The organism is Pseudomonas silensiensis (assembly GCF_050434865.1).
Taxonomy (GTDB): Bacteria; Pseudomonadota; Gammaproteobacteria; order Pseudomonadales; family Pseudomonadaceae; genus Aquipseudomonas; species Aquipseudomonas fluorescens_W.
In genome coordinates this window covers 115,344-172,009 of sequence record NZ_JBNDJH010000009.1, presented here as the reverse complement: position 1 = coordinate 172,009, position 56,666 = coordinate 115,344, and the positions used below count along the sequence as shown (strand labels likewise).

The 56,666-nt window shown below is 59.4% G+C and carries 55 protein-coding genes and 1 pseudogene (2 of these 56 cut by a window edge); 38 read left to right on the top strand and 18 right to left on the bottom strand.

Features of this window, described 5'->3' with window-relative positions:
* The 3 genes in view from QF010_RS15355 to QF010_RS15345 are tightly spaced (at most 40 nt apart) and all read left to right on the top strand, a layout consistent with a single transcriptional unit that may run on beyond the window.
* Positions 1-1,145, top strand: the 3' portion of a protein-coding gene (locus QF010_RS15355; protein ID WP_033058374.1) for a sensor histidine kinase. It extends 664 nt beyond the left edge of the window; only the last 1,145 of its 1,809 coding nucleotides appear in the window; its start codon lies off the left edge, out of view; it ends in the stop codon at positions 1,143-1,145.
* The gene (locus tag QF010_RS15350) at positions 1,142-2,533 is read left to right on the top strand and encodes a sigma-54-dependent transcriptional regulator (protein WP_033058377.1); all 1,392 of its coding nucleotides are present in this window, start codon (positions 1,142-1,144) and stop codon (positions 2,531-2,533) included. The genes QF010_RS15355 and QF010_RS15350 overlap by 4 nt, the downstream gene beginning before the upstream one ends.
* Positions 2,534-2,573: 40 nt before the next feature.
* Complete coding sequence (locus QF010_RS15345; RefSeq protein ID WP_033058379.1) at positions 2,574-3,029, top strand: YiiD C-terminal domain-containing protein; 456 nt, start codon at positions 2,574-2,576, stop codon at positions 3,027-3,029.
* A 99-nt stretch (positions 3,030-3,128) separates the two neighbouring features.
* Here the strand turns inward: QF010_RS15345 and cysQ are convergent, their stop codons facing one another.
* Together cysQ and nudE are read right to left on the bottom strand one after the other, a co-directional pair.
* Positions 3,129-3,956: a 3'(2'),5'-bisphosphate nucleotidase CysQ gene (gene cysQ, locus QF010_RS15340; protein ID WP_429533442.1), complete on the bottom strand. Its 828-nt coding sequence runs from the start codon at positions 3,954-3,956 to the stop codon at positions 3,129-3,131.
* Positions 3,953-4,519, bottom strand: a complete 567-nt coding sequence (gene nudE, locus QF010_RS15335; RefSeq protein WP_033058385.1) for an ADP compounds hydrolase NudE — start codon at positions 4,517-4,519, stop codon at positions 3,953-3,955. The genes cysQ and nudE overlap by 4 nt, the downstream gene beginning before the upstream one ends.
* Positions 4,520-4,609: 90 nt before the next feature.
* Here nudE and yrfG point away from each other — a divergent pair, with 90 nt between their 5' ends.
* Positions 4,610-5,272, top strand: a complete 663-nt coding sequence (gene yrfG, locus QF010_RS15330; protein ID WP_429511372.1) for a GMP/IMP nucleotidase — start codon at positions 4,610-4,612, stop codon at positions 5,270-5,272.
* 128 nt (positions 5,273-5,400) lie between these two features.
* On the opposite strand, the gene lysM is transcribed toward yrfG, so the two are convergent.
* Complete coding sequence (lysM, locus tag QF010_RS15325) at positions 5,401-5,850, bottom strand: peptidoglycan-binding protein LysM (RefSeq protein WP_033058391.1); 450 nt, start codon at positions 5,848-5,850, stop codon at positions 5,401-5,403.
* Between the two features lie 136 nt (positions 5,851-5,986).
* On the opposite strand from lysM, the gene QF010_RS15320 reads away from it, so the two are divergent.
* The 4 genes from QF010_RS15320 (at position 5,987) to QF010_RS15305 (ending at position 10,887) form a co-directional block, all read left to right on the top strand.
* Entirely contained in the window at positions 5,987-6,874 is an 888-nt protein-coding gene (locus QF010_RS15320) for a LysR family transcriptional regulator (RefSeq protein WP_033058394.1), read from the top strand.
* 94 nt (positions 6,875-6,968) lie between these two features.
* Positions 6,969-7,808 (top strand): formate dehydrogenase accessory sulfurtransferase FdhD, encoded by an 840-nt coding sequence (gene fdhD, locus QF010_RS15315; protein WP_033058397.1) that lies wholly within the window; start codon positions 6,969-6,971, stop codon positions 7,806-7,808.
* The gene (locus tag QF010_RS15310) at positions 7,805-10,153 is read left to right on the top strand and encodes an FdhF/YdeP family oxidoreductase (RefSeq protein ID WP_429533441.1); all 2,349 of its coding nucleotides are present in this window, start codon (positions 7,805-7,807) and stop codon (positions 10,151-10,153) included. The genes fdhD and QF010_RS15310 overlap by 4 nt, the downstream gene beginning before the upstream one ends.
* Positions 10,154-10,401: 248 nt before the next feature.
* On the top strand, positions 10,402-10,887 hold the full coding sequence (locus QF010_RS15305) for a glycine zipper domain-containing protein (RefSeq protein ID WP_033058403.1): 486 nt from the start codon (positions 10,402-10,404) through the stop codon (positions 10,885-10,887).
* A gap of 69 nt (positions 10,888-10,956) precedes the next feature.
* Here the strand turns inward: QF010_RS15305 and QF010_RS15300 are convergent, their stop codons facing one another.
* The 4 genes from QF010_RS15300 to QF010_RS15285 form a co-directional block, all read right to left on the bottom strand.
* The gene (locus QF010_RS15300; protein WP_033058406.1) at positions 10,957-11,376 is read right to left on the bottom strand and encodes an acyl-CoA thioesterase; all 420 of its coding nucleotides are present in this window, start codon (positions 11,374-11,376) and stop codon (positions 10,957-10,959) included.
* 62 nt (positions 11,377-11,438) lie between these two features.
* The gene (locus QF010_RS15295; RefSeq protein WP_429533440.1) at positions 11,439-12,665 is read right to left on the bottom strand and encodes a 3-hydroxyacyl-CoA dehydrogenase; all 1,227 of its coding nucleotides are present in this window, start codon (positions 12,663-12,665) and stop codon (positions 11,439-11,441) included.
* Between the two features lie 102 nt (positions 12,666-12,767).
* A complete protein-coding gene (locus QF010_RS15290; RefSeq protein WP_429533439.1) occupies positions 12,768-14,702 on the bottom strand; it encodes a RecQ family ATP-dependent DNA helicase in 1,935 nt (644 codons plus the stop codon).
* Between the two features lie 428 nt (positions 14,703-15,130).
* Positions 15,131-15,634: a polysaccharide deacetylase gene (locus QF010_RS15285; protein ID WP_429533438.1), complete on the bottom strand. Its 504-nt coding sequence runs from the start codon at positions 15,632-15,634 to the stop codon at positions 15,131-15,133.
* A 307-nt stretch (positions 15,635-15,941) separates the two neighbouring features.
* Between QF010_RS15285 and QF010_RS15280 the strand changes: the two genes are divergently transcribed.
* The 6 genes from QF010_RS15280 to QF010_RS15255 all read left to right on the top strand — a co-directional run bounded on the left by QF010_RS15280 (position 15,942) and on the right by QF010_RS15255 (position 20,611).
* Entirely contained in the window at positions 15,942-16,205 is a 264-nt protein-coding gene (locus QF010_RS15280; protein ID WP_429533437.1) for a hypothetical protein, read from the top strand.
* A gap of 101 nt (positions 16,206-16,306) precedes the next feature.
* Positions 16,307-17,434, top strand: coding sequence for a hypothetical protein (locus QF010_RS15275; protein WP_429533436.1), 1,128 nt, complete (start codon positions 16,307-16,309; stop codon positions 17,432-17,434).
* 244 nt (positions 17,435-17,678) lie between these two features.
* Positions 17,679-17,975 carry a hypothetical protein gene (locus tag QF010_RS15270; RefSeq protein ID WP_033058419.1) on the top strand — a complete coding sequence of 99 codons (297 nt, stop codon included), beginning with the start codon at positions 17,679-17,681 and terminating at the stop codon, positions 17,973-17,975.
* A 314-nt stretch (positions 17,976-18,289) separates the two neighbouring features.
* Entirely contained in the window at positions 18,290-18,643 is a 354-nt protein-coding gene (locus QF010_RS15265) for a DUF1493 family protein (protein ID WP_429533472.1), read from the top strand.
* 205 nt (positions 18,644-18,848) lie between these two features.
* Complete coding sequence (locus QF010_RS15260; RefSeq protein WP_033058426.1) at positions 18,849-19,337, top strand: helix-turn-helix domain-containing protein; 489 nt, start codon at positions 18,849-18,851, stop codon at positions 19,335-19,337.
* A 2-nt stretch (positions 19,338-19,339) separates the two neighbouring features.
* Entirely contained in the window at positions 19,340-20,611 is a 1,272-nt protein-coding gene (locus tag QF010_RS15255) for a type II toxin-antitoxin system HipA family toxin (protein WP_429533435.1), read from the top strand.
* Positions 20,612-20,689: 78 nt separating this feature from the next.
* Here the strand turns inward: QF010_RS15255 and QF010_RS15250 are convergent, their stop codons facing one another.
* The gene (locus tag QF010_RS15250) at positions 20,690-22,231 is read right to left on the bottom strand and encodes a phosphoenolpyruvate carboxykinase (protein WP_429533434.1); all 1,542 of its coding nucleotides are present in this window, start codon (positions 22,229-22,231) and stop codon (positions 20,690-20,692) included.
* A 182-nt stretch (positions 22,232-22,413) separates the two neighbouring features.
* A complete protein-coding gene (gene hslO / locus QF010_RS15245) occupies positions 22,414-23,316 on the bottom strand; it encodes an Hsp33 family molecular chaperone HslO (RefSeq protein ID WP_033058435.1) in 903 nt (300 codons plus the stop codon).
* 104 nt (positions 23,317-23,420) lie between these two features.
* Here hslO and QF010_RS15240 point away from each other — a divergent pair.
* Positions 23,421-23,564 (top strand): annotated as a pseudogene (locus QF010_RS15240) (phosphatase PAP2 family protein); the annotation flags it as partial.
* Between the two features lie 23 nt (positions 23,565-23,587).
* On the opposite strand, the gene QF010_RS15235 reads toward QF010_RS15240, so the two are convergent.
* A complete protein-coding gene (locus tag QF010_RS15235; RefSeq protein WP_018929316.1) occupies positions 23,588-23,995 on the bottom strand; it encodes an RNA-binding S4 domain-containing protein in 408 nt (135 codons plus the stop codon).
* A 216-nt stretch (positions 23,996-24,211) separates the two neighbouring features.
* Here QF010_RS15235 and rimB point away from each other — a divergent pair, with 216 nt between their 5' ends.
* Both rimB and rimK read left to right on the top strand, forming a co-directional pair.
* Positions 24,212-24,691 carry a retropepsin-like aspartic endopeptidase RimB gene (gene rimB, locus QF010_RS15230; RefSeq protein ID WP_033058440.1) on the top strand — a complete coding sequence of 160 codons (480 nt, stop codon included), beginning with the start codon at positions 24,212-24,214 and terminating at the stop codon, positions 24,689-24,691.
* Complete coding sequence (gene rimK, locus QF010_RS15225) at positions 24,688-25,593, top strand: 30S ribosomal protein S6--L-glutamate ligase (protein ID WP_008149287.1); 906 nt, start codon at positions 24,688-24,690, stop codon at positions 25,591-25,593. Before rimB ends, rimK begins: the two co-directional genes overlap by 4 nt.
* A gap of 195 nt (positions 25,594-25,788) precedes the next feature.
* On the opposite strand, the gene QF010_RS15220 is transcribed toward rimK, so the two are convergent.
* A complete protein-coding gene (locus QF010_RS15220) occupies positions 25,789-27,102 on the bottom strand; it encodes an ATP-binding protein (RefSeq protein WP_046052242.1) in 1,314 nt (437 codons plus the stop codon).
* Positions 27,103-27,217: 115 nt separating this feature from the next.
* Positions 27,218-27,958, bottom strand: a complete 741-nt coding sequence (gene ompR / locus QF010_RS15215) for an osmolarity response regulator transcription factor OmpR (RefSeq protein WP_008149284.1) — start codon at positions 27,956-27,958, stop codon at positions 27,218-27,220.
* A gap of 361 nt (positions 27,959-28,319) precedes the next feature.
* On the opposite strand from ompR, the gene QF010_RS15210 reads away from it, so the two are divergent.
* The 7 genes from QF010_RS15210 (at position 28,320) to tauD (ending at position 36,848) form a co-directional block, all read left to right on the top strand.
* Positions 28,320-30,644 carry a Tex family protein gene (locus tag QF010_RS15210; RefSeq protein ID WP_429533433.1) on the top strand — a complete coding sequence of 775 codons (2,325 nt, stop codon included), beginning with the start codon at positions 28,320-28,322 and terminating at the stop codon, positions 30,642-30,644.
* The gene (locus tag QF010_RS15205; protein WP_008149280.1) at positions 30,644-31,027 is read left to right on the top strand and encodes a PaaI family thioesterase; all 384 of its coding nucleotides are present in this window, start codon (positions 30,644-30,646) and stop codon (positions 31,025-31,027) included. Before QF010_RS15210 ends, QF010_RS15205 begins: the two co-directional genes overlap by 1 nt.
* A gap of 291 nt (positions 31,028-31,318) precedes the next feature.
* Positions 31,319-32,902 (top strand): glutamate--cysteine ligase, encoded by a 1,584-nt coding sequence (gene gshA, locus QF010_RS15200; protein WP_429533432.1) that lies wholly within the window; start codon positions 31,319-31,321, stop codon positions 32,900-32,902.
* A gap of 341 nt (positions 32,903-33,243) precedes the next feature.
* Entirely contained in the window at positions 33,244-34,221 is a 978-nt protein-coding gene (gene tauA, locus QF010_RS15195) for a taurine ABC transporter substrate-binding protein (RefSeq protein WP_033058451.1), read from the top strand.
* Between the two features lie 15 nt (positions 34,222-34,236).
* Entirely contained in the window at positions 34,237-35,031 is a 795-nt protein-coding gene (gene tauB, locus QF010_RS15190) for a taurine ABC transporter ATP-binding subunit (RefSeq protein WP_056745614.1), read from the top strand.
* Entirely contained in the window at positions 35,028-35,861 is an 834-nt protein-coding gene (gene tauC, locus QF010_RS15185; protein WP_033058455.1) for a taurine ABC transporter permease TauC, read from the top strand. The genes tauB and tauC overlap by 4 nt, the downstream gene beginning before the upstream one ends.
* Before the next feature lie 144 nt (positions 35,862-36,005).
* Positions 36,006-36,848 carry a taurine dioxygenase gene (tauD, locus tag QF010_RS15180; protein WP_429533431.1) on the top strand — a complete coding sequence of 281 codons (843 nt, stop codon included), beginning with the start codon at positions 36,006-36,008 and terminating at the stop codon, positions 36,846-36,848.
* 219 nt (positions 36,849-37,067) lie between these two features.
* Here the strand turns inward: tauD and mgrA are convergent, their stop codons facing one another.
* The 4 genes from mgrA to QF010_RS15160 form a co-directional block, all read right to left on the bottom strand.
* On the bottom strand, positions 37,068-38,105 hold the full coding sequence (mgrA, locus tag QF010_RS15175; protein ID WP_033058461.1) for an L-glyceraldehyde 3-phosphate reductase: 1,038 nt from the start codon (positions 38,103-38,105) through the stop codon (positions 37,068-37,070).
* A gap of 168 nt (positions 38,106-38,273) precedes the next feature.
* Positions 38,274-38,738, bottom strand: coding sequence for a type II toxin-antitoxin system HicB family antitoxin (locus QF010_RS15170; protein ID WP_192409809.1), 465 nt, complete (start codon positions 38,736-38,738; stop codon positions 38,274-38,276).
* Entirely contained in the window at positions 38,735-38,917 is a 183-nt protein-coding gene (locus QF010_RS15165) for a type II toxin-antitoxin system HicA family toxin (RefSeq protein ID WP_033058467.1), read from the bottom strand. Before QF010_RS15165 ends, QF010_RS15170 begins: the two co-directional genes overlap by 4 nt.
* Before the next feature lie 131 nt (positions 38,918-39,048).
* Positions 39,049-39,939: a LysR family transcriptional regulator gene (locus QF010_RS15160; RefSeq protein WP_429533430.1), complete on the bottom strand. Its 891-nt coding sequence runs from the start codon at positions 39,937-39,939 to the stop codon at positions 39,049-39,051.
* A 129-nt stretch (positions 39,940-40,068) separates the two neighbouring features.
* On the opposite strand from QF010_RS15160, the gene QF010_RS15155 reads away from it, so the two are divergent.
* A complete protein-coding gene (locus QF010_RS15155; RefSeq protein WP_033058472.1) occupies positions 40,069-40,809 on the top strand; it encodes an SDR family oxidoreductase in 741 nt (246 codons plus the stop codon).
* 82 nt (positions 40,810-40,891) lie between these two features.
* Positions 40,892-41,152, top strand: coding sequence for a hypothetical protein (locus QF010_RS15150; protein ID WP_033058475.1), 261 nt, complete (start codon positions 40,892-40,894; stop codon positions 41,150-41,152).
* Positions 41,153-41,179: 27 nt separating this feature from the next.
* Here QF010_RS15150 and betT read toward each other — a convergent pair whose 3' ends face one another.
* Together betT and epsC are read right to left on the bottom strand one after the other, a co-directional pair.
* The gene (betT, locus tag QF010_RS15145; RefSeq protein WP_429533471.1) at positions 41,180-43,135 is read right to left on the bottom strand and encodes a choline transporter BetT; all 1,956 of its coding nucleotides are present in this window, start codon (positions 43,133-43,135) and stop codon (positions 41,180-41,182) included.
* Between the two features lie 501 nt (positions 43,136-43,636).
* The gene (epsC, locus tag QF010_RS15140) at positions 43,637-44,563 is read right to left on the bottom strand and encodes a serine O-acetyltransferase EpsC (RefSeq protein WP_033058482.1); all 927 of its coding nucleotides are present in this window, start codon (positions 44,561-44,563) and stop codon (positions 43,637-43,639) included.
* Between the two features lie 193 nt (positions 44,564-44,756).
* Between epsC and QF010_RS15135 the strand changes: the two genes are divergently transcribed.
* The 12 genes from QF010_RS15135 to QF010_RS15080 form a co-directional block, all read left to right on the top strand.
* Positions 44,757-45,749 carry a D-cysteine desulfhydrase gene (locus tag QF010_RS15135; RefSeq protein ID WP_033058484.1) on the top strand — a complete coding sequence of 331 codons (993 nt, stop codon included), beginning with the start codon at positions 44,757-44,759 and terminating at the stop codon, positions 45,747-45,749.
* A gap of 214 nt (positions 45,750-45,963) precedes the next feature.
* On the top strand, positions 45,964-46,758 hold the full coding sequence (tcyJ, locus tag QF010_RS15130; protein ID WP_033058486.1) for a cystine ABC transporter substrate-binding protein: 795 nt from the start codon (positions 45,964-45,966) through the stop codon (positions 46,756-46,758).
* Complete coding sequence (tcyL, locus tag QF010_RS15125) at positions 46,758-47,423, top strand: cystine ABC transporter permease (RefSeq protein ID WP_033058489.1); 666 nt, start codon at positions 46,758-46,760, stop codon at positions 47,421-47,423. The genes tcyJ and tcyL overlap by 1 nt, the downstream gene beginning before the upstream one ends.
* 4 nt (positions 47,424-47,427) lie before the next feature.
* On the top strand, positions 47,428-48,183 hold the full coding sequence (tcyN, locus tag QF010_RS15120) for an L-cystine ABC transporter ATP-binding protein TcyN (RefSeq protein WP_033058492.1): 756 nt from the start codon (positions 47,428-47,430) through the stop codon (positions 48,181-48,183).
* A gap of 501 nt (positions 48,184-48,684) precedes the next feature.
* Positions 48,685-49,449 carry a hypothetical protein gene (locus QF010_RS15115; RefSeq protein ID WP_033058495.1) on the top strand — a complete coding sequence of 255 codons (765 nt, stop codon included), beginning with the start codon at positions 48,685-48,687 and terminating at the stop codon, positions 49,447-49,449.
* Positions 49,450-49,808: 359 nt separating this feature from the next.
* Positions 49,809-51,050, top strand: coding sequence for an SfnB family sulfur acquisition oxidoreductase (locus QF010_RS15110; protein ID WP_429533429.1), 1,242 nt, complete (start codon positions 49,809-49,811; stop codon positions 51,048-51,050).
* A 38-nt stretch (positions 51,051-51,088) separates the two neighbouring features.
* Positions 51,089-52,294: an SfnB family sulfur acquisition oxidoreductase gene (locus QF010_RS15105; RefSeq protein WP_429533428.1), complete on the top strand. Its 1,206-nt coding sequence runs from the start codon at positions 51,089-51,091 to the stop codon at positions 52,292-52,294.
* Positions 52,294-53,652: an LLM class flavin-dependent oxidoreductase gene (locus tag QF010_RS15100; protein ID WP_429533427.1), complete on the top strand. Its 1,359-nt coding sequence runs from the start codon at positions 52,294-52,296 to the stop codon at positions 53,650-53,652. Before QF010_RS15105 ends, QF010_RS15100 begins: the two co-directional genes overlap by 1 nt.
* A 75-nt stretch (positions 53,653-53,727) precedes the next feature.
* Positions 53,728-54,537, top strand: coding sequence for a MetQ/NlpA family ABC transporter substrate-binding protein (locus QF010_RS15095; protein ID WP_415766139.1), 810 nt, complete (start codon positions 53,728-53,730; stop codon positions 54,535-54,537).
* A 2-nt stretch (positions 54,538-54,539) separates the two neighbouring features.
* Positions 54,540-55,661: a methionine ABC transporter ATP-binding protein gene (locus QF010_RS15090; protein WP_429533426.1), complete on the top strand. Its 1,122-nt coding sequence runs from the start codon at positions 54,540-54,542 to the stop codon at positions 55,659-55,661.
* The gene (locus QF010_RS15085; protein ID WP_429533425.1) at positions 55,651-56,295 is read left to right on the top strand and encodes a methionine ABC transporter permease; all 645 of its coding nucleotides are present in this window, start codon (positions 55,651-55,653) and stop codon (positions 56,293-56,295) included. Before QF010_RS15090 ends, QF010_RS15085 begins: the two co-directional genes overlap by 11 nt.
* 88 nt (positions 56,296-56,383) lie before the next feature.
* Positions 56,384-56,666 carry the 5' end (the start) of a class I SAM-dependent methyltransferase gene (locus tag QF010_RS15080; protein WP_033058516.1) on the top strand. 344 nt of this gene lie beyond the right edge of the window, so the window shows 283 of its 627 coding nt (coding positions 1-283); the start codon lies at positions 56,384-56,386; its stop codon lies off the right edge, out of view.

Below are 56,666 nucleotides of genomic sequence, written 5' to 3'. Positions count from 1 at the left end.
CGTTGGGCGAAGAAGAACGCAAGGCTATTACTGCGATTCAGCCCTATCCGACCCGTGATCCCAAACCATTGCGGCTCAACCCCAACGCCTGGCTGACACAAACCCAGCCCATCGCAGAAACCGGTTGGAACGTCAGCATTCTCGCCCCACGCACCTTGATCGATCGCCCGGTACGCACGGTCGTCGCCATCGGCGGCGCGACATTGTTGGTGTTGATGTTGCTGCTGGGGCTGATGATGCAGCGCCGCCGCCATTACCTTGATCGAATCGCCTTCGAAGCCAAGGCCCGTCGTGAACTGGAAGACCGGGTAGCCGAGCGGACCAGCGACCTCGAAGGCCTCAACCGTCGACTGAAACAGGAAGTGCTGGAGCGCGAACAGGCCCAGCAAGAGCTGGTTCGCGCTCAGGATGATCTGGTGCAGGCCGGCAAACTGTCGGCCCTTGGCACCATGTCGGCGAGCATCAGCCACGAATTGAATCAACCGCTGGCGGCGATCCGCAGCTACGCCGAAAACGCCGAAGTGCTGCTCGATCATCAGCGCACCGACGATGCGCGCGGCAACCTCAAGCTGATCAGCGAACTGACCGGGCGCATGGCCTCGATCATTGCTCATTTGCGCGCCTTCGCCCGGCGTGATCGCCACGCCCCGGAAAGCGTCGCCCTGCAACCGGCGCTGGACGATGCGCTGGCGCTGCTGGCCAAGCGTCGACGCAGCATGGAAGTCGAGCTGATCCGCGACTTGCCGGCCGCCACCCTGTGGGTCGAGGCCGGGGAAACCCGTCTGCGTCAGGTGCTCGGCAATCTGCTGGCCAACGCCCTGGACGCCCTGACGGAAAAAGGCCCGCCGCGTAAGCTCTGGTTGAGTGCCCAATCCACGGCCGACGGCGTCAATCTGTACATTCGCGACAACGGCCCCGGCTTCTGCATGGAAGCCCTTGGCCGCGCCAGCGAGCCCTTCTACACCACCAAGACCCGCACTCAGGGGCTTGGGTTAGGGCTGGCGATTTGCGAAACCCTGATGCGCGCCTTCGGGGGTGAACTGTCGTTCGCCAACCACAAGGAAGGTGGCGCCCTGATTACCCTGAAGCTGCGTGCAGGCGCACCGGGTGTGAGCCTGCAACCGTCCGAGGACCGAAGTGCATGACCATCGACAACCGCATCCAGGTCGTGCTGATCGACGACGATCCGCACCTGCGACAAGCCCTGAGCCAGACCCTGGACCTCGCCGGCCTGAAAATCCTGCCGCTCGCCGAGGCCAAAGGCCTGGCCGCACAACTGGAGCGTGACTGGCCCGGCGTCGTGGTCAGTGACATCCGCATGCCGGGCATGGACGGTCTCGAGTTACTGACTGAACTGCATGCCCAGGACCCGGAACTGCCCGTGCTGCTGATCACCGGTCACGGCGATGTGCCGCTGGCCGTGCAAGCCATGCGCGCCGGGGCTTATGACTTTCTGGAAAAACCCTTTGCCAGCGACGCCTTGCTCGACAGCGTGCGCCGCGCCCTGGCCCTGCGCCGGCTGGTGCTGGACAACCGCAGCCTGCGTCTGGCCCTGAGCGATCGCAATGAACTGAGCACCCGACTGGTCGGGCAATCGGCGCCGATGCTGCGCCTGCGCGAGCAGATTGGTGCATTGGCGGCGACCAAGGCCGATGTCCTGATCCTTGGCGAAACCGGCGCCGGTAAAGAAGTTGTCGCACGTGCATTGCACGATCTGTCGAGCCGTCGTAACGGTCCGTTCGTGGCGATCAATGCCGGCGCCCTGGCCGAGTCGGTGGTTGAAAGCGAGCTGTTCGGTCATGAGCCAGGCGCCTTTACCGGCGCGCAAAAGCGCCGCATCGGCAAGTTCGAATTCGCCAATGGCGGTACGTTGTTCCTCGATGAAATCGAAAGCATGAGCCTGGATGTGCAGGTGAAATTGCTGCGTTTGCTGCAAGAGCGGGTGGTCGAGCGCTTGGGCGGTAATCAGCTGATCCCGTTGGACATCCGCATCATCGCTGCGACCAAGGAAGACCTGCGTCAATCCGCCGATCAGGGCCGCTTCCGTGCCGACTTGTATTACCGCCTGAACGTCGCACCGCTGCGTATTCCGCCGCTACGCGAGCGTGGCGAAGATGCGCTGATGCTGTTCCAGCATTTCGCCGACGAAGCCAGCGCTCGTCACGGTCTGCCACCCCACGAGTTGCAACCGGGACAACGCGCCCTGCTGCTGCGCCACACCTGGCCGGGCAACGTGCGGGAATTGCAGAACGCCGCCGAACGTTTTGCCCTGGGTCTGGAACTGGCCTTGGACAACAACGCAGCGGACGGCGCTGTCGGCATGACGGTCGACGTGGTCAGCGGAGGTCTCAGCGAACAAGTGGAAAACTTCGAGAAGAGCTTGATCGCCGCCGAACTGGCGCGCCCTCACAGCTCGGTGCGCAGCCTCGCCGAAGCCCTGGGCATCCCGCGCAAGACCTTGCACGACAAACTGCGCAAACACGGGCTGAACTTCGCCGACAGTGGCAGCAGCCACACCGACGAACCCGATTGAGCTACCGTCAAATCATCATCTTCAAAAAAGAGATCCGTGCATGAGCCGCGACAGCCGTCATCTGGAATCAGTCCTCCATCGCGACATTCCCCTTACCCGGGACATGGGCCTCAAAGTGCTCGACTGGCACGACCAGCAACTGCGTCTGCACTTGCCGCTGGAGGTCAACGTCAATCATAAAAGCACCATGTTCGGCGGCAGCCTGTATTGCGGCGCGGTGCTGGCCGGTTGGGGCTGGTTGCATTTGCGTTTGCGTGAAGAAGGGGTTGAAGGCGGGCACATCGTGATTCAGGAAGGACAGATCAGCTATCCACTGCCGGTGACCATGGACGCGACAGCGATTTGCCATGCGCCGAGTGCGGCGGTGTGGAAGAAGTTTTTGGCGATGTATAAGCGGTATGGCCGGGCGCGGTTGACACTGCATTCTCGGATCGTCAATACGGACAGTGATGACGATGCGGTGAAGTTTACCGGGCAGTACGTACTCCACCGCTAAAGCAAAAGATCGCAGCCTCGTTTCACTCGACAGCTGCTACAGAGAAACGCGCCCCCTGTAGGAGCTGTCGAGTGAAACGAGGCTGCGATCCCTTGATCTTCAGGCCCGAGCCAACGCCAATAACTTCTCCCGCCACGCAGCCTTCGCCGGCAGCGCCAAAAAAAACTCATTCAACAACGACTCCCGCGCCGGATAACTGAACGGCGCACCGCTCAAATCCAGCACCTCACCGCCCGCCCCTTCCAGCACGCCTTGCGCCGCCGCCGTGTCCCACTGCGAAGTCGGCGCCAACCGCGGATAACAATCCGCCGCCCCCTCCGCCAACAAACAGAACTTCAACGAACTGCCGATATTGGCCAATTGCAGTTCACCCAGACTGTCGCTCAACCCGGCCAGCAGGCGCTCCTGCTCAGGACTTGAGTGCCGACGACTGGCAACCACGGTAAACGCTTCTCCCTCAGCAGGAACCTCGCGAACCTGAATCGGCAAAGGCTCCGCGTCTTTATCGCCACGCCACGCGCCAAGACCCGCACCACCGACGTAGAAGCGCCCGTTGGTCGGCATCGACACCACGCCAAACACCACTCGGCCCTGCTCGATCAGCGCAATGTTGACGGTAAATTCTTCACTACCGGAAATGAACTCCTTGGTCCCGTCCAGCGGGTCCACCAGCCACCAACGCTGCCACCTGGCGCGCACGCTCTGGGGAATGTTGGCGTCTTCTTCGGACAGCACCGGGATGCTCGGGTCCAGCGCCGTCAGCCCGGCCAGGATCACATGGTGAGCGGCCATGTCGGCGGCCGTCACCGGGGAATCATCGGATTTTGAAGTCACGGCGACGTTGGCACGCCAAAACGGCAGAATCGCTTCACCGGCTTTCAGCGCCAGTTCAACAACAGGCGCCATCAACGGATGGGGAAAAATCATGGCTGAAACACTCCACGCTGAGTCAGTAGATCGCGGGCCAGATACAGGGCTGCCAATGCACGGCCCTCAGTGAATCGCGGGTTCTGGGCCAGGGCCGATAACTCACGCAGGTTGATTTTGTCCACACCCATCGGCTCGGGCTCGTCGCCTTCAAGGCTTTCTTCATACAGATCAGTGGCCAACACCACCTGGATCTTCTGGCTCATGTAACCGGGCGACAACGACAACTCAGTCAGATGCTCCAATTGCCGCGCGCCATACCCGGCCTCTTCCTTGAGCTCCCGCTCGGCCGCCGCCAGCACGTCCTCGCCCGGCTCGATCAAGCCTTTTGGCAAGGACAGCTCGTATTCATCGGTGCCGCCGCAATACTCTTCAACGAGCACCGCGTGGTCCGCATCCAGCATCGCCACGATCATCACCGCGCCATAACCGGCGCCCTTGCCCACCAGACGCTCATACGTGCGCTCCACGCCATTGGAAAAGCGCAACTTCAGCTCTTCAACGCAGAACAAACGGCTGGTAGCGACAATCTCGCGGGCGAGGATGGTGGGTTTCTGGCGCATGAAAAGCTCCTTGGCGTGAACGCGTTACTATACCCGGCCTATCCTGATTGTTTACCTCGGATATCTTTTTTACCGCTGGAGAAGTTTTTTATGTCCCTGCTGCCCTGGCGCGACATCGACACCGTTCTGCTGGATATGGACGGCACGCTGCTGGACCTGCATTACGACAACCATTTCTGGATGGAACACCTGCCCCAGCGTTACGCCGAGTTGCACGGGGTGAGTCGGGCGATGGCCGAGATGGAATTGCAGCCGTTGTTCGAACGCAACGCCGGCCAGTTGCAGTGGTATTGCCTGGATTTCTGGAGCGCCGAACTCAAACTGCCGGTGCGCGAACTGAAACTGGAAACCGCGCACCTGATCGCCTTGCGGCCGGACGCGGACACCTTTCTGGAAGCGATCAATCAGGCCGGCAAACGGGTGGTGATGATCACCAATGCGCACCGTGATTCGCTGTCATTGAAGCTGGAAAGGATCGAACTGGCGCCGTACTTCGAGCGATTGATCAGTTCCCACGATTACGGTTTCCCCAAGGAGAATCCGCAGTTCTGGGAGGCGTTGCAGGCCGACATTGGCTTTGATCCGGCGCGCAGTCTGTTTATCGACGATACATTGCCGATCCTGCGCAGCGCGCGGAATTTTGGTGTGGCGCATCTGTTGGCCGTGAGTGAGCCGGACAGCCGTAAAGGGCCGAAGGACACGGCCGAGTTTGCGGCGGTGGGGGATTATCGGGAGCTCATCGCAGGCCTTTGAGACCGAGTCGCCTGCATCGCGGACAAGCCACGCTCCCACAGGTTTTGCGTCGTATGCACACTACGTGAACGACACAACACGTGTGGGAGCGTGGCTTGCCCGCGATGGCCATCACACGGTCTTGAGAGTTACTCAGGAATGCGCAACGACTGCCCCGGATAGATCTTGTCCGGGTGCTTGAGCATCGGTTTGTTGGCCTCGAAAATTTTGTTGTACTTGTTGGCATCGCCATACACACGCTTGGAAATGGCGCTAAGCGTGTCGCCTTTCTCGACCGTGACGAACTTCGCCGGCGTAGCCACCGGCCCGGTCACCGTGATCTGGTCATCTACACCGCTGATACCGGCCACGTTACCCAGCGCAAGAAGGATTTTTTCTTTCTCTTCCTGACTGGCGGCTTCACCGGTGGCGATGATTTTGTCACCCTCGACTTTCACCTGGACCTTGGAAGTGTCTATCCCCGTCAGGGCGTCCTTAACGTGTTTGGTCAGCGCCTCACTGTTGGCTTCGGCCTTGTCCGGGGTCAGCGCATCGAGGATTTTTTCACCGGCTTCTTTAAGAAAACTGAAAAGGCTCATCGTTTGCTCTCCTTGGGTTTTGGGTTCCAGACGCAAAAGCCTAGACCAAGGTTGCAACACACGGTTCCAACCCGACCAATGACGCCGCTTCCCCCCAAGCGCTAGAATCCGCACCTTCCCGCACCCTGGAGCGAAGATGGACATCAAGCAACTGAAATTCCTCATCGCCCTCGACGAAACCCGGCATTTCGGCCAGGCCGCTGCGCGTTGTCACATCACTCAGCCGACCCTGTCCATGCGCTTGCGCAGCCTCGAAGAAGAACTCGAGTTGCCGCTGGTCAATCGCGGGCAGCGCTTCGAAGGTTTCACCGCACCGGGTGAACGGGTGCTGGCGTGGGCGCGCACCGTACTGGCGGCCTATGACGGTTTGCAGGCCGAAGCGGCTGCCTGTCGCGGCAATCTGGTCGGTACGTTGCGTCTGGGCGTGGTCCCGCTGTCGAGCTTCGATCCGCTGCCGCTGATGCAACGCCTGCACGCCGAACACCCGAACCTGCGCTTCGAACTCTCGGCCCTGAGCTCTGAACAAATCCTCGAACAACTGGCGAACAATCGCCTGGACCTCGGCGTTTCCTACCTGGAGCGCCTGGACGGCGAACGCTTCGATTCCCTGGCGTTCAGCGAAACCCGCATGGGCCTGCTCTACGATCAGCGCTTCTTCAGTTTCGGTGAGGCGCCGCTGAGTTGGGAGTTCCTGATCGAACTGCCGCTGGGCATGCTCACCAGCGGCATGCATTTTCGGCAGTCCATCGACCACAACTTCCACAGTCGCGGCCTCACCCCGCAGCCGTTACTGCAAACCGATGCCGTCCACCAATTGTTACAAGCGGTGCACGGCGGATTCTGCTGCGCCGTGATGCCGCTGGACGGAGGCCTGGAAAAACTCACCGATCATTTGCGCCTGCACCCCATCGAAAATGCTCAAACCCTCGCCCGGCTGGGGCTGATTATGCGTCGCAGCGCCCCGCGTTCGGCGCTCGCGGAAGCCTGTTTCGCGATACTTCAGCAATCGCTGCCGAGCTCTTGATCGACGCCATCTATCGTTAGATCAGTAATAGCGATTAGACGCGACAAGTTGACGCGCCTAGGCTTAAAGCAGCCTAAACCGTCGGTAATACCTCATGAACGCCAAGCGCCCTGCCTGCGCGGCGCCAGCCCTCGAAACGCCAGCGCCCGCCGCAAGCCAGACATACAGCTACTGCGACCTTCAAGACACCGAATCAGCCAGCACCGCGCTGGCCGAAGAAGTCGCGTTGGCGATCGCCTACAACGGCATCAGTCAGGCGGTCATGTTGGTGACGCCGACGGACCTTGAAGACTTTATTGTCGGCTTCAGCCTCGGCAGCGGCATCATCGAAGACGCTTCCGACATTTATGACCTGCAACTCAGCGGCTCGGGATCAGCGCAATACGCGCAAGTAACCATCGCCAACCGCGCCTTCTGGAACCTCAAGCAACAACGTCGGCAAATGGCTGGCACCAGCGGTTGCGGACTCTGCGGCGTGGAAGCGGTGGAGCAGGCATTGCCAGACCTCAAGGTGTTGCCCGGCGCACCCTTGCCGCCCGCCGAATGGCTCGATGGTTTGCGTCAGCGCATCGGTGCGTTTCAGCCTCTGGGCCAGTACTCCGGCGCGGTGCACGCCGCCGTGTTTATGAACAGTCAGGGCCAATTGCTGCTGGGTCGCGAAGACATCGGCCGACACAACGCCCTCGACAAACTGATTGGCGGACTGATCCGTCAGAAGATCCCGACCACCGGCGGGCTGGCGATTGTCACCAGCCGTTGCAGTCTCGAATTGATCCAGAAAGTGTTGCGCGCAGGTATCCAGACCCTGGTCAGCCTGTCGTCGCCCACGGGCCTTGCCGTGCAATGGGCCCGTCGCCACAACCTCAATCTCATCCACCTGCCGCAGAAAAGTGCGCCGCGGGTCTACAGCCCTGCGACGGAGAACCACGCGTGAGTCAACATCGTCAAGCCGATCAGAAACCCGTCCCCCGCTACAAACCCTACAAAGGCCCGGCCGGTGGCTGGGGCGCGCTGGCCAGCGTTGCCCGTGCCTGGTTGACCAGCGACAACGCGCTGAAAAACCTGCGCATGATGCTTAAGACCAACAAGAACGGCGGGTTCGACTGCCCCGGCTGCGCCTGGGGCGATTCCAATGAGGCCGGCATGGTGGCGTTCTGCGAGAACGGCGCCAAAGCAGTGAACTGGGAAGCGACCAAACGCCGTGTCGACGGTGCGTTCTTTGCCAAACACAGCGTCAGTTCGTTGCTGGAACAAAGCGACTATTGGCTGGAGTATCAAGGCCGTCTGACCGAGCCATTGAGCTATGACGCCGAAACCGATCGCTACAAGCCGATCAGTTGGGAAGCGGCTTTCTCCTTGATCGCCAAACATTTGCAAGGCCTGTCGAGCCCGAACCAGGCCGAGTTCTACACCTCGGGACGCGCCAGCAACGAAGCGGCGTACCTGTATCAATTGTTCGTGCGTGCCTACGGCACCAATAACTTTCCCGATTGCTCGAACATGTGTCACGAGGCCAGCGGTGTGGCCATGGCGCAAAGTGTCGGCGTCGGCAAAGGCACCGTCACCTTCGACGACTTCGAACACGCCGACGCGATTTTTGTCTGGGGTCAGAACCCTGGCACCAACCATCCACGGATGCTCGAACCGTTGCGCGAAGCAGTGAAACGCGGCGCTCAGGTGGTCTGCATCAACCCTTTGAAGGAGCGCGGCCTGGAACGCTTCCAGCACCCGCAACACCCGATCGAAATGCTCACCAATGGCGACAAGCCGACCAACACCGCGTACTTCCGTCCGGCATTGGGCGGCGACATGGCGATCATGCGCGGCATGGCCAAGTTCCTGCTGCAGTGGGAGCGTGACGCTCAGAAGGCGGGAGAGCCTGCCGTATTCGACCACGACTTCCTCAATGAACACAGTGTCAATGTGCTGGAATACCTGGGCATCGTCGACGACACCTCGTGGGAGCAGATCGTCGAGCAATCCGGCCTGACGCTGGTTGAAATCGAGCAAGCGGCGCGGATGTACGCCAAAGGCAAGAACGTGATCATGTGCTGGGCGATGGGGATTACACAGCATCGCCATTCGGTAGCGACCATCCAGGAAATCGCCAACCTGATGTTGCTGCGCGGCAACATCGGCCGGCCCGGCGCCGGTCTGTGCCCGGTGCGCGGCCACAGTAACGTGCAGGGCGACCGGACCATGGGCATCAACGAGCGTCCACCAGTGGCGTTCCTCGACTCCCTGGAGCGTCGCTTCAACTTCAAGGTGCCGCGTGAAAACGGTCACAACGTGGTCGAGGCGATCCATGCCATGGCCGACGGCCGCGCGAAAGTCTTTATCGGGCTGGGCGGTAACTTCGCCCAAGCCACCCCGGACAGCTCACGGACCTTCCAGGCCCTGAGCAACTGCGACCTGACCGTGCAAATCAGCACCAAGCTCAACCGCAGCCATTTGGCGCACGGTAAAGACGCGTTGATCCTGCCGTGCCTGGGCCGCACCGACATCGACATCCAGACCGAAGGCCCGCAAGCGGTGACCGTCGAAGACTCGTTCAGCATGGTCCACGCCTCCAACGGCCAGTTGCAGGCGCTGTCGAACCAGATGCGCTCGGAGCCGTCGATCATCGCCGGCATCGCCGCCGCGACCCTGGGCAGCAAACCGGTGGACTGGAACTGGCTGGTGGCTGATTACCGGCGCATCCGCGACCTGATCGCCGACACCATTCCAGGCTTCAAGGACTTCAACGAGAAGATCCAGAACCCGGGCGGGTTCTACCTCGGCAGCAGCGCCGGTGCGCGCCGCTGGAATACCGCGTCGGGTCGCGCCCATTTCCGTCCGAACGTCCTGCCCAAAGACCTGGTGCACGAGCGCACCCGCGCCACTGGAGTGTTACCGGACCTGATCATGCAGTCGATGCGCTCCCACGATCAGTACAACACCACGATTTACGGGCTCGATGACCGTTATCGTGGCGTCAAGGGTCAGCGCGATGTGCTGTTTGTGAACGAAGCCGACATCATTCGCCTGGGCTTCAAGCCAGGGCAAAAGGCTGACATCGTTTCGATCTGGGACGACGGGCGTGTGCGTCGGGTGAAGGGCTTTACGCTGCTGGCGTTTGATATCCCTGCCGGGCAAGCGGCGGCTTACTTCCCGGAAGTGAATCCGCTGGTGCCGCTGGAAAGCATCGGGGATGGCAGCCATACGCCGACATCGAAGTTTGTGGCGATCCGGTTGGAAGCGGCGAGTGAAACCGGGCTGATTATGGCAAAGTCGGCTTGACCCTGATCGTTCCCTCGCTCTTCGTGGGAACGATCATTGCGAACGCTTCTTTTTCGCCCACAAAAAAGGCCGTTTTGCATGAAAACGGCCTATCCGAAGTAGCTAAAGACCGGCGAAAAACACTTAAGTTCCAGCTAAAAAACAGTAACTTATATAAATGTGCTCAAGTCGTGTTACTCGTCGGAATTCGATTGTCACAACCATGACACAGCCTCAGGATCGCGCCGTCATCCCCTTGAGGTTCCTCTATGAAGTTCTCCTCGATTCTCTTGTTGTCCCTTGGCCTGGTCAGTGGCTTCGCTTCTGCCGGCGGCACCACCGAAGCAGGTGTGGGCGGCGCATTGGGCGGGGTTCTGGGCTCGGTCGTCGGTCAATCACTAGGCGGCAGTACAGGTTCCACCATTGGCGCGGCCTTGGGCGGCGCGGGTGGTAGTGCTGTTGGCGCAGACAAACGCAGCCGTGGCGAAGCAGCCATTGGCGGTGCGTTGGGCGCAGCAGGCGGTAACGTGGTCGGCCGCAGCATGGGCGGCACCACCGGCAGCTTGATCGGCTCCGCAGCAGGCGGCGGCGCCGGTGGCGCGCTGGGTAACTACATGGGCAACAAAAGCGATGACGAAGATGATGATCGTCGCTCCTATCGTGGTGGTGATGATCGTCGCTACTACCGTGGAGACCGCCATGATCGCGGCCACCATTACGGGCATCGCAAGCATCACCATCGCTATCGCGACTGAGGCTTGAATCGCCTCGCTTGCCGATGCATCAAAAAATCGCAGCCCAAGGGCTGCGATTTTTTTTGCCCGTCACACCACCAACCGCTCCAGTGCCCCGCGCAACCCGGCAGGAATCGCCACCGGCTGATTCGACGCCCGGTCTACAAACACATGCACGAAACGCCCTGCCGCGCAGGCTTCGTCTTCCCCGGCCTTGAACACTGCCAGCTCGTACTGCACCGAACTGTTGCCCAACTTGCCCACCCGCAAACCGATTTCTATCCGGTCAGGGAAGGCGATGGATGCAAAGTAGTCACAGGCCGAACTCACCACAAAGCCCACCACTTCGCCGTCATGGATATCCAGACCGCCGACTTCGATCAGGTAGGTGTTCACCGCTGTGTCGAAGAAGCTGTAATAGGTAACGTTGTTGACGTGACCGTAGGCGTCGTTGTCGTGCCAGCGGGTGGTGATGGGTTGGAAGTGGGGGTAGTCGGTGCGTTGATTCATGGGTTCTCGCCTTGAGGATCGTTCCCACGCGGAGGAGCATGGGAACGTTCGAACAGTGAAGTCTACCGATCCGCAAACCCTTTACCCACCGCCGCCAGCTCCCCGATCAATCGAGCCGGTGTCCACTGATCACCCTGCTTGGTTTCCAGCTGCAACAATCTCAAATGAATATCCGCCAATCCCTGTTGATCCGCCCAAGCCATCGGCCCACCCTTATCCGCCGGGAAGCCATAACCGTTGAGGTACACCAGATCGATGTCGTGCGCCGATTCGGCAATCCCTTCCTGAAGTATCTTCGCACCCTCGTTGACCAGTGCCAGCAAGCAGCGCTCCAGAATCTCCTCAGGCCCGATCTCGCGACGCTGGAAGCCCAACCCTTCGCTGACCTTCAGCACCAGCGCATCGACTTCAACATCGTGCTCAGCCTGACGACTGCCCGGCTCATAGTGATAATAGCCATTGCCACTCTTCTGGCCGAAACGACCCAATTCGCACAGACGATTGTCCACCTGAACCTCAGGCGCATCTTGCCCTATGCCGGCCAACTGTCGAGCGCGCCACTCCAGATCGATGCCGACAACGTCGTACATGCGAAACGGCCCCATGGCGAAACCAAAACCTTGCAGTGCCGCATCGACCTGATAGGGATAAGCGCCTTCGAGCAACATTTTGCGCGCTTCGAGCACATACGGATGCAGCATGCGGTTGCCAATGAAACCATGGCAGTTGCCCGACACCACGCTGACCTTGCCCATGCGCTTGCCCAGTGCCAGAGCTGCCTCTAGCACCACTGGTAAAGTCTGGGCACCACGAACGATTTCCAGCAGTTTCATGATGTGCGCCGGGCTGAAGAAGTGCAGGCCCAGGACCTGTTGCGGACGGCGAGTAGCCGCAGCGATGGCATCGATATCCAGCGCCGAGGTATTGCTGGCCAAAATCGCTTCAGGTTTGAGCAGACCGTCCAGTTCGCGGAAGATTTTCTGCTTGAGTTCGAGGTTTTCGTACACGGCTTCGATCACCAGATCGACATCGCAGATCGCCGCGTAGTCAGCAGCCGCCGTTACCCGTGCCATGCGAGCGTCCGCTTCCACCTGATCGATCCGTCCCTGACGCACGTTGTGGGTGTAGGTGTCCGCCACGGCAGCCAGCGCCTGTTCAAGCATCTGTGGATTGTTATCGACCCACTGCACCGGGACGCCGGCGTTGGCCAGACACATGACAATGCCACGGCCCATGGTGCCTGCGCCAATGACGGCGGCGCGCTGAATATTGAACGGTGTCTGGCTCATAGTTGTTCTCTTGTTGGCGATCCAAAGACAGCCTTCACCATAGTCAGCCACCGCGCTTTTTTGAAATTTATTCCTGTGATGAGCGACATTCAGCGGATGGATCTACGCCGGCAAATGCGCCTCGGCCCACGTCCGGACTTCGGCATACGGATAATCCTCCAGCGTCGCAAACCCCGGAATCGACCGTGCCTTGAGCTTGGTGAACAGCGGCACGCCGATGCCGCATACAAACCGCGTCACGCGTTCCGCCGACGGAACGTTGCCGGTGTACTGCTCATGCCTGTGGATAAAATCACCGCACAACGCCTCGAAGTTTTTATCCACAAGCGCTGGTAATTCCGGTGGCGTAGGCAACCGCGCCACATCCCCGTGACACACCGAACAATGCCCGCACTGCTGCGGCGCATTTTCATCGCCGAAGTACTCGGCCAGGCGATAACCCAGGCAATGGTCCGTGGCGAACAGATCCAGCATGGCGTGAATCCGCGCGATCTCGGTGCGCTCGTGCCGGGTGAAGTAGGCGTGTAGCTCGGCGCTCAAGGCCTGGCTGTTGAAGTCCGTTTGCAGCAGGCTGTAGACCTCGGTCATTTGCTTGCTTTCGAGCTCGACCCAGCCCTTTTCCTGGAAATAATCCAGCGCCTTCACCACGCGATTACGCTCGGCTTGATGCTGCTCATACAGCGCATCGAAATTCACCGTGGCCCAAGTCCGTGCGCGGTTTGAGGTCTGGATGATCGCCGCGACGAAGTCCTTGCGCTCACCCTCGAAGCGGGCCAGCAAGACCTCAGGTTCCTGCAAGTACTTGAAGCGGTATTCGGCGTAATAGGCGTAACGCGGCGCAATGATTCCGCGCAGTTCCAACTGCACCAACAAGGTTTTGAGCGGCAATTGGCGGATGTTGCTTTGGTCCGCCAACGGCCCCAACAGAAACTCCCACTGCCCCTCGGGCGCGGCGGCTTGCAACTCGTCGAGCACATAGCGGATGCCATCCAGCTCTGGCGTATCGCCGTAGACGAAGTTTTCCAGCACGTTGAGGCTGTCGCGGTTGGCCAATACCAGGCAGTCCGACGGCTGCCCGTCTCGCCCGGCGCGGCCGATTTCCTGGCTGTAGTTTTCGATGGATTTGGGCAGGTCGAAATGCACCACATTGCGGATGTCGCTCTTGTCGATGCCCATGCCGAACGCGATGGTGGCAACGATGCAATTGGACTGCCCACCCATGAACCGGCGTTGGATGGCTTCGCGTTGTTCGTGGGGCAGACCGGCGTGATAAGCCTCGGCCTGAATGCCGTTGCGGGCCAGATGTTCGGCAATGTGCTCGGCGGTTCTCTGCAGGGTGACGTAGACAATGCTCGGCTGGTCGGGACGCTGACTCATCCATTCGACAAGGCGTCGGCGTTTGTCCTGCCCGCGCACCGGCTCGACCAACAGATTGAGGTTCGGCCGATAGAAACCGGTGGTCACCACATCGTCGGGGGCGATGGCGAACTTGGCCTCCATGTCAGCGATCACCTTGGGTGTCGCGGTGGCGGTCAGCAGCAGCGCCTGTGGGATGTTGAACTGGCGCTGATAGTCGGGAAGCTTGAGGTAGTCGGGACGGAAGTTGTGGCCCCACTCGGAAATACAGTGCGCCTCGTCCACCACCAGCAGCGAGATCGGCACCTGCTGCAAGAAATTGCGGAAGCGCTCGTTCTTCAGGCGCTCCACGGAGATCATCAAAATCTTCAGCTCGCCGGACTTGGCCCGAGCCATCACATCGCTGGCGTCATCGCGGCTCTGGGCCGAATCGATACTGCCCGCCGCAATACCGTGGCGCTGCAGGAACGCCAGTTGATCCTGCATCAACGCCAGCAGCGGCGAGACCACCAGCGTCAGGTGCGGCAGCAGCAAGGCTGGCAATTGATAACAAAGGGACTTGCCCGAACCGGTGGGGAAAATCGCCGCCGCCGAGCGCCCGGCCAACACCGCGCTGACCGCCGCTTCCTGGCCTGGCCGAAACTGTGGATAACCGAAAACCTGTTCCAGGGTGTTGTGCATAAGCTGTCACTCCGTTGACCGCTGCGAAGCCCAAAGCCTAGCCGGCAAACGCAGCGAGTCGAGAAAAGGTCGGGGACCAAAACGATACGGGATGATACAGCGTCGACCCAAGGTTCTTTGCCACAGGAAGAAACAAACGAAACACTTTGTTCCTCGCGGAGCCGCTCAATCTGACGTTAAGGTCTCCTCGCACAACCACCGTCCGCGCACTTCACATCACGGCAGGACGCCTGATGAGCGCGGCACTTGAACAAGGAACAACCATGCCTCACAAACTGTTTTATGCAATCGCCCTGATCCTGACATCCGTGCTGCTGAGTGGCTGCGATGGGCTTCCCGGAGAGCCACCGTTGCTCGCTACGTGCGACTCTCTGGAGTGCACAGCCCAACAGGCTTGGCGAACATCCTGACGACCGCGGGGTAGATTGCTACGGCGCCATCACGGCCACCCGCAGCTGCTCGTTCAACACCTGTTCCTGAAACACCCGGCTCTTGCTCACCCACACAGCATGAGCCGGACTGATTTCGCCGGTGAACGCCGCCGCCAACTGACGCAAATCTGCAACGCTGCGCACGCGAGGGCAGAAGGGTTCGCCGTCGCAGTTCTGGCTGGTGCTGCGGTAGGTGGTCAGCAGCCGGTCCCACAGCCCGTCACGCACCTGTCTGATCGATTTGAGCTTCACATCCTGCACGCCCAGTCGTTGTTTCAGGCCCGGCTCATCCAGCGCTTCGCTGGCCAGCAATGCCTTGCCGAACATCAGCACTTCAGCGCGGAAAGCGGTGTCCATGCTCGCCTGACTGGTCAGCGCATCCGGCCAACCGGTGCGTTCCATATTGGCCAGGACCATCGAGCTACCTGCATCAGCAGCCCCTGCCGCGCGACAAATTCCGGCCCACAGCAACAAAATCGAGGCCATACGTAGCCATTGCATACTTAATTCCCTTTAAGCGTTGGACGGACGTTTCGAAACGTCCTACTGATTCTGGCGCGCACCATACAGAGGTTTGATGCGCTGCGCCTGACAAACCCGTAGGAAATTTGCCGTCTAAGGGTTTAGGCGTAAAAACCCTCGGGAAACGCGTAGGCTCGGTCCGAAAAGGCAGGTAAAACCCCTACAAACCCTGTCCATTGCGGCCGTATTGCCGCACTGCGTCGCCACCCTCATAGTTTGCGGCGCGGCTGAAACAGGGTGTCGACCTGCCGGCGAGACTGCCCGACTTCCTACAGGACTGACCTAAATGCAAGACCGCTATCGCCCACTCAAAACCAGCTACAGCGAAACGCCCGTCCTCGTCATCGACACCGCGGCCAGCACAGGTGCCATCCTCGACGCAGCGCACCAACGCCTGCGCGCAGCCAGCGATTTGCTCGAAACGCTTTATTGTCTGTGCTTCAAACAGGCCGACGTTAAAGACATCCCTCATATAGTGAATGCGCTTTATTTATTAACGCAGGATGGTTGCGAGCTCCTGGAAGTTGCCAAACAAAAAACAGAGCACTAAAACTTTAAATACACACTACAAATTCGGCAACAACTAACAACTTCATTATTTAAATAATTCCAACTAGCCTGAACGCTCTTAAATCAAACAAGAGCACTACAATGACTACATTAACTATTTTCTTTTGCGGTACCGGCTCGACCAAATTCGACAACCAAAACCCAACTTACTGGAATGGCGAACTGGTTTCGACACTGGCCTCCCATCATGCTGGCCGGGAGTTTGCCGAATGGGTCGTCATTGACGGCCCTGGCACCAGCAACCTGCAAGCTGATGAGCTGTTCACCAAATCCAAGGACTACGGCCTGAGCGGCACGCTGTTCGGCAAGGGCTGGGAAGAGAACGTCCAGCACGCCATCAACATCATCAAAGGCCAGTGTGACTGGCAACGTGACAAACTGACCGAGACCGAATACAACCGCCTGAAGGCTGCCGGCATTCCAATCGAAGACGTGATCGTCGAAGGCTCCTGGCTGTGGCGTAAATATAACTACGGCGACCGCAGTGTGACCCAGCAGAAGTTACAAGAACAAATCATTAAAACGTTTCGTAAGGACGGCATCATTCCCACCAAAGTTAACTTGGTAGGTTGGAGCCGAGGAGGCATTAGTTGCCATATGCTGGCCAATGCCATGTTCAAGGACAGCGCCTTGAAGAACATCCCGGTAAATATCTTTGCAATTGATCCGGTACCGGGTATCGGCAACTTCCAGGAAGACAGAGTAAAACTGAATGCCAATGTAAAAGAATACGTCGGCTTCTACGCCCGGGATGAGCGCTCCAAAGGCTTCAGCTGTGTCATCCCGCAAACGGCCACCGGCACCCGAACCCACATTTACCCGGTGCCCGGCCGCCATGGCACGCTGGTCGGCAACGCCGCAGCAGACGGTGTCAGCGGCCCTAAAGCGCTGGCCGAACCCGGCCTGATCGTCCGTCACTTTGCCGAAGTGTGCCTGAAGCGTTGGGGCGTGCCGCTAAACAAAACCCTCAACCTGACCCCGGTCGATTTGCAGAACCACCATAACGCCATGACCAGCGCCGCCGCGAAATACAAAACGATGGAAAAGTGCTCGTATACCTACTTCACCGAACTGGACCAAGGTGAGCGATACGTTTCGCTGGGTAGCAACGGGGTCAAGTTCTCGGCAGTGAAAGGCACGATCTATGCGCCGGCGACCGGGCTGACCACCAGCCTGCTGGATGTGGCGGCGTATCAGCATATTCGTTGAAGTGATGGGAACGGGGGTCGGCCAAGCTGATGGCGGAAAAAAGCGAGAAATTGCGTCGCGGAAAACTCCTATAGAAAGGGCCTAACCGAGGTTCATCTCGTTCCTACAAGCGGGGACTCTTTGTCGTCTATCGCTGCCCGGCTGCTCACACCTATAGTCGGGCTGTCGCTGCCAATTCAGCGACTCGGGCTTGGTCACCCGACAAAGAGAGTGCACATTCCCAATTGATTAGAGGTGTTCTTCAGTGACCACATTAAATCCGTTTCCAAACCGCTACCGCCCCCTCCAAACCAACCTCACCGATTCCCCGCCCCTGATCATCGACACAGAGGCCAATCCGCAAGACATCCTCGAAGCCGCCCTCCAGCGCATCCGAGCCTCCGGCGACCTACTCAAGACCCTACATTGCCAATGCTTCAAAAACGGTGACGTGGAAGACATCCCGCATATCACCCACGCCCTCTACCTGTTGACTCAGGACGGCTGCGACCTCCTGAAAGTCGCCCAACAACGCATGATGGGCTGGAAAGCACCCACCTGACGCCGTGCGAAGATCGTTCCCACGCTCTGCGTGGGAATGCCTCAAGGGACGCTCCGAGTTCCAGCTCTCAAAGGGACGCAGAGCGTCCCGGGCTGCATTCCCACGCAGAGCGTTGGAACGATCAAAACCCGGGGGTAACCATGAGCAAGTTTTTTGATGAGCTGATGGAAAGCGTGCAACAAATGAACGAGATCGTACGGAGTGAGCGCCAGCCTTCCCGCGAACTCCATGCCTGCAGCTCTGATCGACATCCAACACATCGCAAAATCAGGCTTAATCCGTCTCACGAAATGGCCCTAAACAGAAGACGCCCCATGAACCTCGCCCCCAACTTCCCCGACGACCACGCCATGCACCTGCTCATGCAGCTGCTGCACGAAGAACTCGGGCTGCCCGAACGCAAAACCATCAGCCTCACCACCTCGATCAACTTCGACCTGGGCTGCGACGGTGCTGATGCGCGGCATTTGATGGAAGCACTGGAAGAACAGTTCGGGGTCGACTTCGTGGACTACGACGCCTATCGCTACTTTCAGCCGGAAGGGTTTGATGTGCATCTCAAGCGCAGGGCAAAAGGACGCGGCGAAAAAGTCCCGCTGACCATCGGCATGCTTTACCAAGCGGTCAAGTTGCAATGGTGGGATACAAAAGCTCTGGAAGAGATCTAGCCGACCGCTTAAGTGGCAATATTCTGGCTGTTTTTAGCGATTTTAGTTGGAATAATGGCAGTTTCAATAATCCGCCTCCCACGTATATCTGGAGCGGCCGTACTGGCAGAGAGAGTCTTGCTACACGTTGGGGCAGCCCAGCAAATCACCACATAAGTGCTATTATTCTGGCAGTTAAAGCCTAAAAACGAAGGAATAATGGCACATGGCTAAGAAAACAGCCCCCCTGCTGCCGGCTGCATCCAGGTTGCTCGCCGAGTTTGGCGAACGACTCAAACTCGCTCGGCTACGTCGCAAGCTGACAGCCAAGCAAGTGGCTGAGAGAGCAGGCATGTCGCTGACAACGCTGCGCTCATTGGAGTCCGGCGGCTCGGGCGTGACGATGGGGGCCTATTTGTCCGTGATGCAGGTTCTGGGCCTGGAGAAAGACTTGAGCAAGCTCGCAGCAACGGATGAGTTGGGACGCCAGCTGCAAGACGCGCAATTAACCCCACGAGCGAGCGCCGCAACCAGTAAACGCCAACGAGTGCGCAACGTGACTCCAACGAAAGCATCGTCACCTATTCAAGACCGGACGACGCAAGCACCGGAAAGCCCCATTTCCGATTCGGATCTTGAGGTTGATTTCCCATTGAACACCCACTCTTTTTCCAATTTATTTACCAAGAAAAAATCTAAACCTGAGACGGATTAAAAATGACACTGATCGCGGTGTATGCCGATTGGGAAACCCTGCAAAGACCAAGGCGTCTTGGGTTTCTTCATGCCGGAAAGGCTCGCTCCACTAACGTGTTCGAGTTTGAGTACGACACCGCGGCTTTGGCCGATCCCGAGTTGAATTTCACGACGCTGGATCCCCGCATCAGGCTCTTCGAAGGGCGACAGTTCCCAGGACAGCACCAGACCCGCTTCGGCGTTTTTGCCGACTCAAGCCCGGATCGCTGGGGTCAATTGCTGATGAAACGCCGACTGGAACGGGATATCCGCGACGGCTTGGCCCCGAAGGGCAGCAAGCTGTACGAGTCGGATTTCCTGTTAGGCGTTCATGACCTCTATCGAGTCGGTGCTATTCGCTACAAGCTCAATGACGAAGGCAATTTTCTGGATGATCGAGATGGATTGGCGGCGCCTCCCTTTGTCGAGTTACGCGCGTTGGAGCAGGCAAGTCGAGCATTGGAAAACGATCCAGAAAACACCTCACTCGATGGGCGCGAGTGGCTGAGAATGTTGATCGCACCCGGTGGCTCATTGGGCGGTGCCAGGCCCAAGGCCAGTGTTGCTGACAAGAATGGTCATTTGTGGATCGCCAAGTTTCCGAGCACTCGGGACAACTATGACGTCGGCGGGTGGGAATTCGTGGTGAGTGTTTTGGCGAATCAATGCGGTCTGCGGGTGGCGAAGGGTATTGCACAACGCTATGCGAGCGACCACCACTGCTTCATGGTCAAGCGCTTCGACCGTACCGAAACGGGTGGGCGACTACATTTCGCCTCAGCCATGACCATGACTGACCGCGTGGACGGTGACGATGCATCGGTGGGCGCCAGCTATCTAGAGCTGGCAGAAGTACTCATGGAGCATGGCTCAGAACCCGAAAAAGATCTCCGCGAGTTGTGGTCGCGCATTGTGTTCAACATCCTGGTCTCCAATACCGACGACCACATGCGCAACCATGGTTTTCTCCTTGACCCCGGCCGGGGGTGGCGCCTGTCTGACGCCTACGACATGAACCCGGTAGCACACGCCGATGGGTTAAAGCTCAACATTACAGATGCCGACAATGCTTTGGATCTCGAACTTGCTCGTGAAGTGGCCGGGTACTTTCGGGTTAGCGGTGTTGATGCGGAAGAAATAATTGAGAACTTCCAAGAGGTGGTGAGCCAGTGGTCAAAAGTGGCTAGCGCAGCGGAGTTGTCGAAGCGCGAGCAAGACAATATGGCTACCGCGTTTCGTCTGTCTGCCAAGTGAGCCCCGTACTGCTCGTCTTTCATTGCCCACAAAAAAGCCGCCCCGAAGGGCGGCTTTTTCATTCGCTAAATCCAAGCCTTACAACTTAGGCCCAGCAGCCTTGATCGCGTCGCTCACTTCAAACTTCTTGAAGTTCTCAACAAACAACCCAGCCAATGCCTTAGCGGCTTCATCGTATGCAGCCTTGTCAGCCCAGGTGTTGCGTGGGTTCAATAGGCCAGTTTCAACGCCCGGTACGGCCAATGGCACGTCGAGGTTGATGGTGTCGAGGTGTTCGGTTTCAGCACCGATCAACGCGCCGCTCTGGATCGCTGCGATCACGCCGCGAGTGGTCGGGATGTTGAAGCGTTTGCCGACGCCGTAGCCGCCGCCGGTCCAGCCGGTGTTGACCAGGTAGACCTTGGAGCCGAAGCCGCGGATGCGCTTGATCAGCAGTTCTGCGTATTCGCCAGCCGGACGCGGGAAGAACGGTGCGCCGAAGCAGGTGGAGAAGGTCGACTTGATGCCGCTGCCGGAACCCATTTCGGTCGAGCCCACTAGTGCGGTGTAGCCGGACAGGAAGTGGTAGGCCGCTTGTTCTTCGCTGAGGATCGACACTGGCGGCAATACGCCGGTCAGGTCGCAGGTCAGGAAGATCACAGCGTTTGGCTCGCCACCGAGGTTTTTCTCGGAACGCTTGGCAACGTGCTCCAGCGGGTAGGCGGCGCGGCTGTTCTGGGTCAGGCTGACATCAGCATAATCGGCGTGCTTGGCGTCATCGATAACGACGTTTTCCAGGACGGCGCCGTGCTTGATGGCTTTCCAGATGACCGGCTCGTTTTTCTCGGACAGGTCGATGCACTTGGCGTAGCAGCCGCCTTCGATGTTGAAGACAACGCCTTCACCCCAGCCGTGCTCGTCGTCACCGATCAGGTAACGGCTTTCATCGGCGGACAGGGTTGTCTTGCCAGTGCCGGACAGACCGAAGAACAGGGTCACGTCGCCCGCTTCGCCGATGTTGGCGGCGCAGTGCATTGGCAGTACGTCGGCAGCCGGCAGCAGGAAGTTCTGCACCGAGAACATGGCTTTCTTCATTTCACCGGCGTAACGCATGCCAGCGATCAGCACTTTCTTCTGAGCGAAGTTGAGGATCACGCAACCGTCGGAGTTGGTGCAGTCACGCTCTGGCACGCACTCGAAGTTGGCAACGTTCAGCACTTGCCACTCATCACGGCCAGCCGGGTTGTACTTTTGCGGGTTGATGAACAGGCAACGACCGAACAGGTTCTGCCAGGCAGTCTGGGTGGTCATTTTCACGGCCAGGTAGTGATCGGCAGACGCACCTACATGAACGTGGGAAACGAAATGCTCTTGCGCATTGTTGAACGCTTCAACGCGGTCCCACAGGGCATCGAACTTGTCGGCCGGGAACTTGCGGTTGATCGGGCCCCAGGCGATGGAAGCCGAAGTGGATGGCTCGTCAACAATGAAACGATCGACTGGCGAGCGGCCGGTGCGGTGACCGGTGCGAACAGTCAGCGCGCCGGTATCGGCAAGCTCGCCCTCACCGCGACTCAGAGCTTCTTTTACCAGATCATCAACACTCAGATCGGTGTACACGGCGTTATTGGCTTGCGTCATGAGATTCCCCGTCGGCCAGTGGCCGAGTGTGCTCCAAACGTTTTGTAGTAGAAAGTCGTGCACTACTACCGCGACAAAAAGTGGGCCGGATTATGCCAGAAAAGCCCAAAAATAGTAGGGCCCTCCCGTCGTAACGGCGTTATTCCGGCACAAACCAGTGAATTTACCTGCGCTGAACCGTTTTAGTGACGGGTATCTGACGGTGTATCAACACCCGCGCCGGCGAATAATTGAACGATATCGGCGGCGTCGAACAGGTAGCGCTCGTTGCAAAACTGGCAATCAATCTCAATGTTGCCGCCATGTTCGATCACGAGCGACTGGGCATCTTCCAGACCCAAACTGACCAGCGCATTGGCAGATCGTTCGCGGGAGCAGCTGCAACGGAAGCGTAGTTTCTGCACATCGAACAGACGAACCTGCTCTTCGTGGTAGAGACGATGGAGGATGGTTTCGTTGTCCAGGCTCAGCAATTCATCGGCGGTCAGGGTGCTGCCCAGCGCGGTGATGTGTTGCCAGCTGGCGGCGCGTTCTTCTTCGTCTTTCAAACGATCGGCAGGCAGTTGCTGCAGCAACAGGCCACGGGCGCGACGACCATCGGCGTACAACCAGAAACGCGTACCGACCTGTTGGGACATCACGAAGTAGTTAGTGAAGCACTCCGACAGGGTTTCGCCATCGAGGTCGACGATGCCCTGGTAACGCTGGCCCTGGGTCGGGTCGACGGTCAGCGCCAATACGCCGTTGGGCATCAGGTCGGCGAGGGTCGCATCCGGGGCGATCTGCTCGGCCTCGTATCGGGCCAGGCCACGGATTTCGCGCTCGCTGGAGCACTCGATCATCAGCAGCGGGATCGGACCTTCGGAGCGGGCCTGGAGAATCAGCAAGCCATCGAACTTCAAGGTGCCAACCAACAACGACGCCGCCGCCATCAGCTCGCCGAGCAGTTGTGCAACCGGCTCCGGGTACGGGTGTTTGGCGAGCACTTCGGCATAACTACGCTCCAACCCGACCAGTTCGCCGCGGGTGTCGCTGTCATCGAAAATGAAGCGTTGGGTGTAGTCGGTATCCGGTAAATCGGTCATAGGTCTGGGTATCTGAAGTAATGACAAGATGATTTCAAACAGCGAGAAATTGCGCCTTCGCGGCACCATTTTGGTGCGCGATGTTCAGCCGTGAGGGGCATTTTATGAACAATCCGGGTTTGTTCCAAGCAAGGTGGAAACTCCGCCGGTTGGCTTTATGCAATTTTTTGCCTCTGGTACTGCTGGCCTTCTGGTTATGGCCTACGGGTCAGAGGCTGTGTGTGATTTTCGACGAGTGGCATTTGCACTGATGAAAAATCAGAGCAACGGCCTACTCGTCGTTGCTGCTTCCACGAAACTTGAACAAATCCCGTCGCTGCTTCTTGCTCGGCTTGCCATCGGTGCTCACGCCCAATGCGCCGGCCTTGCGCATGGCCGCAGCCGCCTCGCGCTTGGCGATGCTGGCTTCGGTCTCGGCATAGAGTGCCTGAGCCTCTGGTGCGCCACGGCGTACGATCGACAGCGCCTGAACCACCACCGTGCGTTCCTCGAACCCTGTGCGAATCTGAAACTCGTCGCCGATCCTCGGTTCCTTGCCCGGTTTGCAGCGCTCGCCCCGACAATGCACCTTGCCGCTTTCAATCGCCGCCTTGGCCAAGGCACGTGTTTTATAAAAACGCGCGGCCCACAACCATTTATCGAGACGGACTTTGTCGTCCTCTTCGCTTTTTTGTGCCATGGAATTTCCTCATTCTGAAATATTGCTGAACTGTACTACCGTTTCTGTCGTGCCATGAATTACGCCGGCTCGGATTACAATGCACACGTTCCAGTGCCTCCCTTGAGGGCTGGAAATCCGGGCCGTAGATATCTGTCGCCTTTTACCCATTATTCTGCGTGAATACCGCGAATTCGGCCGCTTGCGGCCTGAGCGGTTTCTACCGGTTGAGCACCTTTGAAGACATTTGACCATTTGACCGTTGTCGGTCTGCGCGAGTGGGTGGCGCTCCCGGATTTGGGAGTCGCGGGCCTGCGCGCAAAAATCGACACCGGTGCCAGCACCTCCAGCCTGCATGCCACCGATATCGAACCGTTCGAGCGCGACGGGGAACAATGGGTGCGCTTTACTGCTCACTTGGGCACGGTGGTGCAACTGCGTCACCGGCGCTGCGAAGCACTGCTGGTGACGATGAAAACCATTAAAAGCTCCAACGGCCACGCGCAGAAGCGTTACGTGGTCAGCACCACCCTGGCCCTCGGTGATCGGGTCTGGCGGGTCGAATTCACCCTCGCCTGCCGCAAGTCCATGCGTTATCGCCTGTTACTCGGTTCCAAAGCCTTGATCGACGGCCAGTTGGTGGTCAATCCGGGCATTAAGTACGTACAAGACAAGCCGGTGTTCCCGGTATCTACCTCCTCCACAGGTGTTGCATGAAGATCGCTGTGCTGTCGCGGAACCCGCGTCTGTATTCCACTCGTCGTCTGGTCGAAGCCGGTACCGAGCGAGGCCATGAAATGGTGGTGATCGACACCCTGCGCGCCTACATGAACATTGCCAGCCACAAGCCGCAGATCCACTACCGCGGCAAGCCGCTGGAGGGTTTCGATGCGGTGATCCCGCGGATCGGCGCGTCGGTGACGTTTTATGGCTGCGCGGTGTTGCGTCAGTTCGAAATGATGGGGGTGTTCCCGCTCAACGAATCGGTGGCCATCGCCCGCTCGCGGGACAAACTGCGGTCCCTGCAATTGCTGTCACGCCGGGGAATTGGTTTGCCGGTCACTGGGTTTGCGCACTCCCCGGATGACATTCCCGACTTGATCGAGATGGTCAACGGCGCGCCGCTGGTGATCAAGGTACTGGAAGGCACTCAGGGCATCGGCGTCGTGCTGTGTGAAACGGCGACGGCGGCGGAGTCGGTGATCGAAGCGTTCATGGGCCTGAAGCAGAACATCATGGTTCAGGAATACATCAAGGAAGCCGGAGGGGCGGACATTCGCTGCTTCGTGGTGGGCGACAAGGTGATCGCGGCGATGAAACGCCAGGCGAAGCCGGGGGAGTTTCGCTCCAACCTGCATCGCGGCGGCAGTGCCAGCCTGATCAAGATCACGCCGGAAGAACGCATGACGGCGTTGCGCGCGGCGAAGGTCATGGGGTTGGCGGTGGCGGGCGTGGACATCCTGCGTTCCAATCACGGGCCGCTGGTGATGGAAGTGAACTCGTCGCCTGGGCTTGAAGGGATTGAAACCACCACCAGCAAGAACGTGGCGGGGATCATCATCGAGCATCTGGAGAAGAATGGTGGGCCGAATATGACGCGCACCAAAGGCAAGGGCTAAAGCCAAGAGCCCCCTCACCCTAACCCTCCCGAAACGTCGGACCGCCCCAAAGGGGCGAGGGGACTTACCGAGGTGGCTTTCGCTATACATCGACCTGAGATTCCGAGTCGAACTCAGGCTTTGAAAAGCATGGAAATCGGCCCCCTTTCCCCTCTCCCCACTGGGGAGAGGGCTGGGGTGAGGGGTGGCTTTCAGTTACACCGCATCCCTCGGCAACATCAACCCAAGCGGCAACCGCACCCGCGCTTCCAACCCGCCACCAGAACGGTTACGCAGCTCAACATTCCCACCATGCATCGAAGCAATCCGCTTCACGATCGCCAAACCCAACCCGGTCCCCTTCCCGCCACGGGCACGGTCACCCCGAGTAAACGGATTGAAGATCGCTTCCAGCTCCGACGGATCAATCCCCGCCCCACGGTCCATGACACTCAACACCACATACGGCGCGCTGGTATCCCCGGACACATAAGCCGCCACCTCAACCCCGCTGCCCGCGTGATGCAAGGCGTTGCCAATCAGGTTGTTCAGCAGCCGCTTCATCGACACCCGACGCAACGGAAACGGCTGAATCGGCTCCAGGCGCAGACGCACTTTCTCTTCGTTCTGGTTGTACGGCGCCGCGACTTCGCGCACCAGATCGCTCAGGTCCACCTCTTCCACCGACTCGTCGCGACCATCGCGAATGAACGCCAGGAACTGGTCGAGAATCGCGTCCATGTCTTCGATATCGCGGACCATGTCGTCCGTCAGGTCGCTGCGGTCGCCCATGAGCTCCAGAGATAGCCGTAACCGGGTCAGTGGAGTGCGCAAGTCGTGCGACACCCCGGCGAGCATCAACTCGCGCTCACGCCCCGCCTGTTCGACGTCTTCGGCCATCTGGTTGAAGGCGCGGTAAACCTCGGTCATTTCACTCGGCGTGTCGCTGATCGGCAGACGCACACTGCGGCCCTGGCCGAGTTGCCTCGCGGCATAGACCAGACGTTTCAATGGTTGATTGAGCTGGCTGACGAAGATCCACGCCGAGGCGGTGGACAGCAGGCCGATGGCGAGGAACCAACCGAGCACATTCCAGATTTTCTGGCCGCGCAACGGATGCGGGTAAAGCGGCACTTTCAGCCAGCCATCACCCAGGCTTGGCGCCCGAACCCACAAGGCTGGCGGCGAGTGCATTCGCAATCGGACTTCGGTATCGGCCCCCAGCTCCGCCTGCATTTGCCGCTGATAGATTTCGCTGTAAGGCCAGTGTTGCTCACCTTCCGGCACGCCAGCACCCACTACCCGGATCAGGGTCGCGGCATCGGCAATCTTTGTGCGGTTTTCTTCATCGGCCGCCCAATAGGCGCGTAGCGTCAGGGCGACGCCGTGGCTGTATTGGCGGTCCACCAGCACGTCTTCGTTCATCAACAGATAAACCAGGGTCAGCGCCTTGGAGAACAGGACGACGATAAGCACCAGCCAAAGGGTGCGGGAGAAGAAACTCTGGGGGAACCAAACGGGGGTTTTCATGGATAACCGCTACACACTTGCAGGAGCGAGCGATGCTCGCATATTGCGGATCGCGAGTCTGCGAGCAAGGTCATCTGACCCGTTGCCCGCAAGACCCGCTCCTACAAATCACCGATCACTTGGTGGCGGCGCCATCCGGAACGAACACGTAACCCACGCCCCAGACTGTCTGGATGTAACGCGGTTTGGACGGATCGGGCTCGATCATCCGGCGCAGACGGGAAATCTGCACGTCGATGGAGCGCTCCAGGGCGTCCCACTCGCGGCCACGGGCCAGATTCATCAGCTTGTCGCGGGTCAGTGGCTGACGGGCGTTCATGACCAACGCCTTGAGCACCGCAAACTCACCGGTGGTGAGCATGTGCACTTCGTCGCCGCGTTTAAGCTCGCGGGTCGCCAGGGACAGTTCGTAATCACCGAAGGTCACGCTTTCGTCTTCGCTGCCCGGAGCGCCCGGCACTGGAGCCGACTGACGACGCAGGACGGCTTTGACACGCGCCATCAGCTCGTCCGGGTTGAACGGCTTGGCCAGGTAATCGTCGGCGCCCAGTTCGAGGCCTTTGATGCGGCTCAGCTCATCGCCCTTGGCGGTCAGCATGATGATCGGGATCTGGTTGTTCGCGGTGCGCAGGCGGCGGCAAGCGGTCAAGCCGTCTTCACCGGGCAGCATCAGGTCGAGGACGACCAGGTTGAACACTTCGCGCGCCAGCAGGCGATCCATTTGCTCAGTGTTCGGTACGGCGCGAGCGCGGTAGCCCTTGCTGACGAAAAAACGTTCCAGCAGGCTGCTCAGCCCTGGATCGTCGTCAACAATAAGAATTTTTTCGCCTTCAGCAATGTTTGCAGTGCTGCTCATTAGATGCTCCTTTGATCTCGGCGCGCATTATGGCGTAGCTGCCGTTATACGCACCGTGTGCATTGTTAGCAGATTTTTCCTTGATCGCCAGAAATCCGGCCTTTCTGCCTACAGCCTGCGATGCCCCCGAATGACAGAACGCTGGTTATAATGCGCGGCCTTTTGTGTCAGGCAACGTCTGATCATGACTGTAGGTGGCCGTTTTTTATTTTCATGGCACCGGCAGTAATTGTTCGATTTCACGGGTCAACGGGATACCTGTTGACCCAGGTAGCGGCGCAGGCCAGGCCGCTCAACCAGACTCGCCGAGCCCTTATCTCTGCGCCTGCGAGCCTGCTTTCACAATTTGTCAGGTGGTTTTATGGACAGCATCAACAGCCGCATCGCCGAGGAACTCGGCGTCCGCCCACAACAGGTCGAAGCGGCCGTCGCGCTACTCGATGAAGGCTCTACCGTTCCCTTCATCGCCCGTTACCGGAAAGAAGTGACCGGCAGCCTCGATGACATCCAGTTGCGTCATCTGGAAGAGCGTCTGCGCTACCTGCGAGAACTCGACGAACGGCGTATCAGCATCCTTGCCAGCATCCAGGAACAAGGCAAGCTGACCCCGCAACTTGAACGCGACATCAAACTCGCCGACACCAAAACCCGCCTCGAAGACTTGTACCTGCCGTACAAGCAGAAGCGCCGCACCAAGGGCCAGATCGCCCTGGAAGCCGGCCTCGGCGAGCTGGCCGACGGCCTGTTCAACGACCCGACCCTGACGCCAGACGCAGAAGCCGCGCGCTTCGTCGATGCCGAAAAAGGCGTCGCCGATGTGAAGGCGGCCCTCGAAGGCGCCAAATACATCCTGATGGAACGCTTCGCCGAGGACGCCGGCCTGCTGGACAAGCTGCGCAGCTACCTCAAGCAGGAAGCCACCCTCAGCGCCCGCGTCATCGCCGGCAAAGAAGAGGAAGGCGCCAAGTTCCGCGACTACTTCGAACACGATGAACCGCTGAAAAGCATGCCGTCGCACCGCGCGCTGGCGATTTTCCGTGGCCGCAACGAAGGCATTCTGAGTTCGGCGCTGAAGGTCGGCGACGAACTGCCGGGCACCATGCATCCGTGCGAAGGCATGATCGGTCAGCAATTCGGCATCCAGAACCAGAACCGCGCCGCCGACAAATGGCTGGGCGAAGTGGTGCGCTGGACCTGGAAGGTCAAGCTTTACACCCACCTCGAAACCGACCTGCTGGGCGAACTGCGCGATGGCGCGGAAACCGAAGCGATCAACGTGTTCGCTCACAACCTGCACGACTTGCTGCTGTCGGCGCCGGCTGGCCCGCGCGCCACATTGGGTCTCGACCCTGGCCTGCGCACCGGTTGCAAGGTGGCCGTGGTCGATTCCACCGGCAAACTGCTGGATCACGCCACGGTTTACCCGCACGTGCCGCACAACAAATGGGACCAGACCATCGCGATTCTGGCTGCCCTGTGCGCCAAGCATGCAGTGGACCTGATCGCCATCGGCAACGGCACCGCCAGCCGGGAAACCGACAAACTGGCCGCTGAGCTGATCAAAAAATACCCAGCCATGAAGATGACCAAAGTCATGGTCTCCGAGGCCGGTGCATCGGTTTACTCGGCGTCGGAACTGGCCTCGAAGGAATTCCCGGACCTCGACGTGTCGATCCGTGGCGCGGTGTCGATTGCCCGTCGCCTGCAGGATCCACTGGCCGAGCTGGTGAAGATCGATCCGAAATCCATCGGCGTCGGCCAGTACCAGCACGACGTGTCGCAGCTGAAACTGGCGCGCGGCCTGGACGCGGTGGTCGAAGACTGCGTGAACGCCGTGGGCGTCGACGTGAACACCGCCTCCGTGGCGCTGCTGGCCCGCATCTCCGGCCTCAACGCGACCCTGGCGCAGAACATCGTCAGCCACCGCGACGAACACGGCGCGTTCAAAACCCGTGCGGCGTTGAAGAAAGTCGCTCGTTTGGGTGAGAAAACCTTCGAACAGGCCGCGGGTTTCCTGCGCGTCATGAACGGTGACAACCCACTGGATTCGTCTGCGGTTCACCCGGAAGCCTATCCGCTGGTCCAGCGCATCGCCGCTGAGACCGACCGCGACATTCGCTCCCTGATCGGCGACGCCAGCTTCCTCAAGCGTCTTGATCCGAAAAAGTACACCGACGAAACCTTCGGTCTGCCAACGGTCACCGACATCCTGCAAGAACTGGAAAAACCGGGCCGCGATCCACGTCCCGAATTCAAGACCGCTGAGTTCCAGGAAGGCGTCGAAGACCTCAAGGACCTGCAACTGGGCATGATCCTCGAAGGCGTGGTGACCAACGTGACCAACTTCGGTGCTTTCGTCGATATCGGCGTGCATCAGGACGGTTTGGTGCATATCTCCGCGCTTTCGGAGAAGTTCATCAAGGATCCGCGTGAAGCGGTGAAGGCTGGCGACGTGGTGAAAGTGAAGGTCATGGAAGTCGACATCCCGCGCAAACGCGTTGGCCTGTCGATGCGCATGAGCGACACCCCGGGCGAGAAAATCGACGGTGCCCGCGGTGCACGTCCGGGTTCGGCGCCACGCCAGTCCCAGAACACCGCACCGCGCAAGGAAACCACGGCGGCGGCTCCGGCCAACAACGCCATGGCTTCGCTGTTCGCCAACGCCAAGCAGTTGAAGAAACGCTGATGGACATCCCGGCCGGGCTGACCGAAAGCGCTTTTTTCAAGTTGCTGGGGTGTCGCTTGCACAGTCTGGAGACCGGGGTGGCGCAAGTCGCCCTCGGGCTTGCACCAGAACTGCGCAATCGCGGCGGCAAGCTGCACGGCGGGGCCTTGTTCAGTCTGGTGGACATTGCCATGGGGCTGGCCTGTTCCAGCACCCATGGTTTTGACCAGCAGAGCGCAACCATCGAGTGCAAGATCAATTACATTCGCGCCGTCGCAGACGGTGAAGTGATGTGCACGGCGCGGGTGATTCACCCGGGCCGGCGCACGCTGGTGGTCGAAGCCGACGTGATGCAAGGCGACAAACTCGTCGCAAAAGCACAAGGCACCTTCGCTGTCCTATAGATGAATGCCATCAATTTGAGTTAATTTCGGCGCTGTGACCGTAGCGCCGAAATCCTCTGTAGGAGTGAGCCTGCTCGCGATTGCGGTGTGTCAGACGACTAAACGTTGGCTGACACTCCCTAATCGCGAGCAGGCTCACTCCTACAGGTGATTGCGGCGGCCGATCCTTTGCCGGCTGCCAGTAGTTTTTGCAGCTCAAAAACCAGGCGAAAACGCCAGTTTCAACTTCACCCTTGTAGACCGTCTTGCCCACCCCCATATTGGGGCGACTGACGCGTGAAGGAATCCAACTTGAGCGAACTTCTCAACCGCCGCCTGGCTCTGCTCGGCGAGCGCGCTAACCTCTCTCTGCTCGAACAGTGCCTTCACGGCATCGAACGTGAATGCCTGCGCGTGACCGACGAAGGTCGCCTGGCGCAAACGCCGCACCCGGAAGAATTGGGTTCCGCGCTGACCAACGAACAAATCACCACCGACTATTCCGAGTCGCTGCTGGAGTTCATCACGCCCGCCCTGCCCGATCCGGCGGATACGCTGGCGAGCCTGGACAAGATCCACCGTTTTGCCTACAGCAAGCTCGGCAACGAGTACCTGTGGAGTCCATCGATGCCGTGCCCGTTGCCGGCCGAGGAAGACATTCCGATCGCCTATTACGGCACCTCCAACATCGGTCAGCTCAAGTACGTCTACCGCAAGGGCCTGGCCCTGCGCTACGGCAAGACCATGCAGTGCATCGCCGGGATTCACTACAACTTTTCCCTGCCGGAAAAGCTCTGGCCACTGCTTAAAGAGGCTGAAGGCTTTGTCGGCACCGACCGCGACTATCAGTCGTCGGCCTACATCGCACTGATCCGCAACTTCCGCCGCTACAGCTGGCTGCTGATGTACCTGTTCGGCGCCTCGCCTGCGCTGGACGCCGGTTTCCTGCGTGGCCGCTCGCACCAGTTGGAACAACTGGACCCGGACACGTTGTATCTGCCGTACGCCACCAGCCTGCGCATGAGTGACCTGGGTTACCAGAGCAACGCCCAGGCCGGTCTGACGCCTTGCTACAACGATCTGGCCAGCTACACCGACAGCCTGCGCAAAGCGGTCGCAACGCCTTACGCGCCGTATGTCGAAATCGGCACGCATCAGGACGGTGAGTGGGTTCAGCTCAACACCAACATCCTGCAGATCGAAAACGAGTACTACTCCAACATCCGCCCGAAACGCGTGACCTACACCGGCGAACGGCCGATTCAGGCGCTGGTGGCCCGTGGCATTCAGTACGTTGAAGTGCGTTGCCTGGACATCAACCCGTTCCTGCCAATGGGCATCGATCTGCCGGAGTCGCGGTTCCTCGACGCATTCCTGCTGTATTGCGCGCTGAACGACAGTCCGCTGCTGACCAACACCTCGTGCGGCAACGCGACCTCGAACTTCCTCAGTGTGGTCAAGGAAGGTCGTCGTCCGGGCCTGCAACTGCAACGCGACGGTCATCCGGTGGACCTGAAAGAGTGGGCCAGCGAGTTGCTGGAGAAGATTGCACCCCTGGCGGCGATACTGGATCAGAGTCATGGCGGCGATGCCCATAGCAAGGCGCTGGATGCGCAACTGGCCAAGGTCAAGGACCCTTCGCTGACGCCATCGGCCCAGGTGCTGGTGGCGATGGCTGAGCACAAGGAGAGCTTTGCTCAGTTCTCCCTGCGTCAGAGCCAGGCACATGCGGAGTTTTTCCGCAGCGAGCCGCTTTCCAGTGAAGACCAGGCGAAATTTGAAGACCGGGCACGTTCGTCGCTGGCCGAGCAGATTGAGCTGGAGCAGAACGAAGTCGGCGATTTCGATGTGTTTGTCGGGTCGTATCAGGCGAGCATTCTGGCCATCAGTAACTGACCTCAAGATCCACCCCTCACCCTAACCCTCTCCCCAGAGGGTAGAGGGGACTGACCGAGTTGTTCTTAGAGCTACATCGACCTGAGAAATCGAGTCGAACTCAGGATTTGAAAGCAATGGAGATCGGCCCCCTTTCCCCCTCTCCCCCGTGGGGAGAGGGCTGGGGTGAGGGGGCGACCCACCAGACTGCACACAATGGCAAAATCTCCACTACCCTCCTACCCATTCCTTAGAATTTTCCGCTCATAAGCTAATTCGAAAAAGTTATTTATTTTCGGATTCTTAGATCATTTAGTCTCCTTTTCACGCCGACTCTCGGTCGCCTGACAAGGAGCTTCTCAATGAAACTGACTTTCCCCCTTCGCCTCCTGGCGGCCGCGTCTCTGGCTGCGGTGAGTTTCTTTGCCCAAGCGGCTGACGTCACCGTCGCCTACCAGACCACCGTAGACCCGGCGAAAGTTGCCCAAGCCGACGGCGCATACGAAAAAGCCACAAACGCCAAAATCGACTGGCGCAAATTCGACAACGGCGCCGACGTCATTGCCGCCATCGCTTCCGGCGACGTGCAGATCGGTTACCTCGGTTCCAGCCCCCTGACAGCGGCGATCACCCGCAAAGTCCCGGTAGAAACCTTTCTCATCGCCACGCAGATTGGCGCTGCTGAAGCCCTGGTGGCTCGCGACGGTTCCGGGATCAAAACCCCACAAGACCTGATCGGCAAGAAAATCGCCGTGCCGTTCGTGTCCACGGGTCACTACAGCCTGCTGGCCGCGCTGAAGCACTGGAACATCGATCCATCGAAAGTCACCGTCCTCAACCTTGCCCCGCCAGCCATCATTGCCGCGTGGAAACGCGGTGATATCGACGCCACTTACGTGTGGGACCCAGCCCTCGGCGTGGCCAAGGAAAACGGCAAAGTGCTGATCACCTCCGGTGAACTGGCCAAGTTCGGCGCGCCGACCTTTGATGCCTGGATCGTGCGTAAAGACTTCGCCGAGAAGCACCCGGAAATCGTCACCGCGTTCGCCAAGGTGACGCTGGATGCCTACGCCGACTACCGCAAAGATCCAAAAGCCTGGCTCGCCAACCCATCCAACGTCGACAAGCTGGTGAAACTCTCTGGCGCCAAGGCCAGCGACATTCCATTGCTGCTGCAAGGCAACGTCTTCCCGCTGGCGGCTGATCAGGTGATCACCCTCGGCGCGCCGACCACCAAGGCCATCACCGACACCGCCGCGTTCCTGAAAGAACAAGGCAAGGTTGAAGCCGTGCTGCCGGATTACGCCCCGTATGTCAGCGCCAAGTACATCACCAACTGATCGGAGTTAACCGCGATGGCTTTGCTTCAGCTGGAGCGCATCAGCGCACAGTACCCCGGCGCCGCCGAACCGGTACTGGCGGATATTTCCTTGAGTCTGGGGCCCCAGCAATTGCTGGTCGCCCTCGGCCCGTCCGGCAGTGGCAAGACCTCGCTGTTGAACTTGATTGCCGGTTTCGTCGAGCCCAGCGCCGGGCGCATCACCCTCGATGGCGTGCCGGTCAAAGGCCCGAGCGCCGAGCGCGGCGTGGTGTTCCAGGATGATGCCCTTCTGCCTTGGCAGGACGTGCTGGCCAACGTCGGCTTCGGCCTGGAACTGGCCGGCATTGCGCGGGAAAAACGTGAACTGCGCGCTCGGGAAATGCTCGCTTTGGTGGATCTGTCCGGTTTCGAAAACCGTCGAATCTGGCAACTCTCGGGCGGCCAGAAGCAACGTGTCGGCCTGGCCCGCGCCCTTGCTGCTGACCCGCGCGTTTTGCTGATGGACGAACCCTTCGGCGCCCTCGATGCCTTCACCCGCGAACAAATGCAGGAGCTGTTGCTGCAAGTCTGGCAGCGCACCGCAAAACCGGTATTTCTGATTACTCACGACATCGAAGAAGCGGTGTTTCTCGCCACGGACCTGATTCTGCTGGCGCCGAATCCTGGGCAAATCGTCGAACGCCTGAGCCTGGATTTCGGTCAGCGTTACGCCGCCGGGGAGTCCGCTCGATCGATCAAGTCCGACCCGCGCTTCATCGAAACCCGCGAACACGTGCTCGCCAAAGTGTTCTCCCAACGCAGCGCCGCCCAGCGGCAGGAGACCGTATGAGCAGCTATGAGATTCCGGCCGTCACGGTCAAACCGCACTCGACGGTGATTCCTGTTCGTCGCAGCCTCAGTACTCGCTGGATCAGTCTGCTGACACTCGTCGCACTCGTGGTTATCTGGTGGGCTGTCACCGCCACTGGAATGATCGAACCGCTGTTCCTGCCGCCACCTTCCGCCGTGCTGCAAAAAGGCTGGCTGCTGGTGACCACCGGCTACATGGATTCAACGTTGTGGCAGCACTTGGGCGCGAGTCTCAGCCGAATCGGTCTGGGCCTGGGATTCGCGGTGCTGACCGCCGTGCCCGTTGGAATCGCCATCGGCCACAACCGCATTGCTCGCGGCATTCTCGATCCGCTGATCGAGTTCTACCGCCCTATCCCACCGCTGGCTTATCTGCCGCTGATCGTGATCTGGTGCGGCATTGGTGAGCTGTCGAAAGTCTTGCTGATCTACCTGGCGATCTTCGCCCCGATCGCCATCGCTACGGCGACCGGCGTGCGTACCGTCGACCCGGCCAAATTGCGCGCGGCGCAGTCCTTGGGCGCGACCCGGGCGCAGTTGATTCGCCATGTGATTCTGCCGAGTGCGTTGCCGGACATTTTGACCGGTGTGCGGATTGGCCTGGGTGTGGGTTGGTCGACGCTGGTTGCCGCCGAACTGATCGCCGCCACCAGCGGTTTGGGCTTCATGGTGCAGTCGGCCGCGCAGTTCCTGGTCACCGATGTGGTGGTGCTGGGGATTCTGGTGATCGCGCTGATCGCCTTCGCCATGGAAATGGGCCTGCGCGCCCTGCAACGCAAACTGGTGCCGTGGCATGGCCAGGCGCACTGAAAAATCATCATGGGAAAAACCCTGTGGGAGTGAGCCTGCTCGCGATAGCGCAGTGTCAGGCGACATGGCAGTGGCTGATACACCGCTATCGCGAGCAGGCTCACTCCTACAAAAGCTCTACACCCCGGATTGAAGAGAAAGACCATGAGCAACCTGACCATCGTCCCCTTAAGCTACGCCCTCGGCGCGCACATCAGCGGCGTCGACATCAGCCAGCCGCTGAACCTGGAACAGCGCGACGCTATCGAGCAGGCGCTGCTTGAGCATCAAGTGTTGTTCTTCCGCGATCAGCCGATCACACCGCAGCAGCAGGCACGTTTCGCCGCCAATTTCGGCGACCTGCACATTCACCCGATCTACCCGAATGTGCCGGAACAGCCGGAAGTGCTGATCCTCGACACCGCCGTCACCGACGTGCGCGACAACGCGATCTGGCACACCGACGTGACCTTCCTGCCGACGCCGGCCTTGGGCGCGGTGCTCAGCGCCAAGTTGTTGCCTGAATTTGGTGGCGACACGCTGTGGGCCAGCGGTATTGCGGCGTATGAAGCGCTGTCCGCGCCGATGAAAACCTTGCTCGAAGGGCTGACGGCCACCCACGATTTCACTCGTTCGTTCCCGCTGGAGCGCTATGGCAACGCGCCCGAAGCGCTGGCCCAGTGGGAAGAAGCGCGCAGGAAAAACCCGCCGCTGTCACACCCGGTGATTCGCACTCACCCGGTGAGCGGACGCCGGTCGTTGTTCGTCAATGAAGGCTTCACGTCGAAGATCAATGAGCTGTCGGAAACCGAAAGCGAGGTGATTCTGAAGTTTCTGTTTGCCCACGCGACACGTCCGGAATTTACCATTCGCTGGCGCTGGCAGAAGGACGACGTGGCGTTTTGGGATAACCGCGTGACACAGCATTACGCCGTGGATGATTACCGGCCGGCGCGGCGGGTGATGCAGCGGGCGACGGTGTTAGGGGATGTGCCGTTTTTCCGATAAGACCCTGAATCCACCCCTCACCCTAACCCTCCCGAAACGTCGGACCGCCCCAAGGGGTAGAGGGGACTGACCGAGGTGTTCTTTCGAGCTACATCGACCTGAACTATCGAGTCGAACTCAGGCCTTGAAACCACTAAAGATCTGCTCCCTTCCCCCCCTCTCCCCCGTGGGGAGAGGGCTGGGGTGAGGGGTGGATCTAACTGCTCCCCCCACTTCAAATCACTCCGCCGTCGAAGGCTTCTCCCAAAGATTAACCCCGCCCTCCTGGGCAAACCGGTCGATCTCCGCCAGCTCTTCAGCGCTAAAACTCAAATTCTTCAACGCCCCGACGTTCTCGATAATCTGCTCCGGCCGGCTCGCACCGATCAGCGCCGACGTCACCCGTGGATCGCGTAGCGTCCACGCCAAAGCCAACTGCGCCAGGCTCTGACCGCGACGCTTGGCGATCTCATTCAGCGCACGCACATGAGCGATGTTGGCTTCGGACAGGTGCGAGGACTGCAACGAACCACCGCCCGGACGATTAACCCGCGCATCCTTCGGAATGCCGTTGAGGTATTTGTCAGTCAACAGGCCCTGCGCCAGCGGCGTGAAAGCAATCACCCCAGTGCCGAGCTCGTCGGTGACATCCAGCAGGTCTTTTTCCACCCAACGATTGAGCAGGTTGTAAGCCGGTTGGTGAATCAGCAACGGGACTTTCCACTCTTTCAACAGCGCGGCCATTTCACGGGTTTTAACCCCCGAGTACGAGGAGATACCGATGTACAACGCCTTGCCCTGTTGCACCGCGGTGGCCAGTGCACTGGCGGTTTCTTCCAGCGGCGTGTCCGGGTCGAAGCGGTGGGAGTAGAAGATGTCCACGTAATCCAGGCCAAGGCGCTGCAGGCTCTGATCAAGGCTGGCCAGCACGTATTTGCGCGAACCGCCGCCCTGGCCATAAGGTCCGGCCCACATGTCCCAACCGGCCTTGCTGGAGATAATCAGTTCGTCGCGATACTGCTTGAAGTCTTCACGCAGCAAACGACCGAAATTGATCTCGGCGCTGCCATAAGGGGGGCCGTAGTTGTTGGCCAGGTCGAAATGGTTGATGCCAAGATCAAACGCGGTACGCAGCAACGAACGCTGAGTGTCGATCGGCGTGCTGTCGCCGAAGTTGTGCCACAGGCCCAGAGACAGAGCCGGCAGCACCAGCCCGCTGCGACCCACGCGGCGGTAAGGGATGGAGTCGTAGCGGTTTTCGGCAGCGGTGTAGGTCATCGAATCCTCTCTTGTCTGTCTTGAAGTTGGTATCGACTGCTTCGCAAGTTGCCCAGCATACGCCCAGACAAACGCCGATAAACCTCGGACTCGAGGAAATGCTGAAACGTTTCAGATATTTCATCTTAGCCACCAGTTGATCGTTCTCTGTATAGGAGCGATCAACATTTACGCCGACAACTCACGCAGGGCAGCAGCAGCCAAAAAGCCAGACCTTGAGCTGTACCGCTGATCCCGCCTGACTGTTTGATCGATACGCTCAAGCAACTGCTCAGGCAGTGTGGCATTGAAGCGCACCGACTTGCCGAAGTAAGGCGTGATATCAAATTCGACCACCCCCCACACGCCGCCCGCGTAATCAGGGTTATCAAGATGAGCGTCGATCTCATGCACCTGCGGCAGTGGATCGCCATCGGCCACCAAGCCTTCGTAGTGCAACGACAGCGCTTCCTTCACGTTTTCAAATGCCTGCGCCACAGTACCGCCCGCGGAGAAACAACCCGGCACGTCCGGGATAATTACTCCGTATTCTGAGTCGGCATCCTTGTGCAGAACGACCGGGAATTTCATTTCGGTAAGTCCTTCCTGTGATGTGGCCCGCTCGGGGCTTTCATATCCGGTGTCGGGTCTCATTTCAGACCCGCCTGTTTCAATATGCTGTTGATCGTTCCTTTTGGAAGATCCGAGTCCGGGTGCTTTATCGTCACCCTCCCTAGTTTGCATGGATGTTTGTACTGATGATGGCTGCCTTTCACGGCCACCAGATACCAACCATCCTCCTCGATCATCCTGATCATTTCCCGACTTCGCATCACCTTCGTCCTTGTGGGCAGCATCTGCTGTGCACACTACGCGACGAAGCTTCACACCAATACACACCATACACACTCTGATAAATATTAGCCTATCGTGCAGAGGCCTGATTTGCCCTATGGACCAGCGGCTACCGCGCCCCCGCAAACACTTCCCCCAGCCAATCCACAAACACCCGAACCCGTGGCGACATGTGTCGGTTGTGCGGATACAACACCGAAACCGGCATCGGCGGTGGTGGCGTGTCGATCAGGACTTCCTGCACCAAGCCCTGGGAAATCTGCGTTTCCATTCGGTAATGCGGGCACTGGATCAGGCCCAGCCCGGCGATCGCCGACGCCGCATAAATTTCCGCGCCGAACACTGAAAGCGCGCCATCGATAGCCACTTCCTTCAGTTCGCCATCAACCATGAATTCGAAGGGAAATAACTTGGCAGTCGTGCGCGAGACGTAGTTCACGGCACGATGATGTTTCAGGTCGTCGAGGCTTTTCGGTTCGCCGTATTTGCGCAGGTACGCGGGGCTGGCGCAGGTGATTTGGCGCAGATTGGCGACGCGACGGCCGATCAGCGCGGAGTCGCCCAAAGTGCCGGCGCGCAGCACGCAGTCGACGCCTTCAGCGATCAGGTCGACAAAGCGGTCGGCCTCGCTGATGGACAGTTCGATGTCCGGGTAGCGCGCCATGAACTGCGGCAACGCCGGGATGACGAAGTGCTTGGCCAGCGTGCCGTGCAGATCGACGCGTAACCGCCCTTTCGGCGCCACCCCGCGAAACGCCAGTTCGGCTTCTTCCAACTCTGCCAGCAATTGCACACAACGCTGGTAATACGCCTCGCCATCCAGCGTAGGACGCACCTTGCGAGTGCTTCGCTCCAGTAAGCGCGTACCGAGCCAGGCTTCGAATTGATTGAGCGTGTGGGTCAGCGTCGCCCGCGGCAGGTTCAGGTCGTCGGCAGCCAGCGTGAAGCTGCTGCGCTCGTAGATCCGCACGAAAACCTTCATCGCCTTGACTTGATCCATTCGGGTCTCCTGGCGCTCGATTGTTGGCGATTATTGAACAGTCAAGGCAACTCTCGTGCATTTATCCGCCTGAGTAAACATGTGAATCTGGCTTCACCCCAAGCCATCCACTTCCAAGGAATCACCGCCATGACTAACCAAACTTCGAAAGTTGCCATCGTGACCGGCGCCTCCCGCGGCATCGGCGCGGTGATCGCCAAACAACTGGCCAACCAGGGTTTCGCCGTCGCCATCAACTACGCCAGCAGTGCCACCGAAGCTTCAAAACGGGTGGTCGAATTGCGTCAGGCCGGGCACCAGGCCATAGCGATCAAGGCGGATGTAGCGAACGCCGACGACGTGCGCCGGATGTTCGACGAGACCGAAACACAATTGGGCAAGGTCGATGTGCTGGTGAACAACGCCGGCATTCTCAACGTGATGCCGCTGGCGCAGCACACGGATGAGCTGTTCGACCAGACCTTCAACATCCACGCTCGCGGCACGTTCAACACCCTGCGTGAAGCCGCCACCCGCCTGAACACTGGCGGACGGATCATCAACTTCTCCAGCAGCACTGTCGGCATGAACCTGCCGGGCTACGCGGTGTACATCGCCAGCAAAGCGGCGGTGGAATCCCTGACCCAGGTGTTCGCCAAGGAAATGCGCGGGCGCAACATCACCGTCAACGCCGTGGCCCCCGGCCCGGTGGCTACCGACCTGTTCCTGCACGGCAAAAGTGAAGAGCAGATTCAGACCTTCGCCAAGATGGCCCCGCTGGAGCGTCTGGCTCAGCCAGAAGACATCGCCCGCGTTGTGTCTTTTCTGGTCGGTCCTGATTCGGCTTGGGTCAACGGGCAAATCCTGCGCGTTAACGGTGGGTTGGTCTAAGGGCTGGCTCCGCTCCACCGGGATGCCTGGCCTATGCTCGATATGACGATGGAGCTCTTCTCTTGATCAGGAGTACACACCCATGCACACCACCATCATCATCACCTTCGGCCTGATCCTGCTGGCATTGATGTTGTTCATCGGCGACAAAATCGGCTTCAGCCAACAGACGCTGACTTACAGCTTCGTGGTCCTGTGGCTGGCGCTGACGTTGATCAACGGCGCCGTTGGCATGGTCACTGCCGGCCAGTCACTGAGTTCGGAACTGATGATCGGCACGGTGGTGTTCAGTGTGCCGGTGGCGGCGCTGGTGCTGTACATGGTGTTGAGCGCCGAGACCTGAAAAAGGCCCGGCGCCACCGGTTCTCGATCAACGCACCAAATGCAAGAACTGCAGGTGCCGTTCGTACTGATCAAGGATGTCGTTGATGATCTGGTCCTTGGTGTAACCCACCAGATCGTAGTCCTGACTGCCCTCGCTCAAATGCACTTCGGCCCGGTAATAGCGCCGGTTATTGAGTTCCTTGGAACCCATGCCGCCACGGGCGAAGGACGGCGTGAAGTAGCCGCGCATCTGCACCTGATAAATGAACGGAGACTCCTCGCCATGACCGATTTCCAGGCTGACGTTGTCGTTGGCCGGGTCCGGCTGAGTGACCACGTTCAAGCCCTTCTCGACGAACACCGCCGAGACTTCTTCAATCGCCGGGCGCACCGTCGTATCGAGGAAGCGATAGACCTCATCCCGTGACGGGAAATGCACGGCCTGACTCAGGCGTTGACGCCAGCCGCCACGCCGCGATCCGGACACCGGTGCAAGGGAATGCAGTTGCGCGATCTGCTTCTGAGACTCCAGGTAGAACGCCTTGTGCAGCCCCCACATCATCAGCAGCAAGATCATCGAGAACGGCAACGAGGTCAGCACCACTGCGGACTTCAGCGCATCGATACTGCCGGAGAACAGCAGCGCACTGGTCACCAGCGCGGTCATTGCGCCCCAGAACACTCGCAGCCATTTCGGCCCGTCTTCATCGGGATTGCCGCCCTTGGCGGACAGTGTCGACAGCACCACGGTGCCGGAGTCGGCAGACGTCACGAAGAACACGAAGCTGATGAACACCGTGACCGCGATGACGGTTTTGCTCCACGGGTAGGTTTCCAGCAGCAAGTAGAGGGTCATCGATGGGTTATCGATGGCCGACATGCCGAGGGCGCTCATGCCGTGATTGAGGACTTGATCGATGGCGCTGTTGCCGAAGATCGACATCCACGCGAGGGTGAAGCCGAGCGGAATCAACAGCACGCCGAAGACGAATTCGCGGATGGTCCGGCCACGGGAAATCCGTGCGATGAACAGGCCCACGAACGGCGACCATGCGATCCACCAGGCCCAGTAGAACACCGTCCAGCCGCCCAGCCAGTCGCTCGGTTTGTCGTAGGCGTACAGGTCGAAACTCTTCATCGGCAAGGCGCCGAGGTAGTCGCCGATGTTCTGGATCAGCGTGTTGAGCAGGTGCTGGGTCGGGCCGGCGAACAACACGAACAACAGCAGCGCGCAGGCCAGCAGCATGTTGATGTCGGACATTACGCGCACGCCTTTATCGACGCCGGACACCGCGACGATGATCGCCGCGCCCATCATCAGCGTGATCAGGCCGACCTGAATCCACTGGGTGTGAGCGATGCCGAACAGGTAGTCCAGACCCGAGTTGAGGTGCAACACGCCAAAGCCCATGTCGGCACCGAGGCCAAACACCGTGGCGATGATGCCGAAGCCGTCCACCGCGTAACCGATGGGGCCGTTGATGCGCTTGCCGATCAGCGGATAGAGCGCCGAACGCAGCGCCAATGGCAGGTTATGTCGATAAGCGAAGTAGGCCAGCGCCATGCCGACAAAGGCGAACACGCCCCAGCCGTGCAGGCCCCAGTGCAGAAACAGAATCTGCATTGCCTGACGCGCCGCATCCGCCGTGCCGGCTTCGCCTTGCGGCGGTTGCGCCAAATGGGTCAGCGGTTCGGACACGCAAAAGAAGAACAGCGTGATGCTGATCCCGGCGGCGAACAGCATGCCGGCCCAGGACAGGTAACTGAATTCGGGTTCGTCGTGGTCGGCACCGAGCTTGATCTTGCCGTAGCCAGACAAGGCGGTGACCACCACGAAGACCAGATACAGGGTCATCGCGAGCATGTAGTACCAGCCGACCGTGTTGGCCGCCCAGTTTTGCGCTTCCAGAAGCCAGGCGCCGGCCTTTTCAGGCATGGCGATGACGATGACGCCGAACAGCAAAATGAACGTCGCCGAGAAATAAAACACCGGCGGATTCATGCGGACCTGACCGCTGGCGGGGGTGGACGATGCACTCATGAAAGGTGCACCTCGAGGGGGTAAAACAGGGCAATCAATAACGGACTCGGCAAAGGCAAGCCTCCTGTTGTGAGCGGGCAGCAAACCGACGGTTTAACTTGAATGAGCGTTCAAGTTAAACATGAATAGGGTGCTAAGGACTAATCGCAAGGCTCGGCGGTACTGTTCGTACGCTAGCTCAAGGATGGGTATGACGCGGGGTTGGGGGAATTCGTTCAGTGAAAATTGGCGGAATGCCATTATCTCCGTACAGATCTGAGATCCACCCCTCACCCTAACCCTCTCCCCAAAGGGGCGAGGGGACTGACCGAGGTGTTTGGTAGACATTCTGCGACCTGAAATCCCGAGTCGAACTCAGGATTAGAAAAGCATGGAGATCGACCCCCTTTCCCCCTCTCCCCTATGGGGAGAGGGCTGGGGTGAGGGGTGACTCTTAGATCAGACAAAAATCCATCGACCGCCCTACTTCTGCGTCCCGTCATCATGCTGCAGATTCGCCTGAGTCAGGTTGCTCCCCGCCGGTACGCTGCGGGTCAGCCAGACATTGCCGCCGATGGTCGAGCCCTTGCCGATGGTGATCCGCCCCAGAATCGTCGCACCGGCATAGATCACCACGTCATCCTCGACAATCGGATGTCGCGGTTGCCCCTTCTGCAACTGACCGTCTTCATCCGCCGGGAAGCGCTTGGCGCCCAACGTCACGGCCTGATAAATCCGCACACGCTCGCCGATGATGGCGGTCTCGCCGATCACCACACCCGTCCCGTGATCGATGAAGAAGCTGCGGCCAATCTGCGCGCCAGGGTGAATGTCGATGCCGGTAGCCGAGTGAGCGATTTCCGCGCTGATCCGTGCCAGCAGCGGCAAGCCGGCCCTGTACAAATGATGGGCCAGGCGATGGTGAATCACCGCCAGAATCCCCGGATAGCACAGCAACACTTCATCGACACTGCGAGCCGCCGGATCGCCGTGATAGGCCGCCAGCACGTCGGTGTCGAGCAGACTGCGCAGCCCCGGCAATGCGAGGGCGAAGTCCTGAATGATCTGAATCGTCTTGGCTTCGACTTCAGTGTCGGCCTGGGCACTGTGGCGAGCGGCGTAGCGCAATTCGAGTCGCGCCTGTGCCAGCAACGCGTTCAACGCAACGTCCAGCGTGTGGCCGACGTAGAAGTCTTCACTCTCCTCGCGCAAATCCACCGGACCGAGGCGCATCGGGAACAACGCACCACAGAGGGCTTCGAGAATCTCTGCCATGGCCGCTCGGGAAGGCAACTCGCGACCGCCCTGTTCGGTGCTGGCGCGGCCATTTTGTAGCCGCCACTGATCACGCGCCGTGCGCAGTTGGCTGACGATGGTCTGCAGTTGCCAATGACTGGAACGCTCGCTCACGGTAAAAACTCCTCACGGGCGGCCGGACTGTCTGGCCGCGTTAACCGCGATTACTTTACGGCATGGTCTGGAAGCCGAATTAAGAACCGATTGTGCTGTGCTCAGCACTTTTTGGCATAAGGCCGATTGGCAGTTGCCCCGCTAAATGGGCGTGCCTATAGTCCTGTCATCTCCCTCCGCCAGTACGGACCCCATGATCAAACAACAGCTTGCCCGCTTTAACCGCCTCGACCTGCTCGGTCATCCTACCGCCCTGGAAAAACTCGAACGCCTGTCGACCTGGTTGGGCCGCGATGTGTACGTCAAGCGTGATGACCTGACGCCGCTGGCGATGGGCGGCAACAAGCTGCGCAAACTCGAATACCTGGCGGCCGATGCGCTGGCACAAGGCGCCGACACCTTGATTACCGCTGGCGCGCTTCAGTCCAACCACGTGCGCCAGACTGCCGCCATTGCGGCCAGGCTTGGCCTGGGCTGCGTAGCCCTGCTGGAAAATCCCCTGGGCACCGACGACGCCAACTATGTCGGTAACGGCAATCGACTGTTGCTGGACCTGTTCGACGCCAAGGTCGAGTTGGTGGAGAACCTCGACAATGCCGACGAGCAATTGCAGGCGCTGGCCGACCGTCTACGTAACAACGGCAAGAAGCCATATCTGGTGCCGATTGGGGGCTCCAATGCGTTGGGCGCTTTGGGTTATGTGCGTGCCGGGCTGGAATTGGCCGAGCAGATCAAGGACACCGGGCTGACATTCGCGGCCGTGGTTCTGGCCTCGGGCAGTGCCGGGACCCATAGCGGTCTGGCGTTGGCGTTGAGTGAAGCACTGCCGGATTTGCCAGTGATTGGTGTCACGGTTTCTCGCAGCGATGAAGACCAACGCCCGAAAGTCCAAGGCCTGGCTGAGCGCACTGCCGAGCTGCTGGGCGTGAGCCTGCCAGCGAGTTTCAAGGTCGAGTTGTGGGACGAGTATTTCGGCCCGCGCTACGGTGAACCGAATGCCGGGACGTTGGCCGCCGTGAAGCTGGTGGCGAGTCAGGAAGGTTTGCTGCTGGACCCGGTTTACACCGGCAAGGCCATGGCGGGTTTGCTCGATGGCATCGGTCGTCAACGCTTCAACGAAGGGCCGATCATCTTCCTGCATACCGGTGGGGCGCCGGCGTTGTTTGCCTATAAAGACTTTTTGTAGCCGATCGTCGTGTGGCGACTGCATATACTGACAAAGAATAACAAGCGCGATATTTATTATTTTCCAATCTAAAGGCGCCATCATATAGTCACGCCGCAGGCGAATTTGCAGCGAGACGCATACGATGCTTTAGGGCAGGATATTGCAGTCGTTCAAATCCCGAATTTGCCAACATTCCTAAAAGCGTCTTCATAAGAAAACACAGGGGCTTGTCATGAATTTTTCCGCACTACGACGAAATCTGCTGGTAGGTTCGCTGGGCCTGGCGCTGAGCGCCGGCCTGTTGGGGCAAGCGGTTGCCGGTGAGCAACTGCAAAAAATCAAAGACGCTGGCGTGATCAACGTTGGCCTGGAAGGCACTTACCCACCGTTCAGTTTCGTCGACGCCGACGGCAAACTGGCCGGCTTCGAAGTCGAGTTCTCCGAAGCCCTGGCCAAAGAGCTGGGCGTGAAGGTCAAACTGCAACCGACCAAATGGGACGGCATCCTCGCGGCGCTGGAATCCAAACGTCTGGACGCCGTGATCAACCAGGTGACCATCTCCGAAGAGCGCAAGAAGAAGTATGACTTCTCCGAGCCGTACACCGTTTCCGGGATTCAGGCGCTGACCCTGACCAAGAACAAAGACACCATCAAGACCGCCGCCGATCTGGCCGGCAAGAAAGTAGGCGTAGGTCTGGGCACCAACTACGAGCAGTGGGTGAAAGAGAATGTGCCTAAGGCTGACATTCGCACCTACGAAGATGATCCGACCAAGTTCCAGGATCTGCGCGTCGGCCGCATCGACGCCATTCTGATCGACCGCCTCGCCGCGCTGGAATACGCCAAGAAGGCCAAGGACACTGCCGCCGCCGGCGAAGCGTTCTCCCGCCAGGAAGCCGGTATCGCCCTGCGCAAAGGCGAGCCTGAGTTGCTGGCAGCAGTGAACAAGGCCATCGACAAGCTGCGTGCCGACGGTACGCTGAAAAAGCTTTCGGAAAAATACTTCAGCGCTGACGTCACTCAATAATGGAAGAAGCTTTCCAACTCGCGCTGGATTCCGCGCCCTTCCTGCTGAAGGGCGCGTACTACACGGTGATCTTGAGCCTGGGCGGAATGTTCTTCGGCCTGGTGATGGGCTTCGGCCTGGCATTGATGCGCCTGTCGCGCTTCAAACTGGTGAGCTGGATTGCCCGCATCTACGTGTCGTTCTTTCGCGGCACGCCGTTGCTGGTGCAACTGTTCGTGATCTATTACGGCTTGCCGCAATTGGGCATCGAACTTGATCCGCTGCCGGCGGCCCTGATCGGCTTCTCGCTGAACATGGCGGCCTATGCCTGCGAAATCCTCCGCGCCGCGATCAGCTCCATCGAGCGCGGTCAGTGGGAAGCCGCCGCGAGTATCGGTATGACCCGCGCGCAGACCCTGCGCCGGGCCATCCTGCCGCAAGCGATGCGCACGGCTCTGCCACCGTTGGGCAACAGCTTCATTTCGCTGGTGAAAGACACCGCGCTGGCAGCCACTATTCAGGTGCCGGAACTGTTCCGTCAGGCGCAGCTGATTACCGCCCGTACCTTCGAAATTTTCACCATGTACCTTGCCGCCGCGCTGATCTACTGGATTCTGGCCACGGTGCTTTCGCACCTGCAGAACCAGTTGGAAGCACGGGTCAATCGGCACGACCTGGAGTCCTGACCCAATGATTGTCGTGGAAAAACTGACAAAGCAGTTCAAGGGTCAAGTGGTGCTCAACGGCATCGATCTGCAAGTGAAGGAAGGCGAGGTCGTGGCGATCATCGGGCCTAGCGGCTCGGGTAAAACCACGTTCCTGCGTTGCCTGAATTTTCTGGAAGAACCCACCAGCGGCCGGATCAAGGTCGGTGACATCGAGATTGATGGCAGTCGTCCGTTGAACCAGCAGCAAGGCCTGGTGCGGCGTTTGCGCCAACACGTGGGCTTCGTGTTCCAGAACTTCAACCTGTTCCCTCATCGCACCGCCCTGGAAAACGTTATCGAAGGCCCGATCATCGTAAAGAAGATCCCGCACGCCGAAGCCGTTGCCCTGGGTAAAAAGCTGTTGGCCAGGGTTGGCCTGGCGGGCAAGGAAGACGCTTACCCGCGACGCCTTTCCGGTGGTCAGCAACAGCGTGTGGCGATTGCCCGCGCGCTGGCGATGGAGCCGGAAGTGATTCTGTTCGACGAACCCACCTCAGCCCTCGACCCGGAGCTGGTGGGTGAAGTGCTGGCGACCATCCGCAGCCTCGCCGAAGAGCGACGCACCATGGTCATCGTCACCCACGAAATGGGCTTTGCCCGGGACGTGGCGAACCGCGTAGTGTTTTTCGACAAGGGTGTGATCGTTGAACAAGGCGAAGCCAAGGCGCTGTTTGCCAATCCGAAAGAAGAGCGAACGAAGCAGTTTCTCAGCAAGTTTCTGAATAACGCCCACAACTGAAATATCGCTTCACTACTTGTTAACTTCCATGGATGGAAGTGACAACCATCCCTGCTAACAAAACCTCTCGATATATTCTCTTCTCTTATTCATCTATCCGAACAATAGATAAATTTTTATTGCCGCGTGCGGTACATATATATGTCCTGCAACAGAATAACCTCGCCTAAAATCCGCCAAACCCCGCGCCCTCACCGACCCGGCCTTCGCCGTCAGCAACGCACTAAAAGCCCGTAAAACAACGTCAAGTTCGACAGAGCGGTGCAGCTTATTAACTTCAACGCGTAGGATTTTTCTGAATAACACTAGATATACCACTTAACTAGCCAACTCTATTGACACCTATTCAAGCGCACTCTTATCTAGTCTCCAACAGGCGTTGAACCTCACACTCATTCATTATTAAACCTCACAAATAGTGAATGACTTTGTTGCTCGGTAATTCACGCCTTCCGAACTTTCAGAAACGGACTTTCGCTGCAAGGCTTCAAGGAGATCCCCATGACAAGCACTTCGAACAAACCCGAACTTGCGGCCCCGACCCTGGCGCAATCTCACAAGACCTGCATCAACATCACCTCGGCGACGCACCTGCTGATCGATGTGGCGCCCTACTCCGGCATGGACGAAGGCGACCTGATCGAACTGTTCTGGGACAACTGCTACGTGGCCTCCAGAGTGCTGACGGCCGACGATGTCGGTCAACCGGTCCAACTGCGTGTGCCCGAGAGCTTCATTGCCAATGGCACCTCACGCATTCACTACCGGATCATGCAGATCGGGCAAGGGCCAACCCTTTCAGCCGCCAGGCGGGTGCAAATCAAACTCGATTGCCCCGGCGGCCAACCGTCTGCGCTGTGCGGCGATGAAAACCAGGGGCTGGAGCCCGTAAACATCCCCGAAACCATTCGCCGTCAGGGGGTCAATCCGAACCAGATCAAGCGCGGCGTTCCGTTGACCATCGAGCCTTACCTGAACATGGCCGCCGACGACGAAATCACCCTGCGCTGGGGTGATGTGCGCATGGATCTGCCACGACTCAAGGCCGGCGATGTCGGCCAGCCGATCCAGGTCTGGGTGCCCCCGGCGATCATTCTCGAAGCCGGCGAAGACCTGCGGCTGGAAGTGACTTACTGCATCCTCGACCGGGTGGGTAATAACTCCCGCTGGGCACCACCGCGCAGGCTGAAGATCGGTTGCGCCAATCCGTATTTGAAGGCCCGGCCAAAAGAGATACTCATGGCCGCCGAACCCCGCCTGGACTGAGGGTTTTCTGTGGCGAGGGAGCTTGCTCCCGCTGGGGTGCGAAGCGCCCCCCAAACCTGTGATCGTGTGCTTTCAGTCAAAGCATGGTGACAAATTGGCGACTGCTGCGCAGTCGAGCGGGAGCAAGCTCCCTCGCCACAGGGTCTGCGCTAACCAACCTTCTATGCATATTCCTAAAAGTTAGTTTATTTATTTTTTATACATGCTTAGGGTATATGCACCGGACCACCGGACATTCTTGTTTTCGTTCGTCGCAACCATCGCGACGTTTCCATGAGATGTGAGGTAGGTATGGTCCGGAACACAATCACCCCAGTGCAGATCGCCAGGGCATTGCGTGCAGCCAAGGAGCGGCACTGATGTCCAGTCTGGCAGATGCAATCGTCCAGAGTGATCTGGACATCGCCCCCCTGTTGTTGCCCGCACAGGTTTTGCGCAACGACGCACAAGCCATCAAGGCCGCCCATGAGCTGGCGCAAGTCGCCCGCCTGCAAGCGGCCAAACGCGACCAGCAGCGCAAGCTGCCGTGGTCGGAAATCGAACAGTTCACCCGCAGCGGCCTGGGCAGCATTGCCATCCCGCGCGAGTACGGTGGCCCGCAGGTTTCATTCGTCACCGTTGCCGAAGTCTTCGCGATCATTTCCGCGGCCGACCCGGCACTGGGACAGATCCCGCAGAACCAGTTCGGCATTCTCAACCTGGTGCTCGGCAGCGCCACTGAATCGCAAAAAAAGCAGCTGTTCAAAAGCGTGCTCGACGGCTGGCGGATCGGTAATGCGGGACCTGAGCGCGGCACCAAAAACACCCTTGAACTCAAGGCACGAATCACCGCCAGCGGCGACGGCTTCGTCCTCAGCGGGCAGAAGTTCTATTCCACCGGCGCCCTGTTCGCCCACTGGGTCGCGGTCAAGGCGCTGAACGACGATGGCAAGCAGGTGCTGGCCTTCGTCCGCCGCGGTACACCGGGTCTGCGCATCGTGGATGACTGGTCAGGCTTCGGCCAACGCACCACTGCCAGCGGCACCATTTTGCTCAACAACGTGCAGGTCGATGCCGAGCTGGTGGTGGATAACTGGAAGATCAATGACAACCCGAACATTCAGGGTGCCGTGTCGCAGCTGATTCAAGCCGCCATTGACGCCGGCATCGCCCGGGGCGCCATCGACGACGCCATCGCGTTCGTGAAAACCCGTGCACGGCCGTGGATCGACGCCAAGGTCGAGCGGGCCAGCGACGACCTCTATGTGATCGCCGACATCGGCAAGCTGAAGATCGAACTGCACGCCGCCGAAGCGCTGCTGCGCAAGGCCGGGCAAGTGCTCGATCAGGTCAACGCCGCGCCGCTCACCGCCGAGTCCGCCGCCCGCGCCTCGATTGCCGTGGCCGAAGCCAAAGTCCTGACCACCGAGATCTCGCTGCTGGCCAGCGAAAAGCTTTTCGAACTGGCCGGCAGCCGCGCCACCCTCGCCGAATTCAACCTCGACCGCCACTGGCGCAACGCCCGCGTGCACACGCTGCACGACCCGGTGCGCTGGAAGTATCACGCCGTCGGCACCTATCACCTGAACGGCACGCTGCCCGCCCGGCATTCCTGGATTTAACGACCAGAACGCTTTTGACCAGATCTCTGGAGAAACACATGACTCTTTCTCACCACGTCGCGGTCATAACCAGCGATGAGCAAGCCCTGATCGTCGCCAGTGACCTGGCCGAAGATTTCAAACGCGACAGCGCCCTGCGCGACCGCGAACGCCGTTTGCCACACCCGGAACTGGAAGTGTTTTCCCGCTCGGGTCTTTGGGGCATCAGCGTGCCAAAAGAATACGGCGGCGCTGGCGTTTCCAACGTCACGCTGGTCAAGGTGATCGCGCTGATCGCCCAGGCTGACGGCTCCCTCGGCCAGATCCCGCAGAACCATTTCTACGCGCTCGAAGTGTTGCGGGTGAACGGCAGCGAAGAGCAGAAAAAACGCCTGTACGCAGAAGTGCTGGCCGGCCAGCGCTTCGGCAATGCCCTCGCGGAACTGGGCACCAAAACCGCCCACGACCGCGCCACCAGCCTGACCCCTGATCTGCATGGAGAACGTGACGGCTATCGCATCAACGGCCGCAAGTTTTACGCCACGGGCGCGATTTATGCCCAGCGCATCCCGACTTCGGTGGTGGATGAACACGGCGTTCAGCAACTCGCTTTCGTCCCTCGTAACGCCAAGGGTCTGACGGTGATCGACGACTGGAGCGGCTTCGGCCAGCGCACCACCGGCAGCGGTTCGGTGGTGTTTGAAGATGTCTACGTCGCCGCCGAAGACGTGATCCCGTTTCAGAGCGCGTTCGAGCGCCCGACCACCGTCGGCCCGCTGGCGCAGATTCTTCATGCCGCTATCGACACCGGTATCGCCCGCGCCGCCTATGAAGATGCGCTGCATTTCGTGCGCACCAAGACCCGGCCGTGGATCGATTCCGGCAACGACAAAGCCACCGAAGACCCACTGACCCTCAAGAGCTTCGGCCACTTGAGCATTCGTTTGCACGCCGCCGAAGCCTTGCTGGAACGCTCCGGCGAATTCCTCGACAAGGCTCAGGCCCAAACAAACGCGGAGACCGCTGCCGCCGCGTCGATTGCCGTCGCCGAAGCCCGCGCCATCAGCACCGAGATTTCCCTCGCCGCTGGCAGCACGCTGTTTGAACTGGCCGGTAGCCAGGCAACCCTGATCGAACATGGTCTGGACCGCCACTGGCGCAACGCTCGGGTACACACGCTGCACGACCCGGTGCGCTGGAAATATCACGCGGTCGGCAATTACTACCTCAACGATGAAAACCCGCCACTGCGGGGGACCATCTGATGGCAGATGCCAAAAAGAAGATCCTGCTCAATGCGTTCAACATGAACTGCGTCGGGCACATCAACCATGGTCTGTGGACGCATCCACGGGATAGCTCCACTCAGTACAAAACCATCGAATACTGGACCGAACTGGCGCAATTGCTGGAGCGTGGGCTGTTCGACGGCCTGTTCATCGCTGACATCGTCGGCGTGTACGACGTCTATCAAAACTCGGTAGACGTGCCGCTCAAAGAGTCGATCCAACTTCCGGTCAACGACCCGCTGCTGCTGGTTTCGGCCATGGCCGCAGTGACAAAAAACCTTGGCTTCGGCCTCACCGCCAACCTGACTTACGAACCGCCGTATCTGTTCGCCCGACGCATGTCCACGCTCGATCACCTGAGTCGCGGCCGGGTCGGCTGGAACATCGTCACCGGCTACCTCGACAGCGCCGCCAAGGCCATGGGTTTGAGCGAACAAGTGGAACACGACCGTCGTTACGACCAGGCCGATGAATACCTGCAAGTGCTCTACAAACTCTGGGAAGGCAGTTGGGAAAACGGCGCGGTGCTTAACGATCCGCAGCAGCGGATCTACGCGCAGCCCGAGAAAGTGCACAAGGTGGAGCACAAGGGCGAGTTCTATCAGGTCGAGGGTTATCACCTCTGCGAACCCTCGCCGCAGCGCACGCCGGTGCTGTTCCAGGCCGGCAGTTCGGATCGCGGTTTGCTGTTCGCCGGGCGACATGCCGAGTGCGTGTTCATCAGCGGCCAGAACAAACCGTCGACCAAGGTTCAAGTGGACAAGGTGCGCGCCAGTTCCGTCGAGGCCGGGCGCAACCCCGAGGACATCAAGGTGTTCATGGGGCTGAACGTGATTGTCGGCGCCACCGAAGAGCTGGCCTGGGCCAAGCACGCCGAGTACTTGAGCTACGCCAGCGCCGAGGCCGGCGTGGCGCATTTCTCGGCGTCCACCGGGATCGATTTCTCCGAATACGAAATCGACGAGCCTATCCAGTACGTGAAGAGCAACGCGATCCAGTCCGCTACCAAGAATCTGCAAAACAACGACTGGACCCGCCGCAAATTACTCGAGCAACACGCCCTCGGAGGTCGCTACATCACCGTGGTGGGCTCGCCTGAGCAGGTCGCTGACGAGCTGGAATCGTGGATCGCGGAAACGGGGCTGGATGGCTTCAATCTGACGCGGATTGTTACGCCGGAAAGCTATGTGGATTTCATCGACCTAGTGATTCCGGAACTGCAACGCCGAGGGTCGTACAAGACCGCTTACGACAGCGGCAGCCTGCGGGAAAAACTGTTTCACGCAGAGGCGCATTTGCCTGAGCAACACACTGGCTCGACGTATCGACGCTGATCCCTGTGGCGAGGGAGCTTGCTCCCTCGCCACAAAATGCGCGCACACATTTAATAATTGACTGGAAAATCCAACATGAAAAAGACCTACCTCTCTCACCCAGTCAAAGCACTGGCCCTGGCCCTTGGCCTTTTCAGCTCCATCACCTTCGCCGCCGACGCGCCGCTGAAGGTCGGCACCACCGCCGCTTTCGCTATTCCCCTGGAAGCCGCCGTCGAAGAAGCCAAGAAACAAGGCCTGCAAGTCGACCTGGTGGAGTTCAGCGACTGGATCGCGCCCAATGTCAGCCTCGCCGCCGGTGACATCGACGTGAACTACTTCCAGCACGTCCCGTTCCTGGAAAACGCCAAGGCCGCCGCCGGTTTTGACCTGGTGCCGTTCGCGCCGGGGATCATCAACAACGTCGGTCTCTACTCGAAGAAATACAAAAGCTTCGACGAGCTGCCGGAAGGCGCCAGCGTGGCGATCGCCAACGACCCGATCAACAGCGGTCGTGGTTTGCAACTGTTGGCCAAGGCCGGGCTGATCACGCTTAAACCAGGTGTTGGCTACAAGGCCACCGAAGAAGACATCATCGCCAACCCGAAGAAAATCAAAATCCTGCAGGTCGAAGCCGTGCAACTGGTACGCGCGTATGACGACGCCGATCTGGTCCAGGGTTACCCGGCCTACATCCGCCTGTCGAAGACCTTCGATGCCGGCTCCGCCCTGCTGTTCGACGGCCTCGATCACAAGGAATACGTGATCCAGTTCGTGATCCAGCCGAAAAGCAAAACCGACCCGCGCCTGATCAAATTCGTCGACATCTACCAACATTCGCCAGCCGTTCGTGCAGCGCTGGATAAAGCCCACGGCAAGCTCTACCAAGCCGGCTGGGAAAGCTGAATATGACGGCAGCCACCCAACTGCGACTGGAAATTCCAGAGCCTCATAACGCCATACAAACCGAACTGCACCCGGACCTGAATCGCGCTCACGTACGCTTCATCGGTCTGGGCAAAACCTACAACGGTCAGCAAGGTCCGGTCGCCGCGCTGCACGGCATCGATCTGGCGATCCAGCGCGGTGAGGTGTTCGGCATCATCGGCCGCAGCGGCGCCGGCAAGTCGTCGCTGATTCGCACCATCAACCGCCTGGAACAACCGAGCACGGGGCGCGTGCTGATCGATCAAGTCGACATCGGCGAGTTCGATGAAGACCGCCTGGTGGCGCTGCGTCGGCGCATCGGCATGATCTTCCAGCACTTCAACCTGATGTCGGCCAAGACGGTTTGGCAGAACGTCGAGTTGTCGCTGAAAGTTGCCGGTGTGCCCAAGGAAAAACGCGAGCAGAAAGTCCGCGAATTGCTGGAACTGGTGGGCCTGCAAGAGAAGCACAAGGCCTACCCGGCGCAGCTTTCCGGCGGACAGAAACAGCGCGTCGGCATCGCCCGCGCCCTGGTGCATGACCCGGCGATTCTACTGTGCGACGAAGCCACTTCGGCGCTGGACCCGGAAACCACACAATCGATCCTCGGCCTGCTGCGCGAGATCAATCAGCGCCTGGGCCTGACCATCGTGCTGATCACCCACGAGATGGCGGTGATTCGCGATATCTGTGATCGGGTCGTGGTGCTTGAGCACGGGCGAATCGTCGAGCAAGGCCCCGTCTGGGAAGTCTTTGGCAATCCGCAGCACGAGGTCAGCAAAACCTTGCTGGCGCCGTTGCAACACGGTTTGCCGGAAGAACTGCAAAGCCGCTTGCAGGCACATCCACAGTCTTCGGACGCCGCTGTTGTGCTGCGTTTGCAGTTCACCGGCAGCGCCAGCGATGAACCAGATCTGGCCGCGTTGTTCAGTGCCCTCGGCGGTCGCGTGCGTTTGCTGCAAGGTGGCGTGGAACGGATTCAGGGCCATGCCCTCGGGCAATTGCTGCTGGCGGTGACCGGTTCGTCCCTCGGCGCAGAGGAATTGCGTCAACGCGCCGGCCACTGGGCGCAACAGGTGGAGGTGCTGGGTTATGTGGTTTGATCGCTTGCTGCAAGGCTTCATCGACACCTTCCTGATGGTCGGCGTGTCGTCATTGATCGCGCTGCTGGCGGGCATTCCGCTGGCGGTAATTCTGGTCACCAGCTCCAGGGGCGGCATCTACGAAGCACCAGCGCTGAACCGCGCATTGGGTGCGTTCGTGAACCTGTTCCGCTCGATTCCGTTTCTGATTCTGATGGTGGCGCTGATTCCGTTTACCCGGCTGATCGTCGGCACCACGTATGGCGTTTGGGCGGCCGTGGTGCCGCTGACCATCGCCGCTACTCCGTTCTTTGCGCGCATTGCCGAAGTCAGTCTGCGTGAGGTCGATCACGGGTTGATCGAAGCAGCGCAGGCGATGGGTTGCCGGCGCTGGCATATCGTTTGGCATGTGTTGTTGCCTGAGGCATTGCCGGGGATTGTCGGCGGTTTCACCATCACCCTGGTGACCATGATCAACTCATCGGCCATGGCCGGAGCGATTGGTGCCGGCGGGTTGGGCGACATCGCTTATCGGTACGGGTATCAGCGATTTGATAGCCAGATCATGTTGACGGTGATTGTGTTGCTGGTGGTGTTGGTGGCGGCGATTCAATTGGGCGGGGATCGGCTGGCGCGGGGGCTCAACAAGCGCTGAGTCTGGCTCAAGTCATTGGTCGTCAGTGATATCGCTATCTGCCTCATGGCGTATATTCGGCAAATCCCAATTGCCTGCGCAGCCGACCATGAAACAGACCCCCACCGACCTCGAGCAGATCACCTCCACCACCCTGGGCCATTACAACTCGGTGGCTGAAAGTTTTCGCGAAGGGACTCGCGATCATGATGTCAGCCAGAACATTGATGCGCTGCTGCGGCATATTCAGGGGGCGGCACCGTTCGACATTCTCGACTTTGGCTGTGGGCCGGGTCGTGATTTACAAACCTTCACGCGCATGGGCCACACCGCTGTCGGGCTTGATGGCTCGGAGAAGTTTGCGCAGATGGCGCGCGAAGACAGTGGTTGTG

Excerpts from the sequence above, each read along its gene's own strand:
- tcyL (WP_033058489.1), top strand. The coding sequence starts at position 46,758 with ATGGAAGAAGCTTTCCAACTCGCGCTGGATTCCGCGCCCTTCCTGCTG.
- fdhD (WP_033058397.1), top strand. The coding sequence starts at position 6,969 with ATGAACGCCAAGCGCCCTGCCTGCGCGGCGCCAGCCCTCGAAACGCCA.
- QF010_RS15295 (WP_429533440.1), bottom strand. The coding sequence starts at position 12,665 with ATGAGCCAGACACCGTTCAATATTCAGCGCGCCGCCGTCATTGGCGCA.
- QF010_RS15095 (WP_415766139.1), top strand. The coding sequence starts at position 53,728 with ATGAAAAAGACCTACCTCTCTCACCCAGTCAAAGCACTGGCCCTGGCC.
- QF010_RS15275 (WP_429533436.1), top strand. The coding sequence starts at position 16,307 with ATGACTACATTAACTATTTTCTTTTGCGGTACCGGCTCGACCAAATTC.
- tauD (WP_429533431.1), top strand. The coding sequence starts at position 36,006 with ATGAGCAACCTGACCATCGTCCCCTTAAGCTACGCCCTCGGCGCGCAC.
- betT (WP_429533471.1), bottom strand. The coding sequence starts at position 43,135 with ATGAATCCGCCGGTGTTTTATTTCTCGGCGACGTTCATTTTGCTGTTC.
- QF010_RS15345 (WP_033058379.1), top strand. The coding sequence starts at position 2,574 with ATGAGCCGCGACAGCCGTCATCTGGAATCAGTCCTCCATCGCGACATT.
- cysQ (WP_429533442.1), bottom strand. The coding sequence starts at position 3,956 with ATGATTTTTCCCCATCCGTTGATGGCGCCTGTTGTTGAACTGGCGCTG.
- QF010_RS15170 (WP_192409809.1), bottom strand. The coding sequence starts at position 38,738 with ATGAGACCCGACACCGGATATGAAAGCCCCGAGCGGGCCACATCACAG.
- rimK (WP_008149287.1), top strand. The coding sequence starts at position 24,688 with ATGAAGATCGCTGTGCTGTCGCGGAACCCGCGTCTGTATTCCACTCGT.
- QF010_RS15235 (WP_018929316.1), bottom strand. The coding sequence starts at position 23,995 with ATGGCACAAAAAAGCGAAGAGGACGACAAAGTCCGTCTCGATAAATGG.
- QF010_RS15280 (WP_429533437.1), top strand. The coding sequence starts at position 15,942 with ATGCAAGACCGCTATCGCCCACTCAAAACCAGCTACAGCGAAACGCCC.
- tcyJ (WP_033058486.1), top strand. The coding sequence starts at position 45,964 with ATGAATTTTTCCGCACTACGACGAAATCTGCTGGTAGGTTCGCTGGGC.
- QF010_RS15090 (WP_429533426.1), top strand. The coding sequence starts at position 54,540 with ATGACGGCAGCCACCCAACTGCGACTGGAAATTCCAGAGCCTCATAAC.
- QF010_RS15265 (WP_429533472.1), top strand. The coding sequence starts at position 18,290 with ATGAACCTCGCCCCCAACTTCCCCGACGACCACGCCATGCACCTGCTC.
- ompR (WP_008149284.1), bottom strand. The coding sequence starts at position 27,958 with ATGAGCAGCACTGCAAACATTGCTGAAGGCGAAAAAATTCTTATTGTT.
- QF010_RS15110 (WP_429533429.1), top strand. The coding sequence starts at position 49,809 with ATGTCCAGTCTGGCAGATGCAATCGTCCAGAGTGATCTGGACATCGCC.
- QF010_RS15135 (WP_033058484.1), top strand. The coding sequence starts at position 44,757 with ATGATCAAACAACAGCTTGCCCGCTTTAACCGCCTCGACCTGCTCGGT.
- QF010_RS15290 (WP_429533439.1), bottom strand. The coding sequence starts at position 14,702 with ATGCACAACACCCTGGAACAGGTTTTCGGTTATCCACAGTTTCGGCCA.
- QF010_RS15210 (WP_429533433.1), top strand. The coding sequence starts at position 28,320 with ATGGACAGCATCAACAGCCGCATCGCCGAGGAACTCGGCGTCCGCCCA.
- hslO (WP_033058435.1), bottom strand. The coding sequence starts at position 23,316 with ATGACCGATTTACCGGATACCGACTACACCCAACGCTTCATTTTCGAT.
- QF010_RS15260 (WP_033058426.1), top strand. The coding sequence starts at position 18,849 with ATGGCTAAGAAAACAGCCCCCCTGCTGCCGGCTGCATCCAGGTTGCTC.
- QF010_RS15115 (WP_033058495.1), top strand. The coding sequence starts at position 48,685 with ATGACAAGCACTTCGAACAAACCCGAACTTGCGGCCCCGACCCTGGCG.
- mgrA (WP_033058461.1), bottom strand. The coding sequence starts at position 38,105 with ATGACCTACACCGCTGCCGAAAACCGCTACGACTCCATCCCTTACCGC.
- yrfG (WP_429511372.1), top strand. The coding sequence starts at position 4,610 with ATGTCCCTGCTGCCCTGGCGCGACATCGACACCGTTCTGCTGGATATG.
- tauA (WP_033058451.1), top strand. The coding sequence starts at position 33,244 with ATGAAACTGACTTTCCCCCTTCGCCTCCTGGCGGCCGCGTCTCTGGCT.
- nudE (WP_033058385.1), bottom strand. The coding sequence starts at position 4,519 with ATGCGCCAGAAACCCACCATCCTCGCCCGCGAGATTGTCGCTACCAGC.
- QF010_RS15160 (WP_429533430.1), bottom strand. The coding sequence starts at position 39,939 with ATGGATCAAGTCAAGGCGATGAAGGTTTTCGTGCGGATCTACGAGCGC.
- QF010_RS15105 (WP_429533428.1), top strand. The coding sequence starts at position 51,089 with ATGACTCTTTCTCACCACGTCGCGGTCATAACCAGCGATGAGCAAGCC.
- QF010_RS15085 (WP_429533425.1), top strand. The coding sequence starts at position 55,651 with ATGTGGTTTGATCGCTTGCTGCAAGGCTTCATCGACACCTTCCTGATG.
- QF010_RS15320 (WP_033058394.1), top strand. The coding sequence starts at position 5,987 with ATGGACATCAAGCAACTGAAATTCCTCATCGCCCTCGACGAAACCCGG.
- QF010_RS15205 (WP_008149280.1), top strand. The coding sequence starts at position 30,644 with ATGGACATCCCGGCCGGGCTGACCGAAAGCGCTTTTTTCAAGTTGCTG.
- QF010_RS15300 (WP_033058406.1), bottom strand. The coding sequence starts at position 11,376 with ATGAATCAACGCACCGACTACCCCCACTTCCAACCCATCACCACCCGC.
- QF010_RS15155 (WP_033058472.1), top strand. The coding sequence starts at position 40,069 with ATGACTAACCAAACTTCGAAAGTTGCCATCGTGACCGGCGCCTCCCGC.
- QF010_RS15165 (WP_033058467.1), bottom strand. The coding sequence starts at position 38,917 with ATGCGAAGTCGGGAAATGATCAGGATGATCGAGGAGGATGGTTGGTAT.
- QF010_RS15255 (WP_429533435.1), top strand. The coding sequence starts at position 19,340 with ATGACACTGATCGCGGTGTATGCCGATTGGGAAACCCTGCAAAGACCA.
- QF010_RS15285 (WP_429533438.1), bottom strand. The coding sequence starts at position 15,634 with ATGCAATGGCTACGTATGGCCTCGATTTTGTTGCTGTGGGCCGGAATT.
- QF010_RS15250 (WP_429533434.1), bottom strand. The coding sequence starts at position 22,231 with ATGACGCAAGCCAATAACGCCGTGTACACCGATCTGAGTGTTGATGAT.
- lysM (WP_033058391.1), bottom strand. The coding sequence starts at position 5,850 with ATGAGCCTTTTCAGTTTTCTTAAAGAAGCCGGTGAAAAAATCCTCGAT.
- QF010_RS15100 (WP_429533427.1), top strand. The coding sequence starts at position 52,294 with ATGGCAGATGCCAAAAAGAAGATCCTGCTCAATGCGTTCAACATGAAC.
- tauB (WP_056745614.1), top strand. The coding sequence starts at position 34,237 with ATGGCTTTGCTTCAGCTGGAGCGCATCAGCGCACAGTACCCCGGCGCC.
- tcyN (WP_033058492.1), top strand. The coding sequence starts at position 47,428 with ATGATTGTCGTGGAAAAACTGACAAAGCAGTTCAAGGGTCAAGTGGTG.
- QF010_RS15220 (WP_046052242.1), bottom strand. The coding sequence starts at position 27,102 with ATGAAAACCCCCGTTTGGTTCCCCCAGAGTTTCTTCTCCCGCACCCTT.
- QF010_RS15150 (WP_033058475.1), top strand. The coding sequence starts at position 40,892 with ATGCACACCACCATCATCATCACCTTCGGCCTGATCCTGCTGGCATTG.
- QF010_RS15305 (WP_033058403.1), top strand. The coding sequence starts at position 10,402 with ATGAAGTTCTCCTCGATTCTCTTGTTGTCCCTTGGCCTGGTCAGTGGC.
- tauC (WP_033058455.1), top strand. The coding sequence starts at position 35,028 with ATGAGCAGCTATGAGATTCCGGCCGTCACGGTCAAACCGCACTCGACG.
- QF010_RS15350 (WP_033058377.1), top strand. The coding sequence starts at position 1,142 with ATGACCATCGACAACCGCATCCAGGTCGTGCTGATCGACGACGATCCG.